Annotated in this window: 42 protein-coding genes; 17 read left to right on the top strand and 25 right to left on the bottom strand. The window is 70.2% G+C overall.

Annotation, left to right across the window (positions count from 1 at the left end; all coding sequences use genetic code 11):
* Positions 1-168: 168 nt before the first annotated feature.
* On the top strand, positions 169-678 hold the full coding sequence (locus JWN68_RS08940; protein WP_366519777.1) for a hypothetical protein: 510 nt from the start codon (positions 169-171) through the stop codon (positions 676-678).
* Positions 679-874: 196 nt separating this feature from the next.
* Here the strand turns inward: JWN68_RS08940 and JWN68_RS08935 are convergent, their stop codons facing one another.
* The gene (locus JWN68_RS08935) at positions 875-1,372 is read right to left on the bottom strand and encodes a MarR family transcriptional regulator (protein ID WP_297737767.1); all 498 of its coding nucleotides are present in this window, start codon (positions 1,370-1,372) and stop codon (positions 875-877) included.
* Positions 1,373-1,412: 40 nt separating this feature from the next.
* Here JWN68_RS08935 and JWN68_RS08930 point away from each other — a divergent pair, with 40 nt between their 5' ends.
* Positions 1,413-2,327 carry an EamA family transporter gene (locus JWN68_RS08930; RefSeq protein ID WP_297737765.1) on the top strand — a complete coding sequence of 305 codons (915 nt, stop codon included), beginning with the start codon at positions 1,413-1,415 and terminating at the stop codon, positions 2,325-2,327.
* A complete protein-coding gene (locus JWN68_RS08925; protein WP_297737762.1) occupies positions 2,324-3,529 on the top strand; it encodes an MFS transporter in 1,206 nt (401 codons plus the stop codon). Before JWN68_RS08930 ends, JWN68_RS08925 begins: the two co-directional genes overlap by 4 nt.
* On the opposite strand, the gene JWN68_RS08920 is transcribed toward JWN68_RS08925, so the two are convergent.
* The 10 genes from JWN68_RS08920 to JWN68_RS08875 all read right to left on the bottom strand — a co-directional run bounded on the left by JWN68_RS08920 (position 3,516) and on the right by JWN68_RS08875 (position 14,982).
* On the bottom strand, positions 3,516-4,052 hold the full coding sequence (locus tag JWN68_RS08920; RefSeq protein WP_297737759.1) for a hypothetical protein: 537 nt from the start codon (positions 4,050-4,052) through the stop codon (positions 3,516-3,518). The genes JWN68_RS08925 and JWN68_RS08920 overlap by 14 nt on opposite strands.
* Positions 4,053-4,119: 67 nt before the next feature.
* Positions 4,120-4,542: a nuclear transport factor 2 family protein gene (locus JWN68_RS08915; protein WP_297737756.1), complete on the bottom strand. Its 423-nt coding sequence runs from the start codon at positions 4,540-4,542 to the stop codon at positions 4,120-4,122.
* Between the two features lie 28 nt (positions 4,543-4,570).
* A complete protein-coding gene (locus JWN68_RS08910; protein ID WP_297737753.1) occupies positions 4,571-6,025 on the bottom strand; it encodes a cytochrome P450 in 1,455 nt (484 codons plus the stop codon).
* A 9-nt stretch (positions 6,026-6,034) separates the two neighbouring features.
* The gene (locus tag JWN68_RS08905; RefSeq protein WP_297737750.1) at positions 6,035-6,811 is read right to left on the bottom strand and encodes a sucrase ferredoxin; all 777 of its coding nucleotides are present in this window, start codon (positions 6,809-6,811) and stop codon (positions 6,035-6,037) included.
* A 19-nt stretch (positions 6,812-6,830) separates the two neighbouring features.
* Positions 6,831-9,761 carry a helix-turn-helix transcriptional regulator gene (locus JWN68_RS08900; protein ID WP_297737747.1) on the bottom strand — a complete coding sequence of 977 codons (2,931 nt, stop codon included), beginning with the start codon at positions 9,759-9,761 and terminating at the stop codon, positions 6,831-6,833.
* A 67-nt stretch (positions 9,762-9,828) separates the two neighbouring features.
* Entirely contained in the window at positions 9,829-9,963 is a 135-nt protein-coding gene (locus JWN68_RS08895) for a hypothetical protein (RefSeq protein ID WP_297737744.1), read from the bottom strand.
* Positions 9,964-10,094: 131 nt separating this feature from the next.
* Positions 10,095-11,300 carry an imidazolonepropionase gene (hutI, locus tag JWN68_RS08890; RefSeq protein ID WP_297737740.1) on the bottom strand — a complete coding sequence of 402 codons (1,206 nt, stop codon included), beginning with the start codon at positions 11,298-11,300 and terminating at the stop codon, positions 10,095-10,097.
* Positions 11,297-12,610, bottom strand: a complete 1,314-nt coding sequence (locus tag JWN68_RS08885; protein WP_297737737.1) for a formimidoylglutamate deiminase — start codon at positions 12,608-12,610, stop codon at positions 11,297-11,299. The genes hutI and JWN68_RS08885 overlap by 4 nt, the downstream gene beginning before the upstream one ends.
* Complete coding sequence (locus JWN68_RS08880; RefSeq protein ID WP_297737735.1) at positions 12,607-13,803, bottom strand: allantoate amidohydrolase; 1,197 nt, start codon at positions 13,801-13,803, stop codon at positions 12,607-12,609. The genes JWN68_RS08885 and JWN68_RS08880 overlap by 4 nt, the downstream gene beginning before the upstream one ends.
* Positions 13,804-13,875: 72 nt before the next feature.
* The gene (locus tag JWN68_RS08875; RefSeq protein WP_297737732.1) at positions 13,876-14,982 is read right to left on the bottom strand and encodes a PLP-dependent cysteine synthase family protein; all 1,107 of its coding nucleotides are present in this window, start codon (positions 14,980-14,982) and stop codon (positions 13,876-13,878) included.
* 25 nt (positions 14,983-15,007) lie between these two features.
* Here JWN68_RS08875 and JWN68_RS08870 point away from each other — a divergent pair, with 25 nt between their 5' ends.
* The 4 genes from JWN68_RS08870 to JWN68_RS08855 all read left to right on the top strand — a co-directional run bounded on the left by JWN68_RS08870 (position 15,008) and on the right by JWN68_RS08855 (position 19,285).
* Complete coding sequence (locus JWN68_RS08870) at positions 15,008-15,604, top strand: nitroreductase family protein (protein WP_297737730.1); 597 nt, start codon at positions 15,008-15,010, stop codon at positions 15,602-15,604.
* A 74-nt stretch (positions 15,605-15,678) separates the two neighbouring features.
* On the top strand, positions 15,679-17,022 hold the full coding sequence (locus tag JWN68_RS08865) for a M20/M25/M40 family metallo-hydrolase (RefSeq protein ID WP_297737727.1): 1,344 nt from the start codon (positions 15,679-15,681) through the stop codon (positions 17,020-17,022).
* On the top strand, positions 17,019-18,464 hold the full coding sequence (locus JWN68_RS08860) for an MFS transporter (protein WP_297737722.1): 1,446 nt from the start codon (positions 17,019-17,021) through the stop codon (positions 18,462-18,464). Before JWN68_RS08865 ends, JWN68_RS08860 begins: the two co-directional genes overlap by 4 nt.
* A 44-nt stretch (positions 18,465-18,508) precedes the next feature.
* Positions 18,509-19,285, top strand: coding sequence for an isocitrate lyase/phosphoenolpyruvate mutase family protein (locus tag JWN68_RS08855; protein WP_297737720.1), 777 nt, complete (start codon positions 18,509-18,511; stop codon positions 19,283-19,285).
* 58 nt (positions 19,286-19,343) lie between these two features.
* Here JWN68_RS08855 and JWN68_RS08850 read toward each other — a convergent pair whose 3' ends face one another.
* Positions 19,344-20,006: an MOSC domain-containing protein gene (locus JWN68_RS08850; protein WP_297737717.1), complete on the bottom strand. Its 663-nt coding sequence runs from the start codon at positions 20,004-20,006 to the stop codon at positions 19,344-19,346.
* Positions 20,007-20,076: 70 nt separating this feature from the next.
* Here JWN68_RS08850 and JWN68_RS08845 point away from each other — a divergent pair, with 70 nt between their 5' ends.
* From JWN68_RS08845 to JWN68_RS08830, 4 genes are all read left to right on the top strand, one after another.
* The gene (locus JWN68_RS08845; RefSeq protein WP_297737714.1) at positions 20,077-20,649 is read left to right on the top strand and encodes a DUF1992 domain-containing protein; all 573 of its coding nucleotides are present in this window, start codon (positions 20,077-20,079) and stop codon (positions 20,647-20,649) included.
* A 62-nt stretch (positions 20,650-20,711) separates the two neighbouring features.
* The gene (locus JWN68_RS08840) at positions 20,712-21,776 is read left to right on the top strand and encodes a CoA ester lyase (protein WP_297737711.1); all 1,065 of its coding nucleotides are present in this window, start codon (positions 20,712-20,714) and stop codon (positions 21,774-21,776) included.
* Entirely contained in the window at positions 21,773-22,660 is an 888-nt protein-coding gene (locus JWN68_RS08835) for a CoA ester lyase (protein ID WP_297737708.1), read from the top strand. The genes JWN68_RS08840 and JWN68_RS08835 overlap by 4 nt, the downstream gene beginning before the upstream one ends.
* A gap of 190 nt (positions 22,661-22,850) precedes the next feature.
* Positions 22,851-22,994 carry a hypothetical protein gene (locus JWN68_RS08830; RefSeq protein ID WP_297737705.1) on the top strand — a complete coding sequence of 48 codons (144 nt, stop codon included), beginning with the start codon at positions 22,851-22,853 and terminating at the stop codon, positions 22,992-22,994.
* Positions 22,995-23,077: 83 nt separating this feature from the next.
* On the opposite strand, the gene JWN68_RS08825 is transcribed toward JWN68_RS08830, so the two are convergent.
* From JWN68_RS08825 to hutH, 4 genes are all read right to left on the bottom strand, one after another.
* The gene (locus JWN68_RS08825; protein WP_297737702.1) at positions 23,078-24,100 is read right to left on the bottom strand and encodes a M48 family metallopeptidase; all 1,023 of its coding nucleotides are present in this window, start codon (positions 24,098-24,100) and stop codon (positions 23,078-23,080) included.
* A gap of 48 nt (positions 24,101-24,148) precedes the next feature.
* The gene (gene hutU / locus JWN68_RS08820) at positions 24,149-25,840 is read right to left on the bottom strand and encodes a urocanate hydratase (protein ID WP_297737700.1); all 1,692 of its coding nucleotides are present in this window, start codon (positions 25,838-25,840) and stop codon (positions 24,149-24,151) included.
* Positions 25,837-26,016, bottom strand: coding sequence for a hypothetical protein (locus JWN68_RS08815; protein WP_297737697.1), 180 nt, complete (start codon positions 26,014-26,016; stop codon positions 25,837-25,839). The genes hutU and JWN68_RS08815 overlap by 4 nt, the downstream gene beginning before the upstream one ends.
* Before the next feature lie 160 nt (positions 26,017-26,176).
* Complete coding sequence (hutH, locus tag JWN68_RS08810) at positions 26,177-27,718, bottom strand: histidine ammonia-lyase (protein WP_297737694.1); 1,542 nt, start codon at positions 27,716-27,718, stop codon at positions 26,177-26,179.
* A gap of 188 nt (positions 27,719-27,906) precedes the next feature.
* Here hutH and JWN68_RS08805 point away from each other — a divergent pair, with 188 nt between their 5' ends.
* Both JWN68_RS08805 and JWN68_RS08800 read left to right on the top strand, forming a co-directional pair.
* Positions 27,907-28,473, top strand: coding sequence for a hypothetical protein (locus tag JWN68_RS08805; protein ID WP_297737692.1), 567 nt, complete (start codon positions 27,907-27,909; stop codon positions 28,471-28,473).
* A gap of 41 nt (positions 28,474-28,514) precedes the next feature.
* Positions 28,515-29,276: an IclR family transcriptional regulator gene (locus JWN68_RS08800; RefSeq protein ID WP_297737688.1), complete on the top strand. Its 762-nt coding sequence runs from the start codon at positions 28,515-28,517 to the stop codon at positions 29,274-29,276.
* 265 nt (positions 29,277-29,541) lie between these two features.
* Here JWN68_RS08800 and JWN68_RS08795 read toward each other — a convergent pair whose 3' ends face one another.
* Positions 29,542-30,084, bottom strand: coding sequence for a class F sortase (locus tag JWN68_RS08795; protein WP_297737684.1), 543 nt, complete (start codon positions 30,082-30,084; stop codon positions 29,542-29,544).
* Between the two features lie 39 nt (positions 30,085-30,123).
* Positions 30,124-31,389 (bottom strand): hypothetical protein, encoded by a 1,266-nt coding sequence (locus JWN68_RS08790; RefSeq protein WP_297737679.1) that lies wholly within the window; start codon positions 31,387-31,389, stop codon positions 30,124-30,126.
* A gap of 284 nt (positions 31,390-31,673) precedes the next feature.
* Here JWN68_RS08790 and JWN68_RS08785 point away from each other — a divergent pair, with 284 nt between their 5' ends.
* The 4 genes from JWN68_RS08785 (at position 31,674) to JWN68_RS08770 (ending at position 39,260) form a co-directional block, all read left to right on the top strand.
* Positions 31,674-34,052 (top strand): hypothetical protein, encoded by a 2,379-nt coding sequence (locus tag JWN68_RS08785; RefSeq protein WP_297737677.1) that lies wholly within the window; start codon positions 31,674-31,676, stop codon positions 34,050-34,052.
* Positions 34,053-34,162: 110 nt separating this feature from the next.
* Positions 34,163-37,729 carry a heterodisulfide reductase-related iron-sulfur binding cluster gene (locus JWN68_RS08780; protein ID WP_297737674.1) on the top strand — a complete coding sequence of 1,189 codons (3,567 nt, stop codon included), beginning with the start codon at positions 34,163-34,165 and terminating at the stop codon, positions 37,727-37,729.
* Between the two features lie 89 nt (positions 37,730-37,818).
* A complete protein-coding gene (locus tag JWN68_RS08775; RefSeq protein WP_297737671.1) occupies positions 37,819-38,361 on the top strand; it encodes a toxin-antitoxin system HicB family antitoxin in 543 nt (180 codons plus the stop codon).
* A 77-nt stretch (positions 38,362-38,438) separates the two neighbouring features.
* Positions 38,439-39,260, top strand: a complete 822-nt coding sequence (locus JWN68_RS08770; RefSeq protein WP_297737667.1) for a DUF4097 family beta strand repeat-containing protein — start codon at positions 38,439-38,441, stop codon at positions 39,258-39,260.
* 146 nt (positions 39,261-39,406) lie between these two features.
* Here JWN68_RS08770 and JWN68_RS08765 read toward each other — a convergent pair whose 3' ends face one another.
* From JWN68_RS08765 to dcd, 7 genes are read right to left on the bottom strand one after another with little or no spacing between them, the layout of a single operon-like run.
* Positions 39,407-40,354: a siderophore-interacting protein gene (locus JWN68_RS08765; protein ID WP_297737665.1), complete on the bottom strand. Its 948-nt coding sequence runs from the start codon at positions 40,352-40,354 to the stop codon at positions 39,407-39,409.
* Positions 40,351-41,175, bottom strand: a complete 825-nt coding sequence (locus JWN68_RS08760) for an ABC transporter ATP-binding protein (RefSeq protein WP_297737661.1) — start codon at positions 41,173-41,175, stop codon at positions 40,351-40,353. Before JWN68_RS08760 ends, JWN68_RS08765 begins: the two co-directional genes overlap by 4 nt.
* Positions 41,172-42,236: an iron chelate uptake ABC transporter family permease subunit gene (locus tag JWN68_RS08755; protein ID WP_297737657.1), complete on the bottom strand. Its 1,065-nt coding sequence runs from the start codon at positions 42,234-42,236 to the stop codon at positions 41,172-41,174. The genes JWN68_RS08760 and JWN68_RS08755 overlap by 4 nt, the downstream gene beginning before the upstream one ends.
* Entirely contained in the window at positions 42,233-43,276 is a 1,044-nt protein-coding gene (locus JWN68_RS08750; protein WP_297737654.1) for an iron chelate uptake ABC transporter family permease subunit, read from the bottom strand. The genes JWN68_RS08755 and JWN68_RS08750 overlap by 4 nt, the downstream gene beginning before the upstream one ends.
* Positions 43,273-44,307 (bottom strand): iron-siderophore ABC transporter substrate-binding protein, encoded by a 1,035-nt coding sequence (locus JWN68_RS08745; protein ID WP_297737652.1) that lies wholly within the window; start codon positions 44,305-44,307, stop codon positions 43,273-43,275. Before JWN68_RS08745 ends, JWN68_RS08750 begins: the two co-directional genes overlap by 4 nt.
* Before the next feature lie 53 nt (positions 44,308-44,360).
* The gene (locus JWN68_RS08740; RefSeq protein ID WP_297737649.1) at positions 44,361-44,675 is read right to left on the bottom strand and encodes a Pr6Pr family membrane protein; all 315 of its coding nucleotides are present in this window, start codon (positions 44,673-44,675) and stop codon (positions 44,361-44,363) included.
* A gap of 26 nt (positions 44,676-44,701) precedes the next feature.
* Positions 44,702-45,277 carry a dCTP deaminase gene (gene dcd, locus JWN68_RS08735; protein ID WP_297737646.1) on the bottom strand — a complete coding sequence of 192 codons (576 nt, stop codon included), beginning with the start codon at positions 45,275-45,277 and terminating at the stop codon, positions 44,702-44,704.
* Positions 45,278-45,450 lie beyond the last annotated feature (173 nt).

Raw genomic sequence — 45,450 nt, 5'->3', positions numbered from 1 at the left:
CACGACGCTGCGCACCTTCAGCAACGTCGGCACCAACTCGACGTACACCCAGTACACCCACAGCCTGCTCGCCCACAAGGGCAAGGCCGTGACCGTGAAGCTGCTCATGAACGAGGACTCCTCGCTCAAGACCAGCTTCGTCGTCGACGACACCGCCGTCAGCGTCAGCTGACACGAAGACGCGCGGACATCGCTCGCCGCTGCCCCACGCTCCCCCGGCGTGGGGCAGCGGCGATTTCCGACCCATGTCCTTGCGTCTACGCCTCGCCCGGATGTCACACTCACCTGGCGGAGAGCCTGTACGACGCAGCTGGCGGACAGCAGGGCCTGGAGAGGCTGGCCGAGGCGCGGCACGGGCGCGTGATGGATGACGCGGTCGTCAGCCGCGCCTTCAGCCACGGATTCGATCCTCACCACACCGTGAGGCTCGCTGCCTACTGGGGCGAGGCCCTTGGCGGACCCGCGGGCTTCACCTCGCAGTACGAGGGCCACGACGTACGCCGCCTGGCACTGCCCGAGGTCGGCGGGTCGATGTCCACCCTGCAGTCTGCCGCCCTACGTTCCGAGGCCCGCATCGCACTCCTGGACCTGGACCTCGGCAGGTTCGGCGACGGGATGACCCTGATCGCGCCGTTGACCCGGGCGGGTGTCGGGCGTGGGGCACGAAGGTTGGGTTGAACGTAACCGCCTTGTCGAGCTCGCCGCAGATGCCGCGACGGCGTCCACCAGCGGGTGCTGGTGCTGGTCGCGGACGGTGGACATACCGAAACTCTACGGACGAATGGGAACGTATGTTCGAGTCATCCACAGGTGCTCCCCAAGACGTCCGCCCCAGATGGCCCGCTCCCCTGCATCGAGCGAGTCCCGCCGCGACCTAGATCCCGAGCGAGGTCGTCCACTGTGTCAGCAGCCTGGCGAGACGAGCGCGCTCGATGTCGGAGAAGCCCTCGAGCAACCGATCCTCGTTCGCGACGTGCCGCTCCACCACCTCCTCGACAAGGACGAGACCTTCGGAGGTGAGCGCGATGCGGCGTACGCGCCCGTCATGCTCGACCCTCTCCCGCGTGACGAGTCCTGATGCTGCGAGACGGTCGACGCGCTTGGTCACCGTGCCCGACGTGATCATGGTGCTCTCGGCGAGCTGGCCCGGCGTGAGCGCGAAGGGCTGACCTGATCGCCGCAACGCCGCGAGCACGTCAAAGTCCCCGTCGCTCAGCCCGGCGGCTTCGAAGACCGGGCGCAGCTCCGCATGCAGGGCATTGGCAAGGCGGTGCAGCCTCCCGATGACACCCATGGCCCTGGTGTCGAGGTCCGGGCGCTCGCGGGACCACTGCTGCTGGATCCGGCCGACGTGGTCAAGGCCCTCGCTCATGCGATGGAACATATCTTCCAGCGAAGATATTGTCTCTTCCGTGGAAACGATTCTGACCCACCGCTTCGGGATGGTCCTCCTGACAGCCGTCGCGCCTGCGGCCTGGGGTACGACCTACATCGTCACCGAGATGTTCCTGCCCCCGGACCGGCCGCTCTTCTCGGCGGTCGTCCGCGCGCTTCCGGTCGGCCTCGTCCTGCTCGCCTGGCGCCGCCAGCTCCCGAGCGGCAGCTGGTGGTGGAAGGCAGTGGTGCTCGGCCTGGTCAACATCGCGCTGTTCTTCCCCCTCATCTTCGTCTCCGCCTACTACCTCCCGGGCGGCCTCGCCTCCACCGTCCAGGCAACGTCCCCACTGGCGGTGATGGGGGTTGCGTGGCTCCTCATCGGTGAGCGTCCGGGCGGCACCCGCGTCCTGGCCGCGATCATCGGCCTCGGAGGCGTCACCCTGCTGGTGCTGCGGAGCCCGGACGGCGTCACCGCGGTGGGTCTGGCGGGCGCGGTGGCCTCGGTGCTCGTCAGCGCGGTCGGCTTCGTGCTGATCAAGCGCTGGACCCCACCGGTGGACATGATCACGCTCGTCTCGTGGCAGCTTGTCGTCGGCGGGGTCGTGCTCCTCCCCGCCGCGCTCATCGTGGAAGGCGCACCACCGGCCGTCGACCTGACCGCTGTGCTCGGCTACACGTGGATCGCGGTCGTCGGGACCGGATTGGCCTTCGTCTGCTGGTTCACGGGACTGCGCGCCATGCCCGCAGGCGCCGTCTCCCTCATCGGACTCCTCAACCCGGTGGTGGGTACGACGCTGGGCGTCGCGTTCGCCCACGAGGTGTTCGGCTCCGTGCAGGCGCTCGGTGTGCTGCTCGTCCTCGGCGCGGTCGTTCTCGGTCAACGCGGAGCGCGCCCCGTCTCGGCACCGGTTGAAGAGCGCCCGGAGCATCCGGCGACAATGACGAGGTGAGTGGACCAGTCGCGGAGGACGCACCGAGAGCGCCCTTCCGCTTCCGCGACATCGCCCTTCCCGCCTACGGACCCTCCGTGGTCAACGCGATCGGACACGGTGCCGTGCTCCCGGTCCTCGCCCTGCGGGCCCGCGAGCTGGGGGCCGACGTGTCCACGGCCGCCTTCGTCGTGGCGCTGCTGGGCATCGGCAGCCTGTTGGCCTCGCTGCCGGCCGGGGCCCTTGTTGCCAGGATCGGGGAGCGCCGTGCACTCACCACGGTGGGGTCACTGGACGCGGTCGCCATGGCTGCCGCCGCCCTCACCGACTCGGTGCTCGCCCTGGGTCTGGCGGTGATGTTCAGCGGGATGACGTGGACCATCTTCCTGATGGCGCGCCAGGGCTACCTCATCGACGTGGTCCCTTTCGCCTTCCGCGCCCGGGCCATGTCGGGGCTCGGGGGGTCGATGCGCATCGGCGTGCTGATCGGGCCGTTGATCGGGGCAGGCCTCATCCACCTCGGCGAGCTGACGTGGGTGTTCTGGCTCGCTGCCGCGACGGCGCTCGTCTCGGCCCTGATGGCACGCTCCATGGCCGACTACGGCTCCGAGCACCGTGGCAGCACGCCGCACGCCTCTGTCGTCTCGGTGCTCAAGGCGCACCGCAGGACCCTGCTGACGCTCGGGGTCGCCGTGGTGATCATTGCCGCCTCCCGGTCTCTCCGCATCGTGCTGCTGCCCCTGTGGGCCGAGCAGGTCGGGCTGTCGCCCAGTACCACGTCGCTGATCTTCGCCACGGCCGCCGCAGTGGACATCGCCTTCTTCTTCCCGGGGGGCTGGCTGATGGACAACCACGGCCGGTTCGTCGTCGCCGTACCCGTCGTGGCGACCACAGCGCTCGGCTGCGCGCTGCTGCCCCTCGCCACCGATGCGCTCACCGTCGCGGGCGTGATGATGCTGATGGCGGTGGGCAACGGGCTGGGTTCCGGCATCGTGATGACCATGGGCGCCGACACGGCGCCGCGCGAAGGGCGCGCCCAATATCTCGGCGGTTGGCGGCTGTGTGGTGACATCGGTGGGTCCGGTGGGGGTGTGCTCGTCAGCGTGGTGGCGGCCGTGGCACCGCTGGCCGCCGCCTGCGTCGTGATGGCCGGCCTAGCGGCACTCGGAACCGTCTGGGTCGGCTACTTCACTCGCCGTCTCGACACCGTCAGCCGACGGTGACGACGACCTCGTTGGAGAAGACGCCCTTGTCGGTGTCGATCACCCGGAACTGGTTCTCCCCCACCCGGCTGGTGAGCACGTAGGTCGCGAAGTCCTGGCCGTTCACCGACATGGTGACCGGGAAGTCCGTCCACTTGCCGTTCTCCAGCCGTTGCACCTGCAGGATCGCGCCCTCCCCGGTCGGGTAGGTGCCGCTGAGGTCGATCTCCTGCATCGCCGCGACCGTCTCCTGGCCCGCCGACAGCGTGATGGTCGTGGCCGGCGCGGTGCTTGTCTGCACCGGCTCACTGGTGGGCGAGGCTCCCGCCTCCGGGGAGGTGGTCTCCGAGGTGATCGTCGGCTCGGGGAGGTAGAGCGAGGTGCCGCTCGATGCCTCGCTGTCGGACCTGCCGCCGCCACCGTCGAGACCGAGCGCCTTGGTGCCCACCAGGGCAGCCAGACCACCGACGATGCCGACCACCGCAGCCACAGCGACCAGCGCGATCAGTCCGGTCAGGACTGGGCGGTCTCGGGTGTCGGACACGTGCACTCTCCAAGGTGATCGGCGGTTGCTCCCATTGTCCCGGACGAGCCGCCGGGAGACCAACGCATCAGCTGTTGCGGCTCCACACCCGGTCGTCGACCATGGTGCGCGAACGCCACCCCTCGCCTGTCCGGATCAGGTCGTGGTGGTGGTAGCCGCCCACTTCCCGGACCCTCTCGATCCCGTCGGCGTCGAGGCGCACCCGGGGGCTGGTGTAGTAGGCCGTGACCTGCGCGTTGTCTCCCAGCAGGTAGATGGCGATCTGTCCGATGACGTGCTGGAAGCGGTCGAACCCGCCCAGAGTCCGCTCGAGCCACGGCACGACGACATCGCAGTCGCCCGTGGGGCCTCCGGCACTGGAGTAGTCCAGGATGGCGTCGTTGGTGAAGAGGAGCCTCAGGTCGGCAAAGGACATCGTGTCGATGGCGAGGGTGACGCTCGTGATGAGGTCGCCGATTTCCTGACGATCGCTGAGCTCCTGCAAGTCCACGGGCGAAGTCTCGCACGTCCACCCAGCACTACGTGCCAGCCCGGAACGCGTTCTGCTCCGTGCCCGAGTGCCGAGTGACGCGGATCATGGCGCCCTTGCCCGGCACGCTGGTGATGTTGCGGACCTTGGGCCTGTCGGCGCCCAGTGACTCAACGGCGAACTGGGAGAGCACTTCGCGCAGCACGACCACTCCCTCCATCAGCGAGAATCCGGCGCCGATGCAGCGGCGCACCCCGCCCCCGAAGGGGATCCACGTGTTCGTGGCCGGCTGCCCGCCCTCGAAGCGGTCCGGACGAAACTCGGCCGGCGACGGGTGGTTGTCGCCACGGGCGTGGGCGATGATGATCGAGGGACCGACCGTGGCTCCCGCCGGCAGGTGATGACCGCCGACCGTGGCAGGCCTCATCAGCGTCCGCACCACCATGGGGATCACCGGATGGATGCGCATGGACTCCTTCAAGACGGCCTCGAGATGGTCATCGTCGCCCTGCAGCGCCGCGGACTGCGCCCGAGCCAGCAGCGCCGGTGACCGTCCCAGCTCGTAGAGCGCCCACGCGAGTGCGGTGGCGGTGGTCTCGTGACCCGCGAGAAGCAGGGTGACCAGCTGGTCGCGCAGCTCCTCGTCGGTGAGCCCGTCCGAGTCAGGCCCATCGAGGCCCCCGCCACCGACCCGGATGAGACGCGAGAGCACGTCCGTACGCTCGGCAAGGTCGACCGCAGCCCGGCGCTCCCGGATCTCCGCGTAGATGAGCCGGTCGAGCTCGACGCTGTTGTCGACCGCAGCCTTCCACGGACCGAACTTCTGCAGCCGCGGGATGCCGTGGCCGAACAGGATCGCGGGGCTGACGTCGACCACCTTGTTGACCAGCGGCCTCATCTCGGTGAGCCGGGCCTCGTCGCTGACACCGAAGACGACGCGGAGGATCACCTCGAGGGTGAGGCGGTTCATCCGCTCGAGCGCGGAGAATGACTCGTCGGGCAGCCAGGACTCCGCCTCCGCGGAGGCGACGTCGGTCACCAGTGCGGCGTACTCACGCAGGGCGTGACCGTTGAAGGCCGGCATCAGCAGCTTGCGGGCTCGCTTGTGCTCCGCGGAATCCTGCAGCAGCAGGGAGTGCTCGCCCATCATCGGGCCGAGGATCGCGTTGCCCTTGCCCGCGTGGAAGACCTCCGGGTCGCCCGCGAAGATCTCGCGCGCGTGCTCGGGCCGGGTGAAGAGGACCAGCGGACGGCCTTGCGGGAGGACCCGCACGGTGAAGACGTCGCCATAGCGACGGTGCGCCCAGGGCACGAACTGGTGACGGAAGCGAAGCAGCGCGATGCTCTGGAGGCTGGCTGGCCAGCGGGGCCCCGGCGGCAGCCCCTCCCGGGCGACCCGGCGCCTCGAGGTCGCCATCGGGCGCATCTTCTCGTAGCGCCGAGCCGTGAGCGCCCGCGCGTCCGCGTCGTTCGACGCCATCTGGTCGGGCTTCAGCGACGTCATGGCCTGATGCTAGGGGCCCTGGGGATTTCGCACCTCGAAGCGGCTCGTACCCTTCACGGCCAAGTCACCGCAGCTCTGGCGCCGTTCCGGTCCCCTCACCTCGACGATCTCGGCGTCGGGATGCCCGCCCGCCAAGACGTGGAGCTCGCGCACCTGCTCGGCGCCGCTCCGGCCCGCGCGTCCGCGGCTGAGCGAGGCCGGCACGCCGCCCCGCTCGATCTCCTGACACGCCTCGACGCAGTTGTGCGGACTCAGTCGGCCGAGCGTGTGCCCGCTGGGCAGGGCAAGCAGGGTGCCGGAGAAGCGGTGTCCGCCGAGGTGGGTGGTCTCCCAGGTCTCCTCGGGCCATCGGGCGGCAAGCGCGGCGGTGATCGGCCGTCCGATCTCCGCGCAGCACCTGTCGCGGCGGCCGTTGGTGCACACGAGCCACAGGCCCAGCTCGTGGGGCACCAGGTCACTGGAGAGGTCGAGGGCGACGATGTCATCGACCCTCGCGAGCACGGCCGTGGTGACGACGAAGCCGCCCTCGCAGGCAACCGCATGGAAGACGCGGACGCCCGGTCCGGTCTCGCCCCCGTGCCGGCGGATGAGCTGCACGCGGAGTCCGGGGAGCCCGGCGAGGTGATCCTTCACCGCCTGCGGCAGGCGGCTCTGCGCCACCGCCTGTCGGCCCCAGGCCCCGGCGTGCTCGAGGAACAGCATCGCGCTGTCGGTCGGTGCCGTGCCCGCCAGCGGCTCGTCGTCGTCGCGGCTGCTGGTCGAGCAGCGGAACTCGTCATCTGTCATTGAGCAGACATTGTGCCGGTCAGGTCGGCAGCAGGCCGCGGCGGCGGGCGATCGCCGCCGCCTCGGTGCGCGAACCGGCGTCGAGCTTGCCCAGGACGTTGGACACGTGCACCGAGACGGTCTTGGTGGAGATGAAGAGCTGCTTGCCGATCTCGCCGTTGGTACGACCCTCCGCGACCAGCGCCAGGATCTCGCCCTCTCGCGGCGTGAGGCTCACCCCGTCAGCATCGGGCCGCGTCTGCTGGGCCGACGACCCGAGGGCAGTGAGCTCGGCCAGCAGGGGCGCGGCCCCGAGCTCACGCGCGGTCTCCCGCGCCTGGTCAGCGCTCGCCCGTGCGCCGGGCGCATCGCCGGTCGCGCGCAGCACCTCGGCCAGGCGCGCACGCACGCGCGCGGTCTCGTAGACGTCGCCATAGGAGACGAACGCCTCCTCGGTGGCTCGCCACGCTGCGACGAGCTCGGCTGCACCTGGCGGATCGAGCTGGCTGAGCCAACGCCAGCGCAGCTCCTCCGCCGACAGGCGCGCGCCCCAGGCCTGGTGCTCGGGGCCACGGGCCGCCTCGTACTCGGCGTGGAAGTCGATGACGCGCTCGGCGTCGGACAGCATGCGGCGTACGACCTCGGCGGACGCCTCCCGCTCGCCGGCGGACTGGTGGGCGGCGGCCGTCGCGTGGATCCCGATGACGATGACGGTCAACCGGAGCCGAGCCTGGAACCACTCGTGCCACAACGGTCGGACGGTGGCGACGAGATGGTGGTAGATCTCGACTGCTCGCGCCGGGTCGCCGTCCTGCTCGGCGCGCACGAGCTCGGCCGAGCCGGCGACGATGGCGATCAGTCCGTCGCGCGGCCAGTGGTCTCGCACGCTCGCGATCGAGCGTCCGCGCAGCGCGTTGACGTAGAGCTGATGGGCGAAGTAGAGCCACTCGTAGACCACCGGTGGATTGCGGCCGGACACGTCGAGCGTCGCGTAGGACTCGTCGAGGCGACCCAGGTCGGCCAGCACGATCGCCTTCATCCACCGGGCCTCCGCCGGGAAGGGCGCCCACCGCAGCCCGACCTCCTCACCGCGACGGATCACCTCGTCATAGGTCTCCATCGCGGAGGCGAAATCGCCCCGGTCGTGCTGGAACCGTCCGAGGTAGTAGCGGGCGCGCAGCTCGGGCTCGATGTGTCCCTCCGCGCGGGCGCGCTCGGCGGCTCCGAGCCACGCGGTGCGGAGTCGGTCGAGGTCGGGGGTGTCCTCGAGGCTGATCAGGGTGGTCGAGATCTCGACGGCGATCCCGGTCAGGCTGTGTCGCTCGGCGAGCGCGAGGCCTTCCATTGCGACGGCCCGGGCGCGTTCTTCGTTGCGTCGACCCAGGCACTGGGCGTGCACACCGAGGGCGCGCGCCAGCAGACGGGGCGACGCGTCGGCGAGGAGCTCGACAGCCTCTGCAGCGAGGACCTCCGGGTCCTCGGTGGTGTCGGTCAGCAGAAGCGCAGCCGCGATCGAGATCAGCACCTGGCCGCGATCGACCGGCGACGTGTCGGTGGACATCGTGCTGAGGTGGTTGCGGAGCACCTTGACCGCCTTGGAGACCCGCCCGGACGCCACGAACGCCTCGGCACACCTGCGCACGAGGGCAGGCACGTCGATGTCGGCGGGGACCTCAGGCACCGCGGCCAGCAGCTCCAGCGCCTCCAGGAACTGCATCGCCGCCTCGTGGGGGCCGCCGACGGCGAATGCCTGCTTGCCGGCCTCGATGCTGGCCATGGCCGCGGTGATCCGGTCACCGGCGCGCCGTGCGTGCAGGGCCAGCTCCGCTGCTGTCCCGGCGACGCGGCCGGCCTGGAGTGCGGTCATGAAGGCGGCGTGGAGCCTCGCGCGCTCCCCCGGCAGCAGGTCGTCGTAGACAGCCTCGCCGAGCAGGGCGTGCCGGAACGCGTAGGACGAGCCGCGGGCCTGCACGAGGACGTTGGACTCGACCGCCGTGCGCAGCGCTCCCTCGAGCTCGGTGTAGTCGAGCCCCGTCACCGCGGCCAGCAGCTCGTGCGACACCTGGCGCCCGGCCACGCTGGCGACCCGGACGACCTCGAGGGTGCGCGGGTCCAGTCCGTCGAGGCGGACCAGGAGCACGTCGGCGAGCTCGGCGGGGATCTGGCCGCCAGTGGCCCACGTGGCGCCGACGAGCTCCTCGACGAAGAAGGCGTTGCCGTCGGCCCGGTCGATGATCTCGGCGATGGTCGCCTCGGTGACCGGGGACTTGGCGTGCATCGTGTGGATCAGCTCTCGCACGTCCATGTCGGACAGTGGCTCGACCTGGATCCGGTCGACGCCCCGCAACCTCGCCCACTCCGCCACCTGCGGTCGGAGCGGGTGACGTCGGTGCAGGTCGTCGGACCGGTAGGACACCACGAGGCTGACGGGGCCGGCGAAGCGTCGCGAGAACAGGAAGCTGAGCATGTCGCGGGTCGACTGGTCGGCCCAGTGGGTGTCCTCGACGACCACGAGCAGTGGCCCGCTGCGGGCCAGGGTCTCGAGCAGGTCGTGGACGGCCGTGAAGATGTTCCCCTGGTCGAGCGACTGGTCCTCGTCGCGGTCGTCGACGGCACGCAGTCGACGGCCCGGCTGGAGGCGGGCGAGAGTGGGATGGCGATCCATCACGCTCGCAGCCACCTCCGGCCGGTCCGTCAGGACCCGACCGAGGATCTCGGAGAACGGCAGGTAGGGCAGGGACCCGTCGGCCAGGTCGAGACAGTGCCCGGCGAGCACCCGCCAGCCGTCGTCGACCGCGACGTCGCGGAGCTCGGTGAGCAGCCTGGTCTTGCCCACGCCCGCGTCGCCCGCCAGCAGCACGGCGTGGCTCTGGGCGGTGTCGCGCGCGGGCGCACGGATGCCGAGTCGGGTGATCAGGTCACCCAGTTCGGCATCGCGGCCGACGAGGTCGGTGCTGCGGACGGTGGGCACGGACGACATTGTGTCGTCTCGTATTGACATGGGGACAGCGTCTCCCATCGAATGGTGACAGCCCTACTCATCGGGGGGTGGGGGTCTCGGAGTCTCTCTTGCGGCGACGCACCACCGGGGGGCGGTGGCTGGCCCAGTCCCGGCGGACGCGGGCCGCGCGGTAGGTGACCTCGGCTCTCAGGAAACTGTCCGTGGCGAACATGGTTCTCTCCTTCTCATCAGGTCGAGCCGGTCGGCCCGATGAGACGAGATTGCGCTGCTGAGGTAGGCCCCCACATGGGGCGGGTGCCCTATTCCGAGGTGTGCCCTACCTCAGATCCTCAGATCCCCAGATCAGGACAGCGGGGCAACGGGTCGCCCGCCCTGCCAGACGCCGGTCACGAGCGGGACACCGGGGCGATAGGCGAGGTGGAGGTACGACGGCGCGTCGAGCACCACGAGGTCCGCGCGCCGGCCGGGGGCGATCACCCCGACGTCCGCCCGGTCCAGCGCCTGCGCGCCCATGGCCGTGGCGGCGTACAACGCCTCCGCCGGGCGCATGCCCATCTCGCGGACGGCGAGCGCGATGCACAGCGCCATCGACGACGTGAAGCAGGAGCCGGGGTTGCAGTCGCTGGCGAGCGCGACCCGGACGCCCGCGTCGAGGAGCGCGCGAGCGTCTGGATAGGGCTGGCGGGTCGAGAACTCGACGCCGGGCAGCAGCGTGGCGATGGTGCCCGACTCGACCAGCGCGCTCACGTCGTCGTCGGCGAGGTAGGTGCAGTGGTCGACCGCGACGAGCCCCAGCTCGGCGGCCAGCTTGACGCCGCCGCCGTACGTCAGCTGGTTGGCGTGGAGGCGTCCTCGCAGGCCGTGCTCCGCGCCGGCCGCCAGGATGGCTCGCGCCTGGTCGACGTCGAAGGCCCCGTCCTCGCAGAAGACATCGATCCATCGGGCGTGCGGAGCCCCCGCGGTCAGCATCGGACCGGTGACGAGGGCGACGTAGTCGTCCGGGTCGGTGTCGTCGGGCACCACGTGCGCGCCGAGGAAGGTGGTGTCCTCGGTGAACTGCCGCGCGACCGCGAGCGAGCGGGCCTCGTCGTGGACGGTCAAGCCGTAGCCGCTCTTGATCTCGAGCGACGTGGTCCCTTGGGCCCGCATCTCGGCGACGAGCCTGGCGACGTGCGACATGAGCTGTTCGTCGGTGGCCGCGCGGGTGGCGGCCACGGTCGTGCGGATGCCACCGGCTGAATAGGGCTCCCCCGTCATCCGGGCCGCGAACTCCTGCGCGCGATCGCCGGAGAAGACGAGGTGGCTGTGGCTGTCCACGTAGCCTGGGATCACAGCGCGGCCGCCGGCGTCATAGGCCGTGTCGGCAGCCGGCGCGTCGCCAGCCGCACCGACCCAGGCGATGACCCCGCCCTCGATCACCAGGGCTGCGTCGTCGACGAGCCCGAGCAACCCGGTCGGGTCGCGGTGGTCGTCGGTGCGCGGGCGTCCGCCGTCGACGGTCACGTCGTTGGTGGCGAGCTCGCCGATGCCGGTGACCAGGACGCTCACGTGTGGACCTTCCCGATCGCCTGCGCGAGCGCGCGGCCGATCTCCTCGCGCTCACCTTGCCGGAAGACGATCCGGCCGTCGACCATCGTCCGGGTCACGTCCTCGGCCACCGCAGCGAAGACCGCGGTGTGCTCGTCCGCCCCGGTGCCCGCGGTGCGGGTGCTGACGGTGTCGATGGTCACCAGGTCGGCCCGACGACCGACGGCGATCTCGCCGGCGTCGTGCCAGCCGAGGCTGGCGTGGCCCGAGACCGTCGCTGCCCGGACCAGCTCCGCGGCCTGCCAGTGCCCCCGTTGCTGCGTGACCAGCCGTTCGTCGAGCTCGACGGCCCGCATCTCCTCGAAGAGGTCGACCACCGCGTGGCTGTCGGAGCCGAGGGTGAGCCGCGCCCCGGCCTCCGCCAGCCGTCGGCTCGGGCCGACGCCGTCGCCGAGGTCGCGCTCGGTGGTCGGGCAGAAGGACACGAAGGCACGGGCCTCCCCGAGCAGCGAGATGTCGTCGTCGCTCAGGTGGGTCGCGTGCACGGCCGACGTGAGGGGTCCCAGGACGCCGTGGTCGGCAAGGAGCCGGGTCGGGCTTGCGCCGTACGCCGCAAGGCACCCGTCGTTCTCCGCGACCTGTTCGGACAGGTGCACGTGAAGCGGCCGGCCATGTGCCCACTCGGCCAGCGGATCGAGGGCGGCGGCGGGGGCCTCGGGAAGCGCCCGGACCGAGTGGAGTGCTCCGGAGACCAGGGCGGACTCCGTGCTGGGCAGGGCGGCGATGCGCTCGATCCAGTCCTGCACCGACCCGTCGTCGTACCGCCGCTGCGCCCCCTCGGGCGGCGCACCGAACCCGCTGGAGAGGTAGACCGTGTCGAGCAGCGTGATCCGGAGTCCGGCCACGCTGGCGGCCTCGAGGAGGGCGATGCCCATGGCGTTGGGGTCGTCGTAGGGCCGGCCATCGGGCTGATGGTGGAGGTAGTGGAACTCGCCGACGCTGGTGATGCCCGCCGCGACCATCTCGCGGAACGTCGCAGTGGCCAGGGCGAGGTAGGTGTCGGGGTCGAGTCGCTCGGCGACGGCGTACATCTGCTCGCGCCAGGTCCAGAAGGTCCCGCGCCCGCGTTGTGTCCGGCCGCGGAGCGCGCGGTGGAAGGCGTGGCTGTGGGTGTTCGCCAGCCCGGGGAGCGTCAGCCCGGGCACGCGCTCGGCCGCGCTGGCCAGGACACCGACCTCGACCGAGGCGAAGCGTCCGTCGACGACGTCGACCAGGACATTGTCGTGCGCTGCGCCGGCCAGCAGCGCACGCTCGAGGAGGTAGCTCGTCACGACGCCAGCATCGTGAGGGTGTCGGCGAGCGCCTCGACCCCGACCAGGCAGTCGACCGTCTCGGCGTGCTCGTCCGGCGAGTGCGAGACGCCGGTGGGGTTGCGCACGAAGAGCATCGCCGTCGCGATGCCGGCCGCCGACAGGATGCCGGCGTCGTGCCCGGCCTGCGTCGCGATGACGGGCCAGTCACCGAGGGCCGCGAGCGAGCGGGCGAGGTCGGGGTCGAAGGTGACCGACGACGAGACCGACTCGGCCGTGACCGTGAGCGCGGTGCCGTCGCGTGACGCCCGGTCGTGGCTCTGTCGCGTGATCGTCTCGACGAGGTCGGCCAGGGACGCGTCATCCGAGCAGCGGGCGTCCAGCCAGGCCGTGACGTGCGAGGGGACGGCGTTGGTGCCGTTGGGGGTGACCTCGAGCCGCCCGAAGGTCGCGCGCTGGTCGCACAGCCGCGCCTGCTTGTTGGCGGCCAGCGCCGTCATCGCGTAGGTGAGCATCGGGTCGCGGCGGTCCTCCATGCGAGTCGTCCCCGCGTGGTTGGCCTCGCCGGTGAAGTCGAAGCGGTAGCGCCCGTGCGGCCAGATCTCGCTGGCGACCCCCACCGCGACGTCGCGGTCGACCAAGTCGCGTCCCTGCTCGACGTGCAGCTCCACGAAGCACCCGACGTCGGACAGCGACATGAGGTCGCCCGTCGGATCGAGGCCGGCTGCTGACACCGCGTCGTCGAGGTAGATGCCGTCGCGGTCCTGACGTCGACGTACGGCCTCCCAGGTCGTGGCACCGGTGACGAGACGCGAGCCCAGGCAGGCCAGGCCGAAGCGCGACCCCTCCTCCTCGGTGAAGACCGAGACACCGATCCCCCGGGTCGGCTCGAAGCCCCGATCACGCAGGACGTCGACGGCCGCCAGCGCCGAGACGACCCCCAGCGGGCCGTCGAAGGCGCCCCCGTCGTGGACGGAGTCGAGGTGCGACCCGGTCAGGACCGCCGGGAGCTCCGTGGGAGTTGTCGGTCGCCACCACGCCACCTGGTTGCCGATCGCGTCGGTCTCGACCTCCAGGCCGCGAGCCAGCGCTGCCTCGGCGAACCACGCCCGTAGCTCGGCCTCCAGCGACGTCCACGGCGATCGCCGGTAGCCACCCGAGGTCGCGGACCGACCCACCGGGACCAGGTCTCGCCACATCGCCTCGAAGGTCATGGGCTGAGTCCATCCGTTCCTGGTGGTCGGGTCAACGACAGCGGTCGGCACACCGTCTCGGATCCGAGACGATCAGCCCATCCACACTCCGTGGTCCCAGGCGTGGGAGAGCACGGCGAGGTAGGGCCCGAGGTCCCACCCCTGCTCGGCCACCCAGTCGTCGGAGAAGTAGGTGTCGAGGTAGCGCACCCCGTCGTCGCAGAGGAGGGTCACGATCGAGCCGGACTGACCGGCGACCCGCATGTCGCAGCCCAGCTTGGTCGCGGCGTAGATCGCGGTGCCCGTGGAGGGTCCCGCGAGGGCGCCGGTCCGAGACCTCAGGAAGTGGGCGGCCGCCACGGACGCAGCGTCGGGGACGCGCACGAGCCGGTCGACGACGTCAGGCAGGAAGGACGGTTCGGCCCGGGGGCGTCCGATCCCCTCGATCCGCGACCCGCAGGTCGTCTCCCCGCACCCGGGGTCGCGGAAGGCAGCGAGGAACGCCGAGTTCTCCGGGTCGACCACGCACAGCCTCGTCGTCAGCCCCCGCCAGCGCACGTAACGCCCCAGCGTGGCCGACGTGCCGCCGGTCCCGGCTCCGACCACGACCCACTCGGGAGTGGGGAACCGCTCCATCGCCAGCTGCTCGAAGATCGACTCGGCGATGTTGTTGTTGCCCCGCCAGTCGGTCGCCCGCTCCGCATACGTGAACTGGTCGAGGTAGTGCCCACGGGCCTGCTCAGCAAGGTCGCGCGCGACGTCGTAGACCGACGCCGGATCCTCGACCAGCACGCACCGCCCGCCCTCGCGCTCGATCAGCGCGATCTTGGTCGGCGAGGTCGTGGTGGCCATGACCGCGGTGAAGGGCAGTCCGAGCAGCCGCGCGAAGAACGCCTCACTCACCGCCGTTGAGCCCGACGACGCCTCCACGACGTGGGTGCCCTCGGAGATGAGACCGCTGCACAGGCCGTAGAGGAACAGCGATCGCCCGAGCCGGTGCTTGAGCGAGCCGGTCGGGTGCGTCGACTCGTCCTTGAGATAGAGGTCGACGTCCGGCAGCCCCGGGACGGGCACGGCGTGCAGATGCGTGTCGGCGGACCTCGTCTGGTCGGCCTTGAGCTTGCGGATCGCCTCGATCACCCAGGCGCGCTCGGCGTGCCCTGACTGATCCACTTCCACCAAGCCGCTCATGAGCCCCATGGGCGGAGCGTGCCACAGTGTTGCCGTGGAGTTCCAAGATGTCGTACGCCGACGTCGCATGGTTCGTCGGTACGCCGACCGGCCGGTCGACCCCGAGGCGCTCGACCGACTCCTCCGCAACGCCACCCGCGGGCCCAGCGCGGGCTTCAGCCAGGGCTCGGAGTTCCTCGCCCTCAGCGAGGCCGACGACGTGGCGCTCTTCTGGACGGCCACGGGGGCTGACCCCGCCTCACACAACGAGTGGCTGGACGGCATGCGCACCGCGCCGGTCGTCATCGTGCCGCTGGCCGACGAGAGCGCCTACCGCCGGCGCTACACCGAGCCCGACAAGGCACGAGCCGAGGACGCCGAGTGGGCGGTGCCCTACTGGTTCGTGGACACCGGGATGGCCGCGCTTCTCATCCTCCAGACGGCGGTCGACGAGGGCCTCGGTGCGTGCTTCTTCGGGATCCCGCTCGAGCACGTCGAGGGCTTCCGGGCCGCCTTCGGCGTACCGCCGCACCTCACGCCGATCGGGGCCGTCACCGTCGGGCACCGCCTCGACGACCCCGGGTCGCCGGGCTCTCCTGCTCGGCGCGAGCGCCGGGCCGACGCCGTCCACCGGGGCCGTTATTCGACCTGAGTCTTCTCGAGACTCAGGTCCCAGCGGCGGGGTGGTCCGGTGGCAAACGCCTCCCACACCACTAGGTTGCGGGGATGGGAGCTCCCACCGACCGCGTGGTCGCCAAGCTGCAGGCACTGGTCCGCATCCCGACCGTGTCCGACCGCGACCCCGCCCTGGTCGACACAGCGGCCTTCGACCGGCAGCTCGTCGAGCTGGCTGACCAGTTCCCGCGACTCCACGATCAGCTGGAGCTCACCCGGGTCGGCACCCACGGCCTGCTCTTCCGGTGGCCCGGGAGCAGCGACGACCGGCCCGTCGTCCTGATGGCCCACCTCGATGTGGTGCCGGTCGACGAGTCCGCGCCGTGGCAGCACCCGCCCTTCGACGGCGAGATCCATGACTCCCCGACGGGCGCTGCGATCTGGGGCCGGGGCACCCTGGACGACAAGGGCTGCGTGGTCGCGATCTGCGAGGCCGTGGAGCTCCTGCTGGAGGACGGCTTCACCCCCGCCCAGGACGTCTGGCTGTCGTTCGGCTGCGACGAGGAGGTGAGCGGTACGGCAGCGGTCGAGGCCGTGGCCGAGCTTCTCGGCCGCGGCGTCACCCCGTGGTTCGTCCTCGACGAGGGCGGGGCGATCGCGCACCAGGCCTTCCCAGGTGTGGAGCCGCCGCTCGGCGTCATCGGGATCACCGAGAAGGGCACCACCAGCGTGGAGCTCATCGCCGAGGGCCGCGGCGGTCACGCCTCGACGCCGGCCAGGAACGGCCCGACCGTCCGCATCGCCAAGGCCGTGCTGCGGGTCGAGAAGAGCCCCTTCCCGGCGACCGCGCCGGCCCCGACCCTCGAGCTGCTGCGTCGCCTCGCCCCGCACCTTCCCCGACCGGTGCGGTCGATCGCCGCACGGTCGGACCGCATCACGCCGCTGGTCACCCGGGCCCTGGTCGCAGCGGGACCCGAGGCGGCCGCGATGACCCGCACCACGGTCGCGGTGACGACCCTGAGCGGCAGCCCGGCGCTCAACGTCATCGCCAGCAGCGCACGAGCGGGCCTCAACATCAGGATCATGGTCGGCGACACGGTTGCCGGTGTGCTGGCCCACCTGCGCAAGGCGATCAAGGACGACGACATCCGGATCGAGCTGGTCGACGAGGGTGAGCCGTCACCGGTCTCGCCGATGGACGAGGCCTTCGAGCTGTTGGAGGACTGCATCGTCCAGGTCTTCCCCGACGCCGTCCCCACGCCTTACGTCATGATGGCCGCCACCGACTCGCGCCACTTCACCAGGATCAGCGAGCGGGTCTACCGATTCGCCCCATTCCGGATGACCAAGGCCCAGCGGCAGGCCATCCACTCCTACGACGAACACCTCGGGATCACCGACCTCATCGAGGGGGTCACCTGGTATCGCACACTGATCGAGAGGCTCCCGAGATGACCGACTCACTCACCGCCGGAGACCGGCGCAACACCGTGGCACCGCACCTCGTCCGCATCGTCGGCTTCCTGGTCTGCGTCGAGATCGCCAGCGGGATCCTCCAGGGCTACTACACGCCGATCTTCACCGACATCGCCGACCACCTCGGGATCCAGGACGCCGACGTCAACTGGATCGAGGCCGCGCAGCTCATCGTCAGCGCGCTGTGCGTCCCCCTGCTCGCCCGCCTCGGGGACCTCATCGGCCACCGCAACGTGCTGCTCATCTCGACCGCGGTCACGGCGATCGGGTCGTGGATCCTGGCCTTCGCCCCATCCTTCACCACGTTCCTGATCGGCTGGGCGATCCAGGGCGCCTACGTCGTGTGGTTGCCGCTCGAGGTCGCGATCATCTATCGGCGTACGACGAACACGGGCCGCCAGGCCCTCCTCACCCGTCGCTCCGCTGCGATCCTCGTCGGCGCACTGGAGCTGTCGGTCATCATCGGCGCCCTGACGTCCGGGGCCCTGGTCGAGTCCACCTCGATGACCGTCCTGCTCATGCTGCCGGCGATCGTCGTGAGCATCTGCTTCGTGGTGATCTGGTTCGGCATCGAGGACGTGCCAGGCCGCGCGACCGGCGGGATCGACTGGGTCGGCTTCGCGTGGATCACTGCCGTCCTCGGGCTGCTGATGGCCGGGCTGATAGCGATCCGCCTCGACGGCCCCGGCTCGTTCCTGCCGTGGCTGTTGATCATCGCGTCGCTGGTGCTGGTGGTCCCCTTCGTCCAGGCCGAGCGCCGGATCGCCGAACCACTGATCGACGTCGACCTGATGGCCACGCGAGCCCAGTGGCCCGTGCAGCTCACAGCGTTCCTCTTCGGCATGTCCGTGCTCGGCGCGCAGATCCCGCTGTCCACGTTCGCGCGAACCGATCCCGATGTCGCCGGCTACGGTCTCGGTGCCGACGCCGGGTTCGTCTCCACCCTCATCGGGGTCTACGTCGTCTGCCTCGCCATCGGCGCCTTCACCCTGCCCCTCACCTCCCGCCTGCTGACCCCGCGGGGGGCGCTCATCGCCAGCTCCGTGCTCATCGCGATCGGCTACGCGCTGTGGATCCCCTTCCACGACACGACCACCCAGGCGCTGATCAACATGGGGGTCGCGGGCATCGGTTCGGGTGCCCTCGTGGCCGCGCTGCCGGCTGCGGCCGCGGCTGCCGCGCCGGCCGACCGGACTGGCTTCGCGACCGGGATGACCAACGCCACGAAGACGGTCGGCGGCGCCATCGCGTCGTCGATCTTCGCGATCGCGCTGGCGTCCACCGGATCGTTGGGCGACCCCACCGAGGGCGCCGCCCCGCTCAGCGGCTACCTCACCGTCTGGGCGGTCTGCTCCGTCGCGGCACTGCTCGCCGCGCTCGCGCTCGTCGCCATACCGAAGACTGCCTTCAGCGACCACTGACGAAGGCCAGGAACAGATGGGCCCGCCCGCGCCTTGGGCATGGCATGACTGCCTCCTCGCGCGCCACTGACCTGCTCGCCCTCCACCGAGCCCCCGAGATCCTCACCGTCGTCAACGTCTGGGACGCGATCAGCGCCGAGGTCGTCACCGAGACCGACGGCACCAAGGCCCTGGCCACGGCCAGCCACTCGATCGCCGCCACGCTCGGCTACCCCGACGGCGAGAACATCCCGGTCGCCGAGATGATCGACATGTGCCGCCGCATCGTGGAGGCCACCGATCTCCCGGTCACCGCCGACCTCGAGGGCGGGTATGGCGACGCGCCGGACACCATCCGGCGCGCGATCGCCGTCGGCGTTGTCGGCGCCAACATCGAGGACCAGATGAAGCCGGTGGCCGAGGCCGCCGCGCAGGTCGAGGCGATCATGGCCGCCGCCGCCGCTGAGGGCGTCCCCGACTTCGTGCTCAACGCCCGCACCGACGCCTTCCACCTCGGTCGTGACCGTGACCGCGTCGAGGTGATGGCCGCGGCACTCGAGCGCGGGAAGGCCTACCTCGACGCCGGCGCACCCGTCGTCTTCGTGCCGGCCATCCTGACCGAGGACGAGATCGTCACCCTGGTCGACGCCTTCGGTCCCCAGCGGTTGTCGACCATCGCCATCCCGGGCACCCCGTCACTCGCCCGCCAGCAGGAGCTCGGCGTCGCTCGCGTCTCCTTCGGGCCGCTGTCGCAGAACGTCGCCCTCACCGCTCTGCAGGAGCTCGTCGAAGAAGTGCAGCGGGGTGGCGGCGTGCCGAAGAACCTGCGGATCCTGAACTGATCCTCCGCCGAGTCGAGTGATGCGGCGGCTCCATCCACGGAGCAGCGCATCACTCGACTCAAGCGCGCTTGGCCAGCGCGCGGTTGAAGTAGTCACGGCTCTCGCCGTCGAGGTCGTCATGGGCCAGCGCAGCCCGCATCTCGTCGAGGTCGCCCATCCAGGCCCGGAGCAGGCTCACGATCAGCAGGCCCGACCCTGACGGCTGCACCGTGATCTCGTCGCCCGGGCGGATCACACCGGGCTGCACCACAGCGAGGTAGGTCCCGCCGCGGCCGCGCTCGGTGAACCTCCTGACCCATGCGCGCTGGCCCATGCGCTGGGCGAAGGTGGCGCACGGGATGCGGGGGGCGCTGACGCGCAGGGCCGTGTCGCCGACGGTCCACACGTCGCCGTACTCGGACGCGTCGACGTCCAGGCCGGTCGTGGTGATGTTCTCCCCGAAGGCACCCGCGGGGAGGTCGCGACCGATCTCGCGGCCCCAGTGGTCGAGCTCCTCGCGGGCGACGGCGTAGACGGCTTGATCGGAGCCACCGTGGTGCCGGCCGCTGCCGATGAAGTCACCGGCGACGCCCGAGAAGCCCTGGCCGCCCGGCCCCCGCCGCTTGGGCCCGGGGTCGGCGACGTCGATGTGGTCCACCGGCACCTTGCCGAAGCCGGTAGGTCCTGCCCTGCCTGGTCGGGGCTCGGCAGACCCGACGTTGACGGAGAGCACGAAGGACATGGCGCCGAGCGTACGGCGACGGGTGCTTGAGCGCCGATTTATTCTGGGTACATCCAGGGAGGGAGCGGCCATGCACGACGAGGCGCCGGGGGATCGCGACACCACTCACCACGAGGCCGAACGGGACGAGCGCACCGGTCGGTCAGCCGCGGCCGCGCGGGTCGAGTTCCAGTCGCAGTGGGTCGAGCAGCAGCTCCGCGTCGCCATGGAGCGCGGCGACTTCGACGACCTGCCGGGGGCGGGCAAGCCGATCGAGGACCTCGGGTCAGCGCACGACCCGGACTGGTGGGTCAAGAAGCTGGTGGAGCGCGAGCAGCTGAGCGTCCTGCCGCCGGCGTTGGCGCTGCGCAAGGAGGACGCCGAACTCGACGAGCTGCTCGACCGGCTGCTGACCGAGAAGGAGGTACGCCGCGAGGTCGACGAGTTCAACACCCGGGTCCGCCGCGCCAGGATGCAGCTCCAGGGCGGACCGCCCGTGATCACTCCCGTGCGCGACGTCGACGCCGAGGTCGAGTCGTGGCGCAGTCGCCGCGAGGCTCGGCTCGAGGCCCAGCGAGAGGCGCTGCGAGAGGCCCAGCGCGCCCTCGAGGACAAGGCGTCGAGCTCCGGGTCGAGCCGCAGGCTCTTCGGCCGACGTCGCTGAGGCTGCGTCCGCCGTGAACCACGTCATACAGACACTGGTGGGTCTTTCGGTAGGTTCCGCCCATGCGCTCAAGCAAGGACTTCTTCCGCCCGCTCGCCGTCGGGGCTCCCCAGCCCGTCACCGAGATTCCCGCCCGCCCCAGCCGCGCTATCCACTTCTTCGATCCGTCTAACGAGAAGATGGCCGCCAAGGTCCCCCAGATGGTCGGCACGGTGGACGTGCTCCTCGGCAACCTCGAGGACGCCGTCAAGGCCGACAACAAGGACGCGGCGCGCTCCGGGCTGGTCCGCATCGCGAAGGAGAATGACTTCGGGCCGACCCAGCTGTGGACCCGGATCAACTCGCTGGACAGCCCCTGGGTGCTCGACGACCTGACGACGCTGGTCGGCGAGATCGGCGACAAGCTCGACGTGATCATGGTCCCGAAGGTGCAGGGCTCCGAGGACATCCACTACATCGACCGGATCCTCGCCCAGCTCGAGGCCAAGGCCGGGCTCGACCGTCCGATCCTCGTCCACGCCATCCTCGAGACCGCCCGCGGCGTGGCGTCCGTCGAGGAGATCTGCGGTGCCTCGCCACGCATGCAGGGCCTCTCGCTCGGGCCCGCGGACCTCGCGGCCGACCGCCGGATGAAGACCACCCGCGTCGGTGGCGGTCACCCGGGCTACCTCGTGCGTGCCGATCCCGTCGCCGAGCAGCCGGACGCCCACCGATCGACCTACCAGCAGGACCTGTGGCACTACACGATCGCCCGCATGGTCGACGCGTGCGCCATGCACGGGATCTACCCCTACTACGGGCCGTTCGGTGACATCGCCGACGTCGTCGCCTGCGAGGACCAGTTCCGCAACGCCTTCCTGCTCGGCTGCGTCGGGACGTGGAGCCTGCACCCGAAGCAGATCGAGATCGCCAACCGGGTCTTCGCGCCCAGCGTCGAGGACATCAAGCACGCCCGCCGCGTCGTCGCCGCCATGGGTGACGGCACCGGGGCGGTGATGCTCGACGGCAAGATGGAGGACGACGCCTCGCTCAAGCAGTGCCTGGTGATGGTGGAGCTGGCGGAACAGCTCGCCGCCGTCGACCCGCAGTTGAAGGCGCAGTACGACGCGATCGAGGTGACCGCATGACCGACGCCAACGACCGGATCGACACAACCTTCCGGCCCCGCCGCTCGGTTCTCTACATGCCGAGCTCCAACGCCAAGGCGCTGGAGAAGGCCAAGACCCTCCCCGTCGACGGCATCATCTTCGACCTCGAGGACGCGGTCGCCCCCGACGCGAAGGTGGAGGCGCGCGGCGCTGCCGTCGCAGCCGTGCAGTCCGGGGCGTACGGCGCACGCGAGCTCATCATCCGGGTGAACTCCATCGGCACCGAGTGGCACGACGACGACATCGTCGCAGCGGCCGCTGCGGGTCCCGACGTCGTCCTCGTTCCCAAGGTCAACTCCGCCGAGGAGGTCCACCGCCTCGTCGCCGCGCTCGAAGCGGCCGGCGCACCGGAGCGGACCAGCCTGTGGGCCATGGTCGAGACCCCCGTCGGGATGCTCAACGCGCTGTCGATCGCGCAGGCCTCCCCGCGGCTGACCGGCTTCGTGATGGGGACCAACGACCTGGTCAAGGAGCTCTACGCCGAGCACGTCCCCGGTCGCCGACCCGTGATCACCGGGCTCGGACTCGCACTCCTGGCGGCCCGGGCTGCGGGCATCGTGATCATCGACGGGGTCTACAACGACGTGAAGGACGTCGAGGGCTTCCTGGCCGAGTGCGAGCAGGGCCGCCAGATGGGCTTCGACGGCAAGACGCTGATCCACCCGGGCCAGGTCGAGGGCGCCAACAGGGCCTTCGCTCCCAGCGAGCAGGCCGTCGCCGACGCGCGCGGTGTCCTCGAGGCCTGGGACAACCGCACCACCGGGGTCGTCACCTACAACAACCGCATGGTGGAGAGCCTCCACGTCGAGTCGGCGAAGCGCACGTTGTCGATCCACGAGGCGATCACGGCGCTCGAACCCTGAGGCTGAGCGGTCGTCAGCCGGGTATATCCATGGGCGAAACGGCTCCCACAACGGCCGCACCGCAGCCGTTTCGCCCATGGATATCGGGGGGCAGAGGAGCAAAAATACCCCTGCGGGTGTGGGGGGTGTGTCCGGATGTTGGAAAGGTGAGCCTGCGCCTCAACGTGAGGCGAACTAGGAGGCAAACACCATGGTCGTTCTTGGCCTGATTCTTCTCATTCTGGGGCTCATTCTGCCCCAGTCCATTCTCGTCACGATCGGGGCGATCCTCATCGTCGTCGGCCTGATCCTGAACTTCGTGCCGATCGGCGGCTCGAGCCGCCGGGTCTTCTAGGGCCCGCACGACGCAGTCGTGGCCCGGTCCCCTCGCGGGGACCGGGCCACGACCAATTTCTGCACTGGTGGAGGAGTACCGGCTCACTCGGTGCCGCGGGACCCGAACTTCTCGTCCAGCCAGAGCTTCGCCGAGCCCATGAAGCCGGCCACGTCGTGCACGAGCCGGCCCAAGGTGTCCTGGGTCCGCTCGAAGGACTCGCTGTAGCTGCGCGCCGCGTCCTGGGCGGCGTCGGTCACCTTGGCGGTGGCGTCGTCCTCGCGGCGGGGGTAGGTCCCGTTCAAGATGGCGGTGTACTCGCCCGACTCGGTCCAGCGGCGCAGCTCGCTGGCGCGCACCACGTTGAAGGGGAGTGCCTTCCCCTCGACGAGGAACAACTTGAGCACCGAGTCACGCAGGTCCTCGGTCTCTTCGTACTCCGCCGCCTGGGCGAAGAACGAGGTGATGTCGAGGTCCTCGATGTGACCCCCGCTCGCGAGCTTCATGTGGACCCGGGTGGCGACCGCCGGGTCCTGCGTCGCCAGCAGCCCGGCCCGGTCGGCCGACAGCTCGGATTTGCGCGACCACTCCATCAGCGCGGCGACGATCGCCCGCAGTCCGAGCGCCCCGCCGGGCATCGCGTTGAAGATGCCGGTCATGCCGACCAGGCGCAGCAACAGGGTGCGGTAGACGGCGTGCCCGCTCAGCGCGTGCCCCAGCTCGTGGCCGATCACGAAGCGGAGCTCCTCCTCGTCGAGGAGGTCGATCAGGCCGGAGCTGAGGATGATGACCGGCTTGTTCATCCCGACGGCCTCGGCGGTGAAGGCCGGACTGGCGCGGACGTAGAGCTCGGGCAGGTCGGCGGCGTCCAGGGTGGTGCCGACGTCGGCAAGGAGGCGGTGGAGCACCGGAAACTGCCGCTCGTCGACCCGGACCGCCGACCCGAGCAGCAGAAGACGCCACTGACGCTCGTTGATCAGGCCCGAGAGCGTCTTGAGGATCGTGTCGAAGCCCCTGAGCTTGCGAAGCGCGACCAGCGCACCTCGATCAGTGGGGTGCTCCCACGCCCGGGAACTCACCCCACTCAGCCGAACGCGGGTCTTGTCGACGTTGTTGTTGTCTCCCATGGCGCGATCCTCGCAGACCGACGAGCCTCCCGCAGGCGGACCGTGCCTTCAGCCCTCGGACATCGGGATGCGGACGTCGCGCTCGGCGGCCACCTCGCTGGCACGGTCGTAGCCGGCGTCGACGTGCCGGATCACGCCCATGCCCGGGTCGTTGGCGAGGACGCGCTCGATCTTCTCGGCGGCCAGCGCGGTGCCGTCGGCGACGCAGACCTGGCCGGCGTGGATCGACCGGCCCATACCGACGCCGCCACCGTGGTGGATCGAGACCCAGGTGGCGCCCGACGCGGTGTTCACCAGCGCGTTGAGCAGCGCCCAGTCGGCGATCGCGTCCGAGCCGTCGAGCATGGCTTCGGTCTCGCGGTACGGCGACGCCACGGACCCGCAGTCGAGGTGGTCGCGACCGATGACGATGGGTGCCTTGAGCTCGCCGCTCGCCACCATCTCGTTGAACTTCAGCCCGGCGAGGTGGCGTTCGCCGTACCCCAGCCAGCAGATCCGGGCGGGCAGGCCCTGGAAGGCGACCCGCTCGCCGGCCATGGTGATCCACTTGTGCAGGCGCTGGTTGTCGGGGAAGAGCTCGAGGATCGCCCGGTCGGTGGCCGCGATGTCCGCGGGGTCGCCGGAGAGCGCGGCCCAGCGGAACGGGCCCTTGCCCTCGCAGAAGAGCGGGCGGATGTAGGCCGGCACGAAGCCGGGGAAGTCGAAGGCGCGGTCGAAGCCGCCCTTGCGGGCCTCGTCGCGGATGGAGTTGCCGTAGTCGAAGACCTCGGCGCCGGCGTCCATGAAGCCGACCATGGCCCGCACGTGCACCGCCATCGAGTCCTGCGCCGCCGTGGTGAACCCGACCGGGTCGGCCTCGCGCTGAGCCTTCCACTCCTCGAAGGGCACCCCGACCGGGAGGTAGAACAGCGGGTCGTGGGCGGAGGTCTGGTCGGTGACGATGTCGATCGGCGCACCCTGCTCGAGCAGCGCCGGCACCATCTCCGCGGCGTTGCCGAGCACCCCGATGGACAGCGGCTTGCGTGCGTCCCTGGCCTCGACCGCGAGCTCCACGGCGTGCTCGAGGGAGTCGGCTCGTACGTCGAGGAACCGGTGCTCGATCCGGCGCTCGATGCGCGACTGGTCGCACTCGATGCAGATGGCGACACCGTCGTTCATGGTGACGGCCAGCGGCTGCGCGCCGCCCATGCCGCCCAGGCCCGCGGTCAGGGTGATGGTGCCCGCGAGCGTGCCGTCGCCGTCCTCGACCCGGCCGGACGCGGCGAACTTGTCGGCCACCGCGGCGAAGGTCTCGAAGGTCCCCTGGAGGATCCCCTGGGTGCCGATGTAGATCCACGACCCGGCCGTCATCTGGCCGTACATCGTCAGCCCGAGGTCCTCGAGGCGCCGGAACTCCTCCCAGTTGGCCCAGTCGCCGACGAGGTTGGAGTTGGCGATCAGCACGCGCGGCGCCCACTCGTGGGTGCGCATCACACCGACGGGCTTGCCGGACTGCACGAGCATCGTCTCGTCGTCCTCGAGGTCGCGCAGGGTGCGGACGAGGGCGTCGTACGCCTCCCAGTTGCGGGCGGCCTTGCCCGTGCCGCCGTACACCACGAGGTCCTCGGGACGCTCGGCGTTGGCAGGGTCGAGGTTGTTCATCAGCATCCGCAACGGCGCCTCGGTCTGCCAGGACTTCGCGCTCAGCTCGGTGCCGGTGGCAGCACGGATGGGGAGGCGGGGGTTGGTGGAGTCAGTCATGAGTTCTCCTCGCGCATGGGGATGTCGTCGGTCCACACCTCGACGAGCTCGGTGATCATGTTTCCGGTCACGGTCAGGAACGAGGCGACGTAGAAGGCCACGTCGTCGTTGAAGACCCGGGACCGCAGGACGGCGCGGTCACCCGCAACGACCAGGTCCGCGAGCGCGAAGCGCACCCGGACGGGACGTTGTGGGCGACCCAGTCATCGCGCCCGAACACCGTGCCGTCATGGCGGTACTCGGCCCGGAAGTCCGGCGACAGGAGTCTCGCGAGACCCGTCCAGTCGCGGTCGTCGATCCGCTGCGCAAACCCGCGGGCCCGGGCCTCGGCGGGCGTCACCGGAGCTCCCCGATCACGGACTCGGCGGCCGCGAGGACCGCGCCCGAGGCGACGAGCGAGACGGCTGCCTCGATCTCGGGCGAGAGGTGGCGGTCCGGCCCAGGGCCCTGGACTCCTCCCTCTCGCAGCGTGCGGACGACCGCGGCGGTGGCCGGGGAGGGGTGGAGCCCCCGCATGTCCAGGGCGCGGGCCGCGGTCATGACCTCGATCGCGACCACGCGGGTCAGACCGTCGACCGAGGAGCGGAGCTTGCGGGCAGCAGACCAGCCCATCGAGACGTGGTCCTCCTGCATCGCGCTCGACGGGATGGAGTCGACGGAGGCGGGGTGGGCCAGCCGCTTGAGCTCCGAGACGATCGCGGCCTGGGTGTACTGCGCGATCATCAGGCCCGAATCGACACCGGGGTCGGCCGCCAGGAACGGGTTGAGCCCGTGGTTGCGGGACTTGTCGAGGAACCGGTCCGTACGCCGCTCGCTGATCGAGGCGACGTCGGCTGCGACGATGGCGAGGAAGTCGAGCACGTAGGCCACCGGTGCGCCGTGGAAGTTGCCGTTCGACTCGACCCGGCCGTCCACGACGACAGGGTTGTCGACCGCCGAGCACAGCTCGCGCTCGGCCACCGTTGCGGCGTACTCCACCGTGTCGCGGGCGGCGCCGTGGACCTGGGGGGAGCAGCGCAGTGAGTAGGCGTCCTGGACCCGGTTGCAGTCGCCGGTGCGGTGCGAGGCCACGATCGCGGAGTCGGCCATCAGCGCCGTGAGGTTGGCCGCGGAGAGTGTTTGGCCGGGATGCGGTCGGAGTGCCTGGAGCTCGGGGGCGAAGACGCGGTCGGTGCCGAGCTGCCCCTCGACGCTCATGGCCGCGGCGATGTCGGCGGTCCGTAGCAGCATCCTCAGGTCGCCGATCGCCAGGACCAGCATGCCCAGCATCCCGTCGGTGCCGTTGATCAGCGCGAGGCCCTCCTTGGCAGCGAGCTCGACGGGCTCGAGGCCGGCTGCGGCCAGCGCCTTCTCGGCCGGCATCAGGTCGCCGGCCGCGTCGCGGACCTCGCCCTCCCCCATCAGCGCGAGTGCGCAGTGTGCCAGTGGAGCCAGGTCGCCCGAACACCCCAGGGAGCCGTACTCGTGCACCACCGGCGTGATCTGGTGGGTGAGCAGGTCAGCGAGCAGCTGGGCGGTCTCTCGCCGGATCCCGGTGCGACCGGTCGCCAGGGTCGACAGGCGCAGCAGCATCAGTCCACGGACCACCTCGCGCTCCACCTCGGGACCGGAGCCGGCAGCGTGCGAACGCACCAGCGACTTCTGCAGCTGGGCGCGCATCTCGTTGGGGATGTGACGGGTCGCCAGGGCGCCGAAGCCGGTCGAGATGCCATAGACCGGAGTGGCTGCCGCCGCCAGGTCCTCCACCACGGCGCGCGCCCGGTCGATGGACTCGAGAGCCTCCTCCGAGAGGACGACCGGAGCGCCGTGCCGGGTCACAGCAAGGACGTCGGCGAAGGAGACGGGGCCGTTGCCGACAGAGACGCGGTGGGGTTCCATGCGGTCCATACAACGCCCGCCCGCATCCCCGCACCACCCAGCGCGAGCGGAGTTCGTCTCGGATCCGAGACGTCCCCGTCCGGCGCGCCCCACCCCCACATGTGTGGCAGCCACCGGCCGAAGTGTCTACCGTGCTGAGAAGGCACGGCGCCGTTCGGAGGCAGCCGCGCGAAGATCAAGGAGTCAAGATGGATAACGAGCAGATCATCTGGATCGTCGTGATCGCCCTGGCTGCACTGGTGCTGATCGGCCTGATCGTCGCGGCCATGCGCAAGAAAAGCCTGGAGGCCAAGCGGTCCAAGGCCCACGAGCTCCGACAGGAGGCTGCCGGGAACGCCGCGACCCTGCCGGACGCCCACGCGCGGGCCGAGCAGACGGCGGTGGAGGCGGAACGCAAGCGGTTCGAGGCCGAGCGCGCAGAGCACGAGGCCCAGGCGGCCCGCACCGCGGTGGAGCAGGAGCGGGCTCGGCACGAGGACCAGATCCGCGCTGCAGACCGGTTGGACCCCGACGTCGACCACAAGGCGAAGGACTACGCACCCCAGGCCACTGACCCGGTGGGGCCCTCGAACGTCCCCACCGATCCGACCTACGCCGACCCCAGCACCGGTCGAGCCGTGAGCACGGGCACGGGCACCAGCACGAGCGCCTCCTCCGACCCGGACACGGTCTTCGACAGCGATGACCGGCAGCGCACCGACGCGGCCACCACCGACGGCACCACGAACACCGACGGCGGCACCCACCGCGCCTGAGCCGGCACGAGCCAGGCTCGCGTCGGGCAGGATGACGCGGTATGAGCCAGGTCCCCGCAGCCACCCGCACCCTGCGGGTGCTGCGGTTCCTGGCGAGCCAGCCCGAGCCGGCGTCCCTCGACCGGATCTCGCGGGCCTGCGACCTGCCGCGCAGCACCGCCTACCACCTGATCAACGCCATGATCGCCGAGGGCTTCGTCGTCCACCTCGAGGACGAGCGCCGCTACGGCCTCGGTGTCGCGGCGTTCGAGGTCGGCAGCGGATTCGCCCGCCAGGAACCGCTCCAGCGCATTGCGCGCAGGCCCTTGGCGTCCTTGGTCGACCGAACCGGGTACGGCGGGCACCTGGCCGTCCTGCACGGGCGCGACGTGCTCTACGTGCTGGAGGAGCGCGCGCCGGGCCGGCCGCCTCTCGTCACCGACGTGGGGGTCCGGTTGCCGGCACACCTGACCGCCAGCGGTCGCGCGATCCTGATGGCCCTGCCCAGCGAACAGGTCCGAGCGCTCTACCCGGACAGGACCGCGTTCGTGGACCGGCGCGGCAGCGGACCCGCGTCGTTGAGCCAGCTCCGCACGGTGCTCATCGAGGCACGCCAGCGAGGCCATGCCGTCGAGGACGGGGAGGTCTCCGCCGGGATGGCCAGCGTCGCGGCCCCCGTGCTCGACCACAACGGGCACCCTGTCGCCGGGGTCGCGGTCACCTTCCCGCAGGACCCCGCCGAGCAGACGACCCCTCAGGACGATGCGGCCAGCGCCGTACGCACCACGGCCGCCATGCTGTCTCGTCGACTGGGCGGGGCGTGAGGATCGAGCGCGCTGCGGGCACAAACAGAGCGGCCGACCGTTCACTCCGAAGAGGAACAGGCCGGCCGCATTCGTCGGGTGATCGCAATGATCGATCGATACGCCATTGACAGCGACACGCTCTCGCGAATCGTACGCGGACCCCCCCGGATCCAGGCAACATCCATCTGCACCGTAAGGCACATCCGACAACAGCCATCATGGACCGGCGTCGTGCACGTGCCAACCACCCACGATGCACAGTTGAGTAACGTCGCGGCCCGGATCACACCTTGTCGGCGAAGACCAGGATCCTGGTGGCATAGACCCCGGTGGTCACCGAGCGGTCGCCACAGGTGATCAGCACGACGCGGGCGCGGCCGCGGTCGGAGAACAACCCTCGCACCTCCTGCGGTGAGAGCCCCCCCACGCGTCGTACGCGAGTGACCTCGAAGTCCGCGCGGCCGACCGAGAACCGGTCCCCGGCCCGCAAGGAGCCGAGGCGGTCGAACACGCCCGCACCCCGGGACCACGTGTGGCCGGCGATGACGGCGCTGCCCGGCTGACCCGGACGCACGCCGTCCTTCCAGGTGTAGAGGGCCCGCACGCTCCCGCCCACGGCCAGCTGACCGCGGCGGTTGATCCCCACGGGCGTGACAGGGGCCCTGCGGATCCCCAGCTGGGGCAGCGTGAGGGGAGGGAACCTGACCGCGCGGACGCTTGCGTCATGCGTGGTGCTGGTGGTGCTACCCCAGACCTGGGTGGTGCCGGCGGCGCCGACACCACCCAGGCTGAGCAGGACGGTGAGCAGCATGGCCACTCGCTTCATCGTCCGTCCCTTCTCTGGTCCTCGCGGCAGGCGAGGACGCTACTGGTGACGCTTGCCCGTCTCGGGCAACACCTCGGGAGCCGGGCAGGCCTCGGGCACGCGCTTCTTCGCGAGCACCGTGGAGCCGAGCATCAGCTTGGCCATGTCACGGTGCTGACCCGTCGTGGTGAAGGTCACCGTGCTCTCGGCCTTGACCTTCTTGGTCGTGACCTTGTTGCCCACCTTGACCTTGTAGACCACTGCTCGCGACGAGGCGTTCTTCATGGTCACCCGTACGGTCCGCTGGCAGCTGGTGTAGATCTTGCCGGTGACGCGGCCGGCCTCTTCACCCAGCACCTCGACATCTGGGGTCGGGGCGGGTGCGACGGTCTCGCAGACCTTGTTGTCGTTGTAGGCGTAGTACGTCACGACGGCGGGCTTGGCGTCGTTGTTGCTGACGGAGCGCTCCTGGAAGCGGGTCCAGCCGGCGAGGCTGGGCTCAGCGATCCACGAGGCAGCCGCGGCGTCACGCGACGGGGCGCCCCCAGCGACGTAGTACTCCGTGTAGGCGGCTCGGTCCACGACGGTCCGGCTCTGGTTCCACGTCAGGGCGGGGTAGGTACCCGATCCGGACTTCACCGGCGGTGTCGCGGGCTCGGCGCCGGTCCAGCCGTCGCTGAAGTTGAGCTGCGGACTCCACGAGGACCAGGAGCCATTGGTCGCGGGCGAGCCGGTGCCGGCCTTGTCGCGGGAGTTGCCCGTGGCGCGGTACTCGGTCCAGTACGTGAAGTACCAGGTGCCGTTGTGATTGTGGATGGACTCGCCACGCGCCGGGCCGGTGCCGGCCGGAGCAGTGGTGCCCCAGGCGTAGGTGCTCTGGCCGGTCCAGTCGTAGGAACCCGAGTAGCCCCAGCTGATCACACCTGAGTAGGTGGTGCTGTTGGCGCCGTCCCAGCGGGCCTTCTGCTTCTTCTCGTACAGGCGGTACTCGTACTCCTTGGCGGGAGCGACCGCGTCCCGGCCGGGGGTGTACTGCTTGGTGGCGGAGCGGGTCTCGGTCCTGTACGTCGCCGCGAAGTCCCGCTTGTAGCGGTACTCGGGGTGGAAGGTCTCGGCCACGGCGGGCACGGTGTGCGTCCACGTCGTCGTGGTGGCACAGCCGGTCGTGGTGGAGCCCGTCTGCGTCGATCCGGCAGGCACGGCGCTCGGGCTCGCGACCTGGATCGGGTTGTCCGGGGTGGACCCGGGGGCGGCGTCGGCTGACGCCGGGGTCATACCCGCTGCGAGCAGGACCGGAGCGCCTGCGGCCACGAGTGCTACGGCCATGAGCCGCGCGATGAATGGGTGCGTTTGTCGAGCTGGTGAAGACATGCTGAGGAGTCCCTTTTTGTCGTGTGGATGGAGCGTCCCCCGAAGGACGTCATGAACATGCGTTGCCCCATCGAACGCCCTCTACACGTCAAAGCCATGATCCGTGGATGAACTGTGGAGAATGACGAAAATTGTTCATTTTTCCTGCCCGATCGGGCGTCATTTGTGGTTCCTTTGGACCATGCTGAGTAGTCCCGATGCGCGGAAGTAGGCCATGCAGCACCCACCTGTTCGGAAGTGTGGCGCTCGCCGTCGCCCTCATCAGTGCCGCCGTGGCCCTCCCCGGCGACACCGGTGCACCCCGCACAGGTGCGCTGCGTGCGAACTACGAGGCCGCGACGGAGCAGGTTCTTCTCCTGGACGGTCACGACCACACCCACGACCCGGCCACCAAGAACGCCCTCTCGCGGGGCGGCGACGTGTCGGCCGCGACGGCCGATCCGACGACCGCCCGGCAGACCCGGGACGCCACCGCGTACGTGGCCACCCAGCGCCGGCTGCGCGACCCGCGTCTGACGACAGTCATGGTGACACCGAAGCGCACCCAGGCCCCGGCGACGCGCTACGCGCTCGCAGGTGGTTGCTACACCCTCGGGCCGCCGGACGAGGCCTTCCGGTTCCGGGCCACGACGCTCGGCACCTACCTCATCATCGACCGCGACCGGAGACTCCTCGCGGCCGACGGCACCCGGTCGAGGCAGCCGGCACCGTCCACGGAGTGGAGCGCCCGACTCACCCGCGGCGGCATGTCCTTCACCTCGCAGGGCACCATGCTCCGCCTGGCGGGCAGTGACGCCTTCCGGGTCCGTGCCGCACGCCGCTGCCCGGCCTTCGAGGAGGCCCAGGTCAACGTCAGCGGCAGGCCGCACGCGGGCGTTGCGCCATACCAAGAGGTCAGGGGGTACGTCGACGCGCACACCCACGCGATGGCCTTCGAGTTCCTCGGCGGGACCGTGCACTGCGGCAAGCCGTGGGACAAGTACGGCCCGGCCTACGCGCTGGTCGACTGCCCCGACCACTCGGCGACCAACGGCTACGGCGCGGCGCTCGAGACGGCACTGGGCGGCAAGCCCGGCCACGACCCGGTGGGCTGGCCGACCTTCGAGGACTGGCCGGCACCGGAGTCGTTGACCCACGAGGGCACCTACTACAAGTGGCTCGAGCGGTCCTGGCGCGGTGGTCAGCGGATCTTCGTCAACCTGCTCGTCGAGAACAACAAGCTGTGCGAGCTCTATCCGCTGAAGAAGAACTCCTGCGACGACATGGACTCGGTGCGGCTGCAGGCGCAGCGGATGTACGAGCTCCAGGACTACATCGACGCCCAGGCCGGCGGCCCCGGCCTCGGCTGGTACCGCATCGTCCGGTCGCCCTGGCAGGCGCGCAAGGTGATCAACGCCGGGAAGCTGGCGGTGATCATGGGCATCGAGACGAGCGTGCCGTTCGGCTGCACCTACGAGAAGCTGCCCACCGGGGACGCCCCCCAGTGCAACGCCGCGGACATCGACCGCGAGCTCGACGAGATGCATGCGCTGGGCGTGCGTCAGATGGAGCTGGTCAACAAGTTCGACAACGCGCTGTCCGGGATCGCCGGAGACTCCGGCGAGACCGGTGTCGTGGTCAACGCAGCCAACTTCCTCGAGACCGGCTCCTACTGGGACATGCAGCACTGCGAGCCCGCCGACGGCGAGAGTGCGGACAAGACGCAGCTGGCCGTCCCCGACATCAGTGCGGGCCAGCAGGACGCCCTCTTCGCGGCCGTGGGCCAGGTCGGGGGGCTCCTCAACCTCGGAGCGCTCCCGCTGTACGGCACACCCATGCACTGCAACTCCCGCGGCCTGACCGACCTCGGCGCGCACCTCGTCGACCGCCTCGCCGACAAGCACATGCTGATCGACCCTGACCACATGAGCGTCAAGGCCCGCAACAGCCTCCTCGACCAGCTCGAGGCTCGTGCCTACTCCGGCGCGATCTCCAGCCACTCCTGGTCGACGCCCGATGCCTATCCGCGGATCTACCGCCTCGGCGGCTACGTCGCGCCGTACGCCGGGGACTCCACCGGCTTCGTGCAGAAGTGGCGCCGCCACCTCGGCTGGGCCGACAAGCGCTTCTACTTCGGCTTCGGTTACGGCGCCGACATCAACGGCCTCGGAGCCCAAGGCAGTCCGCGCGGCGCGGCTGTGCCCAACCCCGTCACCTATCCCTTCCGGGGCTTCAACGGCGTGACGATCGGGCAGCAGCACGCCGGCCAGCGCGTCTACGACCTCAACGTGGACGGGGTCGCGCAGTACGGCCTCTATCCGGACTGGATCCAGGACATCTCCCTGGTCGCGGGCGCCGATGGGGCCGCCCTCGAGGACGACATGATGCGGGGCGCCGAGGCCTACCTCCAGACGTGGGAGCGGGCCCAGGGCGTGCAGCCGGACTCCTGCCGCAACCCCGACCTCCGCAGGTCGAGGAGCGCCTTCAACCGGCGGGTCCGGGTGGGTATGTCGACGAAGAAGCTGCTGTTCCGGGTCGGCCAGCCCTACGAGCGACTGGGGAGCACCTACACCTACTGCGTGAAGGGCGGGAAGGTCCGCGTACGGATCAGTGCCACCGGGAAAGTTACCGAACGGTAGGATGGTCTCGCACCCGCGCTGGGCCCTGCGTCGGACTTTGTCTCGGCAATAGGCTCCGCGCAGACACCCCGGCCCGGGCGTCCCCCCGTGAGAAGAGGAGCCTGCATCCCATGCAGACCGTCGCCATCGTCGTCTCGTTCGCCCTGACCATCGCCGCGCTGGCACTGCTGGTGCCTGCCGTACGCCGCATGGTCGGTGTCATCCGCCGCGGGCAGCCGGCGCTGGACCGCACCGGCAACCCGCTCGGCCGGACCGTGACGATGTTCAAGGAGACGTTCCTCCACACCCGGATGCTCCAGTGGCACTGGGTCGGCATCATGCACTGGTTCGTCTACATGGCATTCCTGTTCCTCAGCACCGCCGTCCTGGCCGCCTACGTCCAGCTGTTCAAGCCCGACTTCGCCTACCCCGTCATCGGCCACTGGTATCCGTTCGAGTGGTTCATGGAGATCATCGGGGCGCTCAGCACGGTCGGCATCGTCTTCCTGATCATCTACCGGCAGAAGCACCACCCGAGGAGCCAGGGACGCGGCAGCCGGTTCTTCGGCTCGACGTTCTGGCAGGCCTATTTCGTCGAGGCACTGGCGCTGCTCGAGGGCGCGGCGATCCTGTTCGTCCGGGCCGCGGAGTGGAGGCTCGACGCCGACGCGGGCCGGGCCCACTACCCGTTCTCCTCGTGGATCGGCGACGCGCTCTACTCCGGCGTCACCTCGGTCGGCGGGCTGCACAACATCATCTACGCCATCGCGACCTTCAAGATCGCACTGGCGATGATCTGGCTGATGGTGATCGCCCGCAACATCACCATGGGTATCGCCTGGCACCGGTTCACCGCCTGGCCCAACATCTGGTTCAAGCGCGAGTCCGACGGCAGCACCGCGCTGGGTGCGATGAAGCCGCTGACCTCGGCCGGCAAGGCCGTCACCCTCGAGGACATCGACGACCTGGACGAGGACTCGGTCCTCGGCGTGGGCTCGATCGAGGACTTCTCCTGGAAGGGCCTGCTCGACTTCACCACCTGCACCGAGTGCGGGCGCTGCCAGTCGCAGTGCCCTGCGTGGAACACCGAGAAGCCGCTCTCACCGAAGCTGCTGATCATGGGGCTGCGAGACCACGCCTACGCCAAGGCGGAAGACGTCGAGTCGCACTCGGAGCGCGCGCTGGTGGGGAGCGGCTCGAAGGGCGAGAGTGCAGGCTCCGGCACCGACGTGCTCGACTACTTCTACAACCCCGTCGACGCCCCGTTCGTCATCGACGAGGACGTCCTGTGGAACTGCACGTCGTGCGGCGCCTGCGTCCAGCAGTGCCCCGTCGACATCGAGCACGTCGACCACATCATGGACATGCGTCGCTACCAGGTGCTGGTGGAGTCCAACTTCCCCGCCGAGCTCAACGGTCTCTTCAAGGGGCTGGAGAACAAGGGCAACCCGTGGAACATGTCGTCCACCGCCCGCATGGACTGGGCCAAGGGGCTCGAGTTCGACGTCCCGGTGGTCGGCGAGAACCTCGAGTCCCTCGAGTCGGTCGACTGGCTGTTCTGGGTCGGGTGCGCGGGTGCCTACGAGGACCGCGCCAAGAAGACGACCCGCGCCGTCGCCGAGCTGCTCAACATGGCCGGGGTGTCCTTCGGCGTACTCGGCAATGGCGAGACCTGCACGGGCGACCCCGCCCGCCGAGCCGGCAACGAGTTCGTCTTCCAGGGCCTCGCAGTGCAGAACGTCGAGACGTTCAAGGAGTTCAAGGTCAAGAAGGTCGTCTCGACCTGCGCCCACTGCTTCAACACGCTGAAGAACGAGTACAAGGACTTCGGCATCGAGCTCGAGGTCGTGCACCACACGCAGCTGCTCAACCGACTGGTGCGTGAGGGCAAGCTCACCCCGGTCAAGGACGGTGCCGGGGCTGCGAAGCGTTCGATCACCTACCACGACCCGTGCTACCTCGGTCGCCACAACGACGTCTACACGCCGCCGCGCGAGCTGCTCGAGATCCTGCCGGGCGCAGAGTTCAAGGAGATGGAGCGCAACTCCGAGAAGTCCTTCTGCTGCGGTGCCGGTGGCGCGCGCATGTGGATGGAGGAGAACATCGGTGAGCGCATCAACCTCAACCGCACCAAGGAGGCCGTCGGCACCGGCGCCGACCAGATCGCGGTCGGCTGTCCCTTCTGCCGCGTGATGCTCTCCGACGGGCTGACCGCCGAGCAGGCTGCTGGCAACGCCCGCGAGGAGGTCGAGGTTCTCGACGTCGCGCAGATGCTGCTAGCCTCGGTCAAGGGCGAGTCGGCCACCAAGACACCTGCCATGGCTGCGGCTGGTACGCCGAAGGCCGCCGCTGCTTCCACCGATGTCGCCACGAAGGCCGAGCCCGAGGCCGGCGACGTCACCGTCACCGAGGACACCGTCACCGAGACCGCGGACGCGGGACCGTTGGCCAAGGCCTCTGGCGGCACCTCGCTGTTCGACACCCCGGCGTCCGAGCCGGCCCCGCCAACGGCCCCAGGCGCCGCCAAGGCCTCCGGTGGTGCCTCGCTCTTCGACACCCCAGCCCCGGCCGAGACCGAGCCAGCCGAGACCGAGCCAGCGGACGCCGAGACCGCAGAGTCCGTGGCCGCTGACTCGACCCCTGCACAGCCCGCCCCCGACCTCGGGTCGAGCGGCTCCCTGTTCGACCTCGCCGAGCCCGAACCCGCGTCGACGCCGGCCGCCGAGGCCACTGGCGCGTCGCCCGGAGCCGATGCGAAGCGCGACGCCGACGCGAAGCGCGCAGCCGGGGCGAAGCCCGCCGCGGCAGCCGGAGCGCCGGCCGGTTCGACGGGGTCGCTGTTCGACATCGCGGCCCCCGATCCCGCTCCCAGCCAGCCGGCACCTCAGGCCGACGTCAAGCTGGAGGCCACGCAGGAGGCCGAGCCGCAGCCCGCGCCGGACGTCGAGGCCGAGCCGGAGGCCGAGCCGGAGGTCGAGGCCGAGCCGCAGGCGAAGGCCGCCCCCGCCCCCGCGACGACCCCGTCCGGCGCCGTCAGCACCCCGGCGACCTCGATCCCGGAAGGCGGGTCGCTCTTCGACCTCGAGGCACCTCAGCCCGTCGTCGCTTCTGCACCGCCGGCCGAATCCGCGCCGGCCGAACCCGCGCAGGCCCAGGCGGACCAGGACGTACCGGAACAGCCGGCGACCCCGGCGCCTGCACCGACAGCGTCCAGCCCCGTCAGCACCCCGGCGACCTCGATCCCTGAGGGTGGCTCACTCTTCGACATCGAGGCTCCCGCGCCGTCCGCGCCGGCGCCCCAGGCAGCTACGCCTGCTGCTCCCCCCGAGACGGAAGCGGCCGACCAGCCGACCGCGTCGGAGGACGAGCCGCCAGCCGACGACACGCCAGCCGACGAGGCCTCGGCCCTCTCGGGCGGTGCGGCGCTCAGCCAGGCGGCCACGTTCGCACCGGAGGAGGACGAAGCGGCCGAGGCCGCGGAGCCCGAGCCCGAGCCCACGGGGCCCGAGTCCGCGCAGCCCGAGCCCGAGCCCGCGGAACCTGAGACCCCAGAGATCGAGGAAGCGGCGGACGCCGAGGCCGAGACGGTCGAGCCGACGCCGGCCCCGACCACGACGGATCAGGGACCGCGCGGCGACGTACACACACCGAAGACTGATGTGGACATCAGCGGCTCAAGCTCTCTCTTCGACCTCTGACCAGGCCCTACACGCCCCCTGACGTCGCGCGACACCACTCTGACGCCATATGGTGTTGACATGACACCACGGTGGTGTCATGGTGGCGCATGGACATCACCCCCTACGTCGAATCTCTCCGACGAGACCTCCTGGCCGCCGCGGACGCGGGCGGGGATGAGGTTCGTGCGGCCGCGGAACGACTGACCTACGCGCTCGACCCCAGCACGCGCCTCGTGCTGATGGAGGCCATCTCCCAAGCGGCAGCCGAGATCACTGCCGAGCTCCCCGACGGCGGTGTGGACGTCCGCCTCAACGGACGCGACCTCGACTTCGTCGTCGACCTGGCGCCCGCCCATGTCGCGCCTGCTCCTCCGCCGCCTCCGGCTCCGCCCGCGCCGCCCGAGGACGACGAAGGACTGGCCAGGATCACGCTCCGCATCCCCGAGTCGGTCAAGGCGCGGGCCGAGGAGAAGGCCGCCGCGGCCGGGCACAGCCTCAACACCTGGCTCGTCAACGTCGTGCGGGGCGCCACCAGCGACCACGCGGTCAACGTGGACATCGATCTCTCGAGCCTGCCGTTCTTCTCTCAGCCCGGACCGAACCGTCCGGCAGGACCGCGCGGTTCCCGCCGGATGACCGGCTGGCAGTAGCCCGCAACCACCGTCAAGCACGTGAACCGACCAGCACTCAGGCTGGCCGGTAGGACGAACACACCCTGGAGACCCCCATGGAACGAAGCTTCGAGACCCCCCAGCCCATCGAGTTGTACGTCGAATGCCACTCAGGCCGCGTCACCATCACCGCCGCCGACGTGACCCGCACCGAGGTGACCGTCACCGGGAAGCACGCCGAAGAGGTCGTCATCGAGCAGCGCGAGGACAGGATCCAGGTCGTTGCCCCCCGATCGGGGATGGGATTCATCGTGGGCGCCGGCCAGCGCGCGGAGATCTCGGTCGTGATGCCGGCCCACAGCGCCCTCACCGTCAAGGCCGGCAGCGCCGACACCGAGGTCCTGGGCGCCGTTGGTGGCCTGTGGGTCAACTCCGGCTCGGGCTACCTCAGCGTCGAGCTCGTCGACGGCACGAGCGAGCTGCAGAGCGGTTCGGGCGAGATCAGGGTGGTCGAGCTGCGCGGAGACGCCCGCATCAAGAGCGGGTCCGGCGACGTCAGCATCCGTCGGTGCGCCGGCCTTACCGTCTCCACCGGCTCGGGCGACGTCCGGATCGAGTCCGTGGCTGGCCGACTGGCCGTCAAGACCGGGTCCGGCGACGTCCAGGTCGGACAGGCAGCCGACGACCTCGCGCTCTCCACCGGCTCCGGCGACCTGGACGTCGGCGAGGCACACAAGGGCCACTACGTCCTGAAGGCGGCCAGCGGCGACGTGCGCATCGGCATCCCGGCCGGCACACCGGTGTGGACCGACATCACCACCATGTCGGGACGCGTCCAGTCCGACCTCACGCCGGTCGGCCCCCCGACCGACGGGCAGGACCACCTAGAGATCCGCGCCACGACCGCAAGTGGCGACATCACCCTCATGCAGCGCTGACCCACACCAGACCGAAGGAGCACCACCATGTATCCCCTCAACGACCTCGAGCTCATCGCCCGACACCACCAGACCGAGCGTCGCAACGACGCCACGAACATCCGACGCAGCCGCAGCTTCGGGCGGCGTACGACCTGATCAGGTGATCAGGACCGCATCGCCACACCGCGGCGCCAGTAACCCATGAAGGCGACCTGGCTGCGATCGACCTGCAGCTCGTTGACGAGGTGGCGCCGGAGCCCGGTGACCACCGTGGACTCCCCCGCGATCCAGGCATAGAGGCCGTCGAGCTCGTGGCCCACGGCCCGGGTGGCGGGGATCTCCTCGCCGGAGGAGGAGAAGGTCGGCGTCTCCCACAGGTCGGGGTCCACGTCGTCGGCGGCAACATCCACGTCGGCGGGACCGATCCCGAGGTGGCCCACCACAGCGTCGTGCAACCGTTGTCCGAGCGGGGCTTGCCCTCGGACCAACCAGGTGACGCTGACTCCCACCGGGCCCCGGACGTCGAGGACGTCACCGGCGGTGGGCACCTCGATGAAGGCGGCACCAGTCACTGTCGGGGACAGCTGCTCGAGCACGGCGCACACGGCAGGGACGGCCGTCTCGTCGGCCACCATCAGCAGCTCGGCGCCCACCGACGGGGCGAACTCGATGCCGCCGAACTCGAAGCCGCGCCGAGGCGCTACCAGCACCAGTCGATCTCCCGGGGCGGCCACCGCCGCCCAGGTCGAGCCGGGGCCGACCTGGTCACCTTCGAGGTGAAGCACGATGTCCACCACGATCGTGGTGTCGGCACCTGAGCCACGCACGTCCCGGATCGTGTACGTCCGCATGTGTCCACGTTCCTCCGCCGGCCGTTCGAGCCAGGTCGTCGTCCACGACCCCCCGGCCTCGCCTGCCGACGACAGGCAGCCGGTGCGGGGGTCGGGAAAGACCAGCTTCATGCGCTGGTCGTAGCGGGGCCCGTCGACACCGAAGTCGGCCAGTGCGGCGGCCCCCAGCACGACTCGGACGAAGCTCGGGCTCAGCCGCTCGACCGAGACCACCTCGACGTCCGTGATCAGCATCGGCAGGACATCTGTTGTGGTGGTCATGAGGCTTCCTCTACCGGACCGGCGCGATACCGCGAGACGGGCACCACGAGGGGGGTGTGCGAGACGGGGTCGTCGATGACGCGGTTGTCGAGACCGAAGACGGAGCGGACCACGTCCTCGGTCACGACCTCGCGAGGCGGCCCCTCCGCGACGATGCGGCCCGCCCTCAGGGCGACGAGGTGGTCGGCGTACCGGGCCGAGAGGTTGAGGTCGTGCAGGACCATGACAATGGTGGTGGCGCGCCGAGCGTTGAGGTCGGCGAGCAGATCGAGCATCTCGACCTGGTGTGCGACGTCGAGGTAGGTCGTCGGCTCGTCGAGCAGCAGCAGGTCGGTGCCCTGGGCCAGCGCCATGGCGATCCACACCCGCTGGCGTTGGCCGCCCGAGAGCTCGTCGACCACCCGGTCGGCCAGCGCGAGGGTGTCGGTCAGTGCGAGCGCCTCCATCACGGCCTGGTCGTCGGCGCTCGTCCACCGCCGGAAGGCGCCGTGGTGCGGGTGCCGTCCGCGTCCGACAAGGTCGACGACCGTGACACCCTCGGGCGCGATCGGGTTCTGCGGCAGCAGCCCGAGGGTGCGTGCGACCTGCTTGGTGGGCAGCCGGTGAATCACGTCGCCGTCGAGCAGGACCGCGCCCGACTGCGGCCTCAGCAGTCGCGCGAGGCCACGCAGCAGGGTCGACTTGCCGCAGGCGTTGGCGCCGACGATGACAGTGACCTTCCCATCGGGGACCTGGAGGTCGAGGTCGCTGACGATGGCCGTGTCTCTGTAGCCCAGCGTGAGGTGCGACGCGGACAGGCGTGAGGTCGGGGTGGCGATCATGCCGCCCTCCTTCCGGTGCGGCCGCGAGCAAGCAGCCAGAGCAGGAACGGTGCACCGACGGCGCCGGTGACGACGCCGACCGGCAGGTTGGTGTCGGGGATGAGGTAGTCGCCGACGTAGTCGGCCGACACGACGGTGACGGCTCCGGCGAGCGCGGACCCGAGGAGCGTCGTCCGCCCCGCGTTGAGCCCGCGGGCGATCGGACCCGCGAGGAACGACACGAAGGCAATCGGACCTGCTGCAGCGACGGACACCGCGCAGAGCAGCACACCGGCCAGGAGCAACAGCTGCCCGCGTGCGCTAGAGACGCCCAGCCCGGCAGCGGCATCGTCCCCGAGCTCGCTGATCCGCAGCGAACGTGCAAACCACCACGTCACGGGCAGCATGAGGGCCAGTGCGACGGCCAGCAGCCGGATCGTCGACCAGTCGACGCCGTTGACGCTGCCCGTGAGCCAGCGGAGCACCAGTTGGGCGTCGTACTCGTCGACGCGGGTGAAGACGTACTGGATGACCGACTGTGTCGCGGCCGCCGCACCGATGCCGACCAGGATGAGTCGGTGGCCGCCGTGGGTGCCTGCGACGAGGCGTACGACGAGGGCGACACCCACGGCGCCGACGATGGCCGCCGCCGAGACCGACAAGCCGTGCCAGCCCCAGAGCGCGATCGCGACGACCGCCAGGGCACTGGCGCCGAGGTTGACGCCGATGATGTCGGGGCTGGCGAGCGGGTTGCGCAGCGTCGTCTGGAACAACGCGCCGGCAACACCCAACGCGAGCCCAGCCAGCAGCGCGAGGACGGCGCGCGGCAGCTTGCTCTCCATCAGGATGTAGCCAGCCCCGGGAATGTCGGCGCCGGCCAGGATGCGGAAGAAGTCCGGGACGGTGATCGTGTAGTCGCCGAGCAGCACGCGAGCGGAGAAGGCCAGGAACAGGAGCACCGCGAGCCCGCCGACCACCAGCAGGTGACGACGACGCGGCCCGCGGCGGGCGGAACGGACCAGGTCCAGCGCCTCGGCCGTCGCAGTGACAGCGACCGGGGCGGGCCTCAGCGTCGCCGTCACAGCGCCCCGCCCCCTGCGCGGCCGCGTCGGACCAGGACGAGGAACACGGGTGCACCGAGGACGGCCGCCATCACGCCGACCTGCACCTCGGCTGGCGGCATGACCACCCGACCGAGGGTGTCGGCGATCAGCACCAGCACCGCGCCACCCAGCGCGCAATGGGGTAGCACCCGGGAGTAGTCACTACCGACGAGTCCGCGTACGGCGTGCGGCACGACGAGGCCGACGAAGGCGATGGGTCCGGCCAGCGCGGTGGCCGTGCCCGCGAGCAGCACCACGGCAACGCCGAGGACGACCCGGTCTACGGCCGTACGCCGTCCGAGCCCGCGCGCGAGGTCGTCCCCCAGCGCCAAGGTATTGAGCAGGCCGGACCCGGTGATTGCCATGAGTGCGCCGACGACCAGGAACGGAGCCCCCGTGAGCAGGACGTCGAGGTCCCGCCCGCCGATGGTGCCGACCTGCCAGTAGCGGAAGGTCTCCATCGTCTTGCTGTCGACCAGCAGTACGCCGGTGGTCCAGCCGGAGGCCGCGGCGGTCACCGCGGCCCCGGCGATGGCGAGCTTGCCGGGCGTTGCACCGTCACGCCCGAGGGCGGCGATCACATGCACGAGCACGGCGGCGACCGCGGCCCCGACGAAGGCGATCCAGAGGAAGTCACGGAGCTCGGAGACGCCGAACACCGATAGGCCCAGGACCATCGCGAAGCTCGCGCCTGCGTTGATGCCGAGGAAGCCAGGATCGGCGAGGGGGTTGCGGGTGAGGCCTTGCAGAACCGCCCCGGCGAGCGCCAGGGCCGCCCCCACCGCAAGACCGAGCAACGTCCGGTCGATGCGGGCCCGCGAGACGTTGTGGAGAGGATGAGAGGAGTCCAAGATCGCCACGAGCGGCACCGCACGTGCGCCCACTGCGACCGAGACCAGGCACGCCGCCGCGACCGTGCCCACGAGGAGGACGGTCACGGCAGGCGTGGCCAGCCGGCGTGGAGATCGGGTCTGATGGCTGGCCTCCGCCCCGCGGGTGATGAGCGGGGTGTGGGTCACGACGCTGCGACTGCCTCGACGACCTTCGGGATGACGTTGTCGATCACGAAGGGGATGGACAGCGGCGTCGGGTTGGTCGATGCCATGGCGATCGACTTGTCCGGCTCGGCGTAGAAGTTGCCCGACTCGATCGCCGGGATCTTACCCAGGAGCTTGTCGCCCTCGATGGTCTCCACGTCGGAGGCCTTCTCGACCCACGTGATGATGACGTCGGACTCGAGCTCGGACGACTGCTCGGCCGAGACGGTGCCGTAGAACTCGCCTTCCTCGATCGTACCTTCGACGGCCGGGGCATCGACCATGCCGAAGTCGCGGAGCAGGGACACTCGGGGGTCGGCAGGCGCGTAGATGCCGACCGTCGAGAGATCCGCCGGCGTGAGGTAGGCGTAGATGAGTGAGGCACCCTCGAGCACGGGGTTCTCGGCGGTGGTCGCAGCGATCTGCGCCTCGGTCTCCTCGGTGACCTCGGCTGCCAGGTCGCTGCGACCCAGCGCCTGGCCGACCATGTCGAGGGAGGTCTGCCACGGCGTCGTCCACGGGAACTCGGGGTAGGCGACCACGGGTGCGATCTTGGTGAGCTTCGCGTACTCCGCCTCGGTGATGCCCGAATTGGTGGCCAGGATGAGGTCGGGCTCGAGCTGGACGATCTCGTCGATCGGAGCGCCGTCGGCGTCGTCATACCGGACCGGAGCCTCCGCGTCCGTCTCGGCGACAGCCGCGTCGAACCAGTCGGTCGAGCCGCCCGCGTTGCCACCCCAGGTGATCCTGGTGGCACCGACCGGGACCACCCCGAGCGCGAGCGCGTGGTCCTGATCGGTCCAACCGAGCGTCGCGATCCTGGTGGGCTCCTCCGCGATGGTGGTCTCACCGAAGGCGTGCTCGATCGTGGCGGGGTAGGCGTCGGCCTGTGCCGACGTCGCCGCAGACGGTTGGACGGTGGCGTCGGCGGTCGTCGTCGAGCCGGTACTGCAGGCGGTGAGGGCGGCGAGCGCGAGGGCTGCTGCGGCGCTGGTGCGCAGGAGAGAGGACATGGATACTCCAAAGTTAGGGAAACCTTACTTAGGCAACCCTAACCCACCTCCCGCTACACCGTGTGTCGCCTGCGCCCCAGGGCTGCGTCACCACGCCAGGCCAGAGCTGCCAGCCCGACGAAGAGCACAGCAATGCCCAGGGACACGACCGACACTGCGGCGTACCCCTCGACGTCAGCGTCCAGGAACGGATAGGGGTAGAACTCGGTGATCGCGCCGCGGACCAGCGTGTAGGCCAGCCACGCCACGAAGAACCGCACCACTCGCTCCATGAGGTCGGGGGGATTGGTCTCGTCCAGGACGGTTCCCCCCAGGCACACCAGCACCAGCTGGAAGACCACGGCTCCGATGGCGAGCGCGGCCACCATCGCGTGCCAGCCGCGTGCGGATGTCGCTAGATCTCCGTGCGGTGGAAGTTCTGGAAGCTCCGGCTCGGGGTGGGGCCGCGCTGTCCTTGATAGCGAGAGCCGTACTTCTCCGAGCCGTAGGGGTGCTCGCTCGGTGAGGACAACCGGAAGAAGCAGAACTGCCCGATCTTCATGCCGGGGTAGAGCTTGATGGGCAGGGTCGCGACGTTGGCCAGCTCGAGCGTGACGTGCCCACTGAAGCCCGGATCGACGAAACCGGCGGTCGCGTGGGTCAACAGCCCGAGGCGGCCCAGGCTCGACTTTCCCTCCACCCGGGCGGCAACGTCGTCGGGCAGGCTCACGACCTCGTAGGTCGAACCCAGCACGAACTCGCCGGGGTGCAGGATGAACGGCTCTTCGCCCTCGGGCTCGACCTCGCGAGTCAGGTCCGACTGGTCGGCCGCCGGGTCGATGTGCGGGTAGCGATGGTTCTCGAAGACCCGGAAGAACCGGTCGAGTCGCACGTCGATGCTCGAGGGCTGCAGCATCGCTGGATCCCATGGCTCGAGGGCGATGCGCCCGTCGTCGATCTCGGCGAGGATGTCGCGGTCGGAGAGAAGCACGGGATGCAGCCTAGTGACCCGGGGCCGCTGCAGACCCGTGGCGTGCGGATTGGACAATGCCCCGGTGACCTTCCATCGCTACGTCGCCCTCGGCGACTCCTTCACCGAAGGCGTCGGCGACCCGGACCAGACCCGCCCCAACGGCCTGCGCGGCTGGGCCGACCGGGTGGCGG

This window comes from Nocardioides sp. (assembly GCF_025964975.1).
Lineage (GTDB): Bacteria > Actinomycetota > Actinomycetes > Propionibacteriales > Nocardioidaceae > Nocardioides.
This window is presented reverse-complemented; position numbering and strand designations above follow the sequence as displayed.

Bases quoted from the DNA above. Each gene is read 5' to 3' on its own strand.
- JWN68_RS08935 (WP_297737767.1), bottom strand. From the start codon at position 1,372: ATGAGCGAGGGCCTTGACCACGTCGGCCGGATCCAGCAGCAGTGGTCC.
- JWN68_RS08910 (WP_297737753.1), bottom strand. From the start codon at position 6,025: ATGACGTCGCTGAAGCCCGACCAGATGGCGTCGAACGACGCGGACGCG.
- JWN68_RS08905 (WP_297737750.1), bottom strand. From the start codon at position 6,811: ATGACAGATGACGAGTTCCGCTGCTCGACCAGCAGCCGCGACGACGAC.
- JWN68_RS08895 (WP_297737744.1), bottom strand. From the start codon at position 9,963: ATGTTCGCCACGGACAGTTTCCTGAGAGCCGAGGTCACCTACCGCGCG.
- JWN68_RS08880 (WP_297737735.1), bottom strand. From the start codon at position 13,803: ATGACCTTCGAGGCGATGTGGCGAGACCTGGTCCCGGTGGGTCGGTCC.
- JWN68_RS08875 (WP_297737732.1), bottom strand. From the start codon at position 14,982: ATGGGGCTCATGAGCGGCTTGGTGGAAGTGGATCAGTCAGGGCACGCC.
- JWN68_RS08865 (WP_297737727.1), top strand. From the start codon at position 15,679: ATGGGAGCTCCCACCGACCGCGTGGTCGCCAAGCTGCAGGCACTGGTC.
- JWN68_RS08860 (WP_297737722.1), top strand. From the start codon at position 17,019: ATGACCGACTCACTCACCGCCGGAGACCGGCGCAACACCGTGGCACCG.
- JWN68_RS08855 (WP_297737720.1), top strand. From the start codon at position 18,509: ATGACTGCCTCCTCGCGCGCCACTGACCTGCTCGCCCTCCACCGAGCC.
- JWN68_RS08850 (WP_297737717.1), bottom strand. From the start codon at position 20,006: ATGTCCTTCGTGCTCTCCGTCAACGTCGGGTCTGCCGAGCCCCGACCA.
- JWN68_RS08845 (WP_297737714.1), top strand. From the start codon at position 20,077: ATGCACGACGAGGCGCCGGGGGATCGCGACACCACTCACCACGAGGCC.
- JWN68_RS08840 (WP_297737711.1), top strand. From the start codon at position 20,712: ATGCGCTCAAGCAAGGACTTCTTCCGCCCGCTCGCCGTCGGGGCTCCC.
- JWN68_RS08835 (WP_297737708.1), top strand. From the start codon at position 21,773: ATGACCGACGCCAACGACCGGATCGACACAACCTTCCGGCCCCGCCGC.
- JWN68_RS08830 (WP_297737705.1), top strand. From the start codon at position 22,851: ATGGTCGTTCTTGGCCTGATTCTTCTCATTCTGGGGCTCATTCTGCCC.
- JWN68_RS08825 (WP_297737702.1), bottom strand. From the start codon at position 24,100: ATGGGAGACAACAACAACGTCGACAAGACCCGCGTTCGGCTGAGTGGG.
- hutU (WP_297737700.1), bottom strand. From the start codon at position 25,840: ATGACTGACTCCACCAACCCCCGCCTCCCCATCCGTGCTGCCACCGGC.
- hutH (WP_297737694.1), bottom strand. From the start codon at position 27,718: ATGGAACCCCACCGCGTCTCTGTCGGCAACGGCCCCGTCTCCTTCGCC.
- JWN68_RS08805 (WP_297737692.1), top strand. From the start codon at position 27,907: ATGGATAACGAGCAGATCATCTGGATCGTCGTGATCGCCCTGGCTGCA.
- JWN68_RS08800 (WP_297737688.1), top strand. From the start codon at position 28,515: ATGAGCCAGGTCCCCGCAGCCACCCGCACCCTGCGGGTGCTGCGGTTC.
- JWN68_RS08795 (WP_297737684.1), bottom strand. From the start codon at position 30,084: ATGAAGCGAGTGGCCATGCTGCTCACCGTCCTGCTCAGCCTGGGTGGT.
- JWN68_RS08790 (WP_297737679.1), bottom strand. From the start codon at position 31,389: ATGGCCGTAGCACTCGTGGCCGCAGGCGCTCCGGTCCTGCTCGCAGCG.
- JWN68_RS08780 (WP_297737674.1), top strand. From the start codon at position 34,163: ATGCAGACCGTCGCCATCGTCGTCTCGTTCGCCCTGACCATCGCCGCG.
- JWN68_RS08775 (WP_297737671.1), top strand. From the start codon at position 37,819: ATGGACATCACCCCCTACGTCGAATCTCTCCGACGAGACCTCCTGGCC.
- JWN68_RS08770 (WP_297737667.1), top strand. From the start codon at position 38,439: ATGGAACGAAGCTTCGAGACCCCCCAGCCCATCGAGTTGTACGTCGAA.
- JWN68_RS08765 (WP_297737665.1), bottom strand. From the start codon at position 40,354: ATGACCACCACAACAGATGTCCTGCCGATGCTGATCACGGACGTCGAG.
- JWN68_RS08760 (WP_297737661.1), bottom strand. From the start codon at position 41,175: ATGATCGCCACCCCGACCTCACGCCTGTCCGCGTCGCACCTCACGCTG.
- JWN68_RS08745 (WP_297737652.1), bottom strand. From the start codon at position 44,307: ATGTCCTCTCTCCTGCGCACCAGCGCCGCAGCAGCCCTCGCGCTCGCC.
- JWN68_RS08740 (WP_297737649.1), bottom strand. From the start codon at position 44,675: ATGGTGGCCGCGCTCGCCATCGGAGCCGTGGTCTTCCAGCTGGTGCTG.